The following is a 56960-nucleotide window of genomic DNA, read 5'->3' on the forward strand; positions in this document are numbered from 1 at the left end:
CCCGCAACCAAATCAGCCCGTCCAGGCCACAAGCCCGGACGGGCTTTTTGCTGTCCGGAACTCGCCAGTGGAAGCATCGAATGCTAGGTTCGTCAGGGCGAAGCTCGGCTTGATGAACTTCGATCGATTGACAGTGGGGGAGGGGACCTTGGCGATGCGCGGATGGATCATGGCATTGGGACTGCTTGCAATGATCGGCCTGACCGGTCAGGCCGAAGCCCATGCCAAACTCAGGGAGGCATCGCCGGCCGAAGGTATCGTCAAATCAGCGCCCGCCGAAGTGATCGTTACCTTCACCGAAGCGCTCGAGCCCAAGTTCAGCAAGATCGAAGTCACTGACTCCAAGGGGCAGCGGGTCGACCAAGGCACCGCGCAAGCTGTGCCGGGCGAACCCGCCCGGCTGGCCGTCGCTCTAAAGCCGTTGGCTGCCGGAACATACAAGGTTACATGGCGCGTCGTTTCCGTCGATACCCACCGGAGCGAAGGCTCGTACCAGTTTACCGTCGCTCCTTGAGCGTTCCGGCATGAGCTTGGAAACAGCGGACTGGGTCCGGGCGGTCGAGCGCGGCCTCCATCTGGCGGCGTCGTTCTCGGTATTCGGCGTGATCCTGTTCCGCACGGTGCTGGCACATCCCGTCGTCGATCACCTGACGGACGAAGCCGCCGAACGCTTCGACCGCGCCTGTCGCGGGCTGGTCTGGTTCAGCGCGGAAGTCGCACTCTTCGCCGCGGTCGCATGGCTGCTGATGCAAAGCGCCTACATGGCGCAATCCGATACGGTCGGCGGCACGTTCGAAGTCATTCCCACCGTTCTATTCGGAACGACGTTCGGCCAGCTCCTGCTGTTTCGCCTATTGTTGCTGGGTGCCGCCGTCGCGCTGTTCCGGCTGTACCGCCATGGCGGGCGGATATGGTCCTTCCTGTTCGCGGGCGCCAGCGTGGCGCTTCATGCCGGGACGGGCCATGGGGCCGCGATGGAGGGCGGAGCCGGCTTGCTGCTGACGGCGGCACTGGCCTTGCACCTGATGGCAGCCAGTGCTTGGCTCGGCAGTCTCGCGCCGCTGTTCCTGCTGCTTCGCGACGCGCCGGGGGAAGCTGCCGACATGGCAAGGCGTCGGTTCGCTCCGTTCGGCCTTGCTTGCGTTGTGACGCTGGCCCTCACCGCCCTGTTCCAGGGGCAGACGATCATCGGAAGCTGGCCGGACCTGTTCGGAACCGAATACGGCCTGTGGGCCATCGCCAAGACAGTGCTGTTCGCCCTGCTTCTGGCCTTCGCCGCTGCCAACCAGTTCCTTCTGTCCCAAGCCGGCCTCCGCATCAGCATCGCCCTCGAGACGACGGCCGGCCTGCTGGTCGTCCTCGCGGCTTCCATCCTGGTCAATCTGCCGCCGCCCATGCACGGCTGACCGGACGAACAACCTCAGCCGAAGACCACGGTGCAGTCACCGTTGATGAAGACCCGCCGCTCGACATGGAGCTTCACGGCCCTCGCCAGCACGACGCTTTCGATGTCGCGGCCGATGGCGGTGTAGTCTTCCGCCGACATGGCGTGGCTTACCCGTGACAGGTCCTGCTCGATGATCGGCCCCTCGTCCAGGTCGGGCGTCACGTAATGCGCGGTCGCCCCGATCAGCTTGACGCCTCTCCTATGCGCCTGATGATACGGCTTGGCGCCCTTGAAACTGGGCAGGAACGAGTGGTGGATGTTGATCGCCCGCCCGGCCAGCCGGCGGCACAGATCGTCCGACCAGACCTGCATATAGCGGGCGAGCACGACGAGATCGACCCGCTCCGCCTCGACCAGTTCCAGCAGCCGGCCTTCCTGCTCGGCCTTGGTGTCGCGGGTTACCGGCAGATAGTGGAACGGCAAGCCGTGGCCGGCCGTGAAGGCCTCGAAGTCCCGGTGGTTGGATGCGATGCCGACGATCTCGACCGGCAGCGCGCCGATGCTGTAGCGGTAGAGCAGGTCGTTGAGGCAATGGCCGAACCGCGACACCATGATCAGCAGGCGCGGTTTCTCGGCCGGGTTCCAGACGTTCCATTCCATCGCGAAGCGAGCCGCGATTGGCTCGAACGCCTGACGCAGTCCGCCCGCGTTGCCTTCTCCGGCTTCAGTCTCACACGACAGCCGCATGAAGAAGCGCTGGCGGTCGCGGTCCACGAACTGGGCGCTCTCGATGATGTTCCAGCCGCGCTCCGACAGACATGTCGAGACCGCCGCGACGATGCCGGTCGTGCTGGGGCAGGCTAGGGTGATGATGACTTGCCGTGGGCTGCCGCTGTCCATGCCGGGAAGCTCCGCTTTCCTGTCGATTGCCGGGAAACCCAGCATGGACGAAGCGCCTGTCCCCGACTTTCCCGACGGCGACAGACCGCGCCGCAGACGGAACGGTTTACGCCGGTCTTTCCTTGATCAGCGACGGCACCGAGGCCAGCGGGCAGCCGAACTCCTCGTCGCGGTCGAGGGCCGCCGCAAGTTCCTCCACCTGATCGCGCCCGACGCACAAGACCTTGCCCCGGAACCGGCGTCGCCATCCGGGGAAGTCGGGTCCCAGCAACCCGTCGCGCACCATGCCGAGGGTATCGACGGCATGGCAGGGGCAGGCGCCGGATTTGACCAGGATCAGGCGCTCCGCCCGCAACTCCACCGCCAGCCAGGCGGCCAAGCTGTCGGAACTCATGTCCCAGTCGTCGACCAGATCCGGCCGCTCCCGGACCAGACCACCCGGCATCCAGACGCTGGCCCGCTCGGCGGCGGCGTTCGCCCAGATCGCGTTGAAGTCAGGAGCTGTCGCGATGTCGGAGCGGATGCCGTGGAGCAGCAGGGCGTGGCTGTCCATCCCCAGCAGCACCATCCGCCGGACGATCGCGGGAGGCAGCCGCCACATGTCCTCCGCCTCGTGGACCGTTTCTGCGAAGGGACCGCCGGTCGGCACGATCACCGTAGGGGCCTTGGCCGCCAGCCGGCCCGCCAGGGTGAGCCAGTCCGCCATCGCCACCCAGTCGGCAAGGTTGCCGCCAATCTGGATGACGCAGGCGCCGGCCTTGACGGCGGCGGCGGTTTCAGTCGGGTCGAAAACAGAGTCCATGGCTGAAATCCGGTGGGGAACGGTCGTCGAACACCCTGGTTGACCATTGTTTAGGCGTCGGCGCAAGGCAAAGCGCGTCTTTTTGCGACATTTCCCGCTCCCTGAACCGGCTTTTTGCCGTAAACCCGACGATCAGGAGAGCTTCAGGTGCTTCCGGACCGCAGCAAGACCTTCCTTGCCGTCCACCGTGGTAACGCCGGCCAGCCAGGTTTCCAGCACCTTCGGGTTGGCCTTCAGCCAAGCCGTCGCTGCCGTCTCCGGCTGCTGCTTGTCGTCGATGATGGAGGTCATGACCTCGTTCTCCATGTTCAGGTCGAACACGAGGTTCTCCAGGAACTTGCCGACATTCGGACAGGTCTGGCGATAGCCGGTGGGAACGTTGGTGTAGACGGTGGCTCCGCCCAGGTTCGGCCCGAACCACTCGTCGCCGCCGGTCAGGTAGGTCATGTCGATCGACTTGTTCATCGGGTGCGGTTCCCAGCCCAGGAAGACCGCCCACTGCTTCGACCGCGCCGCCCGCTTGATCTGGCTCAGCATGCCGGCCTCGCTGGATTCGACCAGCTTGAAGTCCTTCAGGCCGAAGGCATCGCCCTTGATCATGTTGTCGATGATCACGTTGCCGTCGTTGCCGGCCTCGATCCCGTAGATCTTGCCGTCGAGCTTGTCCTTGAACTTCGCGATGTCGGAGAAGTCGCGCAGACCGCCCTCGGCAACATAGGTCGGGACCGCCAGGGTGTACTTGGCGCCTTCCAGGTTGGCGCGCACGACTTCGATCGACTTGTCGTCGATATAGGGCCGGATGAAGGTCTCCATCGTCGGCATCCAGTTACCGAGGAACACGTCGATGTCCTTCTTCTTCAGCCCGAGGAAGACGACCGGTACAGAGGCGATCTGGGTCGTCGTCTTATAGCCGAGGCCCTGAAGCACGACCGACGCCGTCCCGGTCGTAGCCGCGATGTCGCTCCAGCCAACGTCGCCGAAGCGGACCGTCTTACAGGACTCGGCCTCCGCCGCGGCGGCCGTGCCGACACCCGCCGTCATCAAGGCCGCCGCGGAAACCGTCAGCGCCAATGCCAGCGACCGGGCGATTGTGGTGAATTTCGACCTGGGGCTTTTTGTCTGCATCACGTGTCTCCCTGAAGGTTATGCCCATGATGCCGACCAGACATATCTTATTTCGATTGAACGTCCAATTAAAAAAAGATACCCTCCCCATTCGAGAAAACCAAATGGTGAGGAACAACGCATGCCGAAAGTCGGAATGGAGCCGATCCGGCGGCAGCAACTGATCGAAGCAACGATAACGTCGATCAGCCGCTATGGCTATGCTGACGCCACGATATCCCGGATCAGCAAGGAGGCTGGGGTATCGACCGGTATCGTCCACCACTATTTCGGCAGCAAGGACGATCTCCTTGAAGCGACGATGCGGACACTGCTCCAGCAGTTGCGCCAGGACATGGTGGACCGGCTGGCGACGGCAACCACGCCGGAACAGCGGCTCTACGCGATCATCGACGGCAACTTCGCCGACACGCAGTTCGACCGCCCCGTGATCGTGGCATGGCTGGCTTTCTGGGCGCAGGTGCCCCACGTGCCGGAACTCGCCCGCCTCCAGCGCGTCAACGCCCGCCGTCTCCGATCCAACCTGTTGCATGAACTGCGGAAACTGGTGCCGGTCGCCCTCGCGGTCGAAACCGCCACAGGACTGGCGGCGCTGATCGACGGCTTGTGGCTGCGGGCCTCGCTCGACGGTGTCGAGAACGCCGCGGTGGCCCGCGCCATCGTCCGCAGCTACCTCGCCAGCCAGTTGAAGAACCACTTGGAGCCGACCCACTAAAAAGCGCCTGCCTATTTTTTGTTGGACGGTCAGTCAATGATTTTGGTTGATCGTCCAATATAAAATGTTTACATGGGTATGACCGACTGTACCGGTTCGTCTATTCATGAGGAGGCCGCCATGGCAAAGTTCGGACAGCAGGGGCTCTACATCCACGGCCGCCCCGCATCAGCCGACAGTGCCGAGACCTTCTCCACCGTCAATCCGGCGACCGGCGAAATCCTGGCCGACGTGCAGCAGGCCTCTCCGGCCGATATCGACCGCGCGGTAGCTAGTGCCCAGGAGGGCCAGCGCGTATGGGCCGGGTTCACCGCCATGCAGCGCTCCCGCGTCCTGCGCCGGGCCGTGGAAATCCTGCGTTCCCGCAACGACGAGCTGGCCGAGCTGGAGACGCTGGACACCGGCAAGCCGCTCAGCGAGACGCAGTTCGTCGATATCGTCACCGGTGCCGACGTGCTGGAATATTACGCCGGTCTCGCCCCGTCGATCGAAGGCCAGCAGATTCCCCTGCGGCCCTCGTCCTTCGTCTATACGCGGCGGGAGCCGCTGGGCGTGGTCGCCGGCATCGGCGCCTGGAACTACCCGATCCAGATCGCCCTGTGGAAGTCGGCTCCGGCGCTTGCCGCCGGCAACGCGATGATCTTCAAGCCCAGCGAAGTGACTCCCCTCAGCGTCCTGAAGCTGGCGGAGATCTACACCGAAGCCGGTTTGCCCGACGGCGTCTTCAACGTCGTCCAGGGCGATGGCCGCGTGGGCGCGATGCTGGCCGAGCATCCCGGCATCGAGAAAGTGTCCTTCACCGGTGGCGTCGAAACAGGCCGCAAGGTGATGGCTTCGGCCGGCGGTTCGTCGCTGAAGGAAGTGACGATGGAGCTGGGCGGCAAGTCGCCGCTGATCGTCTTCGCCGACGCCGACCTCGACCGTGCCGCCGACATCGCGATGATGGCCAACTTCTACAGCTCCGGTCAGGTCTGCACCAACGGCACCCGCGTCTTCGTCCACAGCTCGGTCATGCCCGATATCGAAGCAAGGCTGCTGGAGCGGGTGAAGCGCATCCGCCTCGGCGATCCGCTGGACCCGGAGACCAATTTCGGCCCGCTCTCCAGCTTCGGCCACATGGAAAAGGTGCTCCGCTACATGGCGCTGGGCCGCGAGCAGGGCGCCCGGCTGCTGGCCGGCGGCAACCGCGTCCAGCAGGTCCCCTTCGACAAGGGCGCCTTCGTCGAGCCGACGATCTTCACCGATTGCCGCGACGATATGGCGATCGTGCGTGAGGAAATCTTCGGTCCGGTCATTAGCCTGCTGACCTTCGACACAGAAGAGGAGGTGATCCGCCGCGCCAACGCCACCTCCTACGGCCTCGCCGCCGGTCTGGTGACGGAGAGCCTGACCACCGCGCACCGGGTGATTCACCAGCTCGAAGCCGGCATCTGCTGGATCAACAGCTGGGGCGAGTCCCCGGCGGAAATGCCGGTCGGCGGCTACAAGCAGTCCGGCATCGGCCGCGAGAACGGCACCAGCACGCTGGAGCACTACACCAGGATCAAGTCGATCCAAGTCGAATTGGGGGCTTTCCAGTCCGTTTTCTAATAAGCCGCCTTCCAGTCTTTTGAACGCCCAGGGTTTCCAGGAGGAATTGAACTCATGACCACCATCAAGGAGTTCGACTACATCATCGTCGGCGCCGGTTCGGCCGGCAATGTCCTGGCTGCCCGGCTGACCGAGGACGAAGGCGTCAGCGTCCTGCTGCTGGAGGCCGGCGGTCCCGACTACCGCCTGGATTTTCGTACCCAGATGCCGGCAGCATTGGCCTTTCCGCTCCAGGGCCGGCGCTACAATTGGGCCTTCCTGACGGATCCCGAGCCCCACATGAACAACCGCCGCATGGAATGCGGGCGGGGCAAGGGGCTTGGCGGCTCCTCGCTGATCAACGGCATGTGTTACATCCGGGGAAATGCGCTGGACTACGACAACTGGGCCAATGAGTTCGGCCTCGACGGCTGGAGCTACCGCGACTGCCTGCCCTATTTCAAGAAGGCGGAAAGCCGCGATATCGGCCCCAACGAGTATCACGGCGGCGATGGTCCGGTCAGCGTCGCCACCCCGAAGAACCACAACAACCCGCTGTACCACGCCATGATCGAGGCGGGCGTCCAGGCCGGCTATCCGCACACCGACGACCTGAACGGCTACCAGCAGGAAGGCTTCGGTCCGATGGACCGGACCGTCACGCCGAACGGCCGCCGCGCCAGCACGGCTCGGGGATATCTCGACATGGCGAAGGGCCGGTCCGGCCTGACCATCGTCACCCACGCGCTGACCGACCGCATCCTGTTCGACGGTAAGCGCGCCATCGGCGTCGCCTATCTGCACAAGGACGAGCCGGTCACGGCGCATGCCCGCCGGGAAGTGCTGGTCTGCGCCGGCGCTATCGCGTCGCCCGCAATCCTCCAGCGCTCCGGCCTTGGTGCTTCCACGCTGCTGAACGAGCTGGGCGTCGCTCAGGTGGCCGACATCCCCGGCGTCGGCGCCAATCTCCAGGATCACCTGGAGATGTACCTGCAATATGAATGCACCCAGCCGGTCTCCCTGTATCCGGCGCTGAAATGGTACAACCAGCCGGCCATCGGGGCGGAGTGGCTGTTCATGGGCACCGGTACGGGAGCCAGCAACCAGTTCGAGGCGGGCGGCTTCATCCGGTCGGACGAGAGCTTCGCGTGGCCGAACATCCAGTACCATTTCCTGCCGGTCGCGATTAACTACAACGGCAGCAACGCGGTCGAAGCCCACGGCTTCCAGGCCCATGTCGGGTCGATGCGCTCGCCCAGCCGGGGCCGCATCCGCGCCAAGTCCAGGGACCCGCGCGAAGCACCCAGCATCCTGTTCAACTACATGTCCGAGACCCAGGACTGGCAGGAGTTCCGCGCCGGCATCCGGATCACCCGCGAGATCATCCAGCAGAAGGCGCTGGATCCCTATCGCGGGCGGGAAATCAGCCCAGGCGTCGATTTCCAGTCCGATGCCCAGCTGGACGAGTTCGTCCGCCAGCATGGCGAGACGGCGTACCATCCGTCCTGCTCCTGCCGGATGGGCACCGACGACATGGCCGTGGTCGATGGTCACGGCAAGGTGCATGGCGTGGAAGCGCTGCGGGTGATCGACGCGTCGATCATGCCGCTGATCACCACCGGCAACCTCAACGCCCCGACCATCATGATGGCGGAGAAGCTGGCCGACGCGATCCGGGAACGCGACCCGCTGGCGCGGGCCGACGTGCCTTACTTCGTCGCCGGCAACACCCCGGCGCGGCGTCAGGGCGAGCTGCCGGCCTATCGTTCGGCAGGCTGATCGCAGCGCTTTCGGATGAGGCTTGCGGCGGCCCTTGCTTTTGAGACGCACTGAAGATGAATGTTCCGAGACAGAAGTAATCGGTGATCCACACGCACTAGAAAGGTCTCTCGTTCCATGGGCCAAGTCGTGAGCACGCCTGAGACTGTGGGGTTCCTGCTGGTTCCCCGGTTTTCGATGATCGCGTTCACGGCGGCCCTGGAGCCGCTTCGGCTGGCCAACCACATCAGCGGCCGGCAACTCTATCGCTGGGTGCTGCTTTCGCCCGAAGGCGGAGCGGGGGAGGCCAGTTGCGGCCTTCGCATCGCGGTGGACAGCGCGATGGACGCGGCCCCTTCGCTTCCGACGCTCATCGTGTGCAGCGGCGTCGACGGGCACTGGTACGACGACCGCCGCGTCCTGTCCTGGCTGCGCCGCCGGGCGGCGGAGGGCGTCGAGCTGGGATCGGTCTGCACCGCCAGCCACATCCTTGCCCGCGCCGGGCTGCTCAACGGCTACCGCTGCACGATCCACTGGGAAAACCTCGCGGGCTTCGCCGAGACCTATCCGGAGATCGAGGCGACCGGCGAGCTGTTCAACATCGACCGCAACCGCTTCACCTGCGCCGGCGGCACCGCCGCGATGGACATGATGCTCTACCGCATCGCCAGCACCCACGGCGAGAAGCTGGCGGTGTCCATCGCCGAACAGCTCCTGCACGACAAGATCCGCCAGGGCTCGGTGCGCCAGCACGTCGCGATCCAGCCCAATCCTGGCATCGACCGAGAGGAGTTGGCCGCGGCCGTCAAGCTGATGCAGGAGAACATCGAGGAGCCGCTCGACCTGCTCGCCCTGTCGGCCCAGCTCGGCCAGTCGCGCCGCAACGTCGAGCGGCTGTTTCGCAAGTTCATGAACTGCTCGCCCGCCCGCTACTACCTGGGTCTCCGGCTCCAGCGGGCGCGCCAGCTTCTCTGCCAGACCAAGATGTCGGTAATGGAGGTGGCGATAAGCTGCGGCTTCGTCTCCGCGACCCATTTCAGCAAATGCTACCGCGACTACTTCGGCGTGGCCCCGCGCAATGACCAGAGCAGCCACCGGGTCCGCCACCTGATCGAGCCGGTCCGGCAGATGGCAGGGGTCAAATGAACGCGATGTGGGACCGCAGCCCCGACTATGGCCACGACCACAGCCAGGGGCGCGCCGGCCTCTCGGTCGGGTTCATCCTGACCAACAACTTCACGCTGACGGCGCTGTCCACCTTCATGGACGCATTGCGGCTGGCCGCCGACGACGGCGACGGCAGCCGGCAGATCCGCTGCCGCTGGACCATCATGGGATCGTCCGCCGAACCGGTCAGGTCGAGCTGCGGCATCCCGGTCGCCCGCTGGGAACCGTTCCAGGACCCGCGCCAGTTCGACTACATCGTCGTGGTCGGCGGCCTGCTCCACGCCGGCCCCCAACTGGACGCCCAATCGGTCGACTATCTGCGCTCGGCGGCATCCCGAGGTGTCGGGCTGGTAGGGGTCTGCACCGGCAGCTTCGTCCTCAGCCGGATCGGCCTGATGCGCGGCCGGCGCTGCTGCGTGAGCTGGTATCATCACCGCGACTACTTGGAGGAGTTCCCCGACCATGAGCCGGTCGCCGACCAGCTCTACGTGGTAGACCGCGACCGCATCACCTGCGCCGGCGGGGCCGGCGTCGCCGATCTGGCGGCCTTCCTGATCGAGCGCCATCTGGGCGCCGCCTGTGCCCAGAAGACGATGCATATTTTGCTGATCGATAAGGCGCGGCCACCGGGACAGAGCCAGCCTCAGCCGCCGACCTCCAGTGAGCCGGGGGGAGGGGCGATCGTCAACGATCGCGTCCGCCGGGCATTGCTGCTCATGGAGCAGAACCTCAGCCCGCCCTTGTCGGTCGAGCAGATCGCCCGAAGACTCAGCGTCAGCACCCGGCAGTTCGAGCGGCTGTTCCGCGAAGCGACCGGCATGAACCCGACCGGCTTCTACCGAATCCTGCGCCTGCGCTACGGCCATTGGCTGCTGCGCAATTCGGCGCGCTCGGTCACGTCGATAGCGCTGGAGACCGGTTTCGCCGACTGTGCTCATTTTTCCCGCCAGTTCCGCGAGGTCTACGGCATCAGCCCATCCGAACTCCGCCGCGGCGGCCCGCCGCCGGAACCTGCCGCCTTGACGGAAGGCTTGAGCGCCGTGGAGGCACTGGCGCTGGACCGCGATCTGGTGCCGCCGGACCGGCGCTTGTTCGAGTAGCCGCCCGATCCGGGCGCAACGTCAATCCCCAGCGCCAAGCTGTGGAACCCGGAACAATTGATGCCGGTCCTGTTTTTCCCAAGCAGGACCGGAAACAGGAGAGGTGCGTGCAAAAAATGACAAGTCGGCCGAACATACTGATATTGATGGCGGATCAGCTTACCCCCGGCGTGCTCGCGGCCTATGGCGGCGGACCTGCCAAGACGCCGAATATCGATGCGCTGGCGGCCGGCGGCGTCACCTTCGAGTCCGCCTACTGCAACAGCCCGCTCTGCGCGCCGTCCCGCTACGTCTTCATGTCGGGACGGCTGCCGTCGGCCATCGGCGCCTACGACAACTCGGCCGAGTTCCCGTCGGACGTTCCGACTTTCGCGCATTACCTGCGCCATGCCGGCTATCAAACCATCCTGGCCGGCAAGATGCATTTCTGCGGGCCGGATCAGCTTCACGGTTTCGAGCAGCGGCTGACGACCGACATCTACCCGGCGGATTTCGGCTGGACGCCGGATTGGGACAGGTTCGGCCACCGTCCCTCCTGGTACCACAACATGAGTTCGGTCACCGATGCCGGGCTATGCGTGCGGACCAACCAGATCGACTTCGACGAGGAGGTGGCCTTCGCCTCCCGCCAAAAGCTCTACGACATCGCCCGCGGGCGCGACGAGCGGCCGTTCTGCATGGTGGTGTCGATGACCCACCCGCACGATCCCTACGCCATCACGCGGGAATACTGGGACCGCTACGGCGACGACGAAATAGAGCTTCCCCGCGTCAGCATCCCGCACGACCGGTACGATCCCCACTCGCTCCGGCTCCGCCATGTCAGCGACATGGACAATGCGGAGATCACCGAACAGCATATCCGAACCGCGCGCCGAGCCTATTACGGTGCCGTCTCCTTCATCGACGATCAGATCGGCCGGGTGCTCCAGGCGCTGCGCGATACCGGGCAGGAAGACAACACCATCGTCGTTCTGCTGTCCGACCATGGCGAGATGCTGGGCGAACGCGGGCTCTGGTACAAGATGAGCTTCTTCGAGCCGGCCTGCCGCATCCCGCTGATCGTCCACGCGCCGAAGCACTTCGCGGCGCACCGGGTAGCCGCCTCGGTATCGTCGGTCGATCTGCTGCCGACGCTGGCGGAACTGGCCCATGACGGCAACTCGCCGGACTATGCAACCGCTATCGAGGGCCGCAGCCTGCTGCCGCATCTCCAGGGCACCGGCGGGCACGACGAGGTGATCGGCGAATATCTGGCGGAGGGAGCCATCGCCCCCATCGTCATGATCCGGCGCGGAGCCGAGAAGTTCATCCACTCGCCGGTTGATCCCGATCAGTTGTACGACCTTGGCGACGACCCGGACGAACTGGTCAATCTCGCGGCGGTCCCGGCTGCGGCGGAAACGGTTGCGGCCTACCGGTCGGAGATCGCCCGGCGCTGGGACCTGGAGGCATTACGCGCCTACGTGGTGGCGAGCCAGCGCCGCCGCCGGCTGGTGTTCGAAGCGCTGACCAGAGGCGGTCGCCATTCCTGGGACCACCAGCCGCCGCACAATGCGGCAGAGAAGTACATGCGCAACCACATCGACCTCGACGACCTGGAGGCGATGGCACGCTTTCCAGCGGTGCGGCGGGGTTCGACAACGACGGCTTAACAAGGGGAACAGACCGATGAAGGCATCCAGACTTGCGGCGGGCATCGCTACCGGCGGGCTTATGGGATTGCTGCTGCTAGGCTCATCCGCGCAGGCGGCCGATCCCGAGGCGTGCCAGACGGTACGCATGTCCGACCCTGGCTGGACCGACATCACGGCGACCAACGCCGTCGCCGGCCTGTTGCTGAAGGGCTTGGGCTATCAGCAGAAGGTCGAGACGGTGGCGGTGCCGATCACCTTCCAGGGACTGAAGAACGGCCAGATCGACGTCTTCCTCGGCAACTGGATGCCGGCGCAGAGCCATCTGGCGAAGCCGCTCCTGGAGAACAAGGAAGCCGACCTGATCCGGGCCAACCTGGAGAACGCCAAGTTCACGCTAGCCGTGCCGAACTACGTGGCGGAGGGCGGTGTCCGCAGCTTCGCCGACCTTGGCCGCTTCCCCGACAAGTTCGAACGCAAGATCTACGGCATCGATCCCGGCGCTCCCGCCAACACCAATATCGACCGAATGATCAAGGAGAAGGCCTTCGACCTCGGCAACTGGGAACTGGTGCCGTCGAGCGAGCAGGGCATGCTGGCCCAGGTCAACCGCAAGTCCCGGCGGGAGGACTGGATCGTCTTCCTGGCCTGGGAGCCGCATCCCATGAACAAGAAGTTCAACATCACGTACTTGAGCGGCGGTGACGAGTATTTTGGCGCCAACTACGGCGGCACGACGATCAACACGCTGGCCCGGCGCGGCTACACCGAGCAGTGCCCGAATGCCGGCAAGCTGTTCAGCCAGCTCGTCTTCAGCACCGAGATGGAAAACGCCATCATGGAAGGCATCGAGGACAAGCGTCAGGATGCCGCCGTCGCGGCCACGGAATACCTGAAGGCCAATCCCCAGCCGATCGCGGCTTGGCTGGACGGTGTCACCACCTTCACCGGCGAACCGGGTCTCCCGGCGGTCCGCAAGGCGCTGAAGCTGGACTGATGCCAGCGGCATTGAAGCGTGACTGGTCTGGAACGTTAAATGTCGGGCTGAAGAGGCCCGACCTACGTCAGCGTGTTTTCGTAGGTCGGGCCTCTTCAGCCCGACATCGCTGGAACGCCGGTTTCAGCCGACAGGCTCCAGCAGCCGGCTGACGGCGTCGATGACTTCCTGGGGGGCGAAGGGTTTGCGCAGGGTGGCGCTGGCGCCGAACTGCTCGGCGTGGCGGAGGAAGTCGCAGTTGCCGAGCCGTCCGCCGCCCGAGATGGCGACGATCGGCAGCGCCGGGCGGGCGCGGTGCAGTTCGCGGATGGTTTCGATGCCTTCCTTCGTCGGCATCAGGATATCGCAGATCACCAGATCGGGAGTGGACTGGGCGACGGCCTCGAGACCTTGTTCGCCGTTCGTCGCTTCCACGACGGTATAGCCGGCGCGTGTCAGGATCCGGGACAGCGTGACGCGCACCAGCATCTCATCGTCGATCAGCACAATGCTCTTCTTCGTCATCTCGCCTCTGCGTAACTCTCGGTCAGGAGGCATTCTGCGGCATATTCCTTTCCATACTGTAACTAAACATTGCAGCAATGATTCTGTTCAGCCGCCTTTAGAAGACTGTTAGATAAAATCACAGAGTTTCGGATTTTCAGCTTCCGCGCTGGAAGCGTGTGTTTCGGCAATGGGCAATGCCACCTCGAAGACCGTCCCGGCATCCGAGTTGCTGCGGACGTCGATCCTGCCGCCATGTCCCATGACGATCCCGTGGACCACGGCCAGTCCAAGGCCCGTCCCTTCGCCGACCGGCTTCGTCGTGAAGAACGGTTCGAAGATCCGTGCCCGGGTAGCCTCATCCATGCCGTTGCCCGTGTCCGCCACGGACAGCAGCGCCTCGTCGCCGATCCGTGCCACGGAAATGACGATGGCGCCTGGACAATCGCCGATCGCCTGGGCGGCATTGGTCACCAGATTGACGATCACCTGCTGCAACTGGGACGGATCGGCCATGACGATGGCTCCGAGCGTGGCGCTACATTCGACCCTGATGGCGGGCGGCAGCGCCCGTCGCAGCAGGTCCCAGGTGCTGGAAACGATCCGGCCGACATCGACGGCATGGCGCGTCGGGGCTTCCTTGCGGCTGAAAGCCAGGATCTGGCGGACGAGGTCGCGGGCGCGGACGGCGCCCCCCACGACCACTTCCAGATCGGCACGGTCCCTGCTTCCGGCGGGAAGGTTTTCCAGCACGCATTCGGTCAAGCCCAGCACGGGCACCAGCGCGTTATTCAGGTCATGGGCGATGCCGCCGGCCAGCGTGCCCAGCGCCTCCATCTTGAGGGATTGCTGAAGCTGCCGCTCCAGTTCGAACCGCTTGGCCTCCGCCCGCCGCATTTTGGTGACGTCCTGCAAGGTGCCGACGACGGCAGCCACCTGGGAGCCGAACATCATCGGTTCGCACTTGCACCGGCAGCGCCTGATCTGGCCGTCCGGACGAACGATGTCGATCTCGATGCCTGCCGGAACCGTGCCGGACAATGCCGCATCCAGGAAGGGTTGGAGCAGGGGGCGGGTTTCCCGCGTAATTAACGCCGCGATGCTCTCAAGGGTGAGTTGGGACGAGCGCGGCTGGGCGAAGATCTCGTACATCATCTCCGACCACACGATACGGCCGGAGCGCGGGTCCAGTTCCCAGCTTCCCACATGGGCGACGGCTTGGGCGCGGATCAGGTGCCGTTCGTTTCGCCAAAGGCGTTGGGTCGTATCCCCCAGCGCCAGCACCGCCCGGTCGCGGCGGCGCATCTGTTTCAACAGCAGCAGGGTCAAGGCCACGACACCCGCAGCCGCAGCCGCCCAGGCGACGAAATAGCCGCGCGCGTCGTGATGCCAGCGGGACAGGGCTTCGCTAGTCGAGATGCCAACCAGAACCACCACGGAAAGGTCTTCCGGCTTGCGGTATCCCACGATCCGGTCGACGCCATCCAAAGGTGTTTCCATTCGGAACGCTCCCGTCGGCGCATCCAGCCGCCGCTCGCCGAACAAGGCATGGGCAGGAATTGCGCTGTTCTTCGGGATTTCCCGTCCTGGAGTCTGAAGCACCATCACGGTATCGCCCGATGCGATTGCGACGATGCCCTGCTCGCCGACCTGTAAGGCCTTGTAGAACGCCTCCGATCGCCTGGGTTCCATGACCGCGACGATGATGCCTGCAAACCTGCCATCCTCCGCGGACTCGACCGGTATGGTCAAAGGCACGATCGGAGCGCCGGAAAACAGGCTGGGAACGGCGACTCCAATCAGCATCTTCTTCTCTCCGGCCGCATGGGCACGGAAGTAGTCGCGGCCTGACGCATCGAACCCGATCGGCATGGTAGGGAGAGAAGAGGCGACCACCCGTCCGTCGGCGTCGACGAAGGAGAGTGCCTTCAGGTAAGGCAGGCTGTCGGCATTGGTGGCCAATACTTTCCCGATCGTATGCCTGTCGGCCGTGCCGGCCCCGTCGAGGGTTCGGAGATGAAGAGCCGTGGCGATGAGCACTGCGTTGACTGACGCAGCGGTTTCCCGCGTGTGCTCCTCCAGCACCTGGGCAAGCCGTTCAGCCGTCGCCGTGGCCGCCGACAGGGAGGCGATCCGGTCCTGGCGAAGCTGGAACAGGAACATGATGCTGAGAAGGCCGAACATCGCCAGTCCGAAGGCACGGGCGGCCCAGCGCTTCCGGGCGGCGGCGCGAGGGCTTCCCAGGCTGTCGCGCGGTCGCATGGCGATCGGGTCTCCTCGTCTTCCAGAAATTGCTTTCAATTCGAATAGAAAGATCGGTCTACTCGGTAGTCGTTAAGATTCGGCTGACATATCCGCCTATTCATATTCCGGCCATGGATCAACCGGGCTTCCGCTGTGTTGGCGACTACAAGGACTGCTCCCAGGTCCAGCCGGGCCGCACCGTTCCGCGAGAAACGCTCCATGAGAAACGCATCATGAAAAATCGGTTCGCCGGCCTCCTTGTCGTCCTGGCACTGGCGGCGGGACTGCCTGCCTCGGCGTCGGCAGCCGGGCCGCCGGAGCAAGATCGACAATTTGTCGAGGCCGCGGCGCGGGCGGAAGCCTCGCGGATCGAATCCGCCGAGCAGGCGCTGACAAAGGCCGGTGACAAGCGGGTCCGGATTTTCGCCGAACGCATCATCGAGGACCACCGCCCGATCTCCCAGGAACTGACTGTACTGGCATCCGACGCAGGGATTCCCGTCCTTGCGGATGCCGCCTCGTCTTCGCCGACCCGGAGTTTCGACAATCTGTCTGGCAACGCCTTCGAGCACGCCTGGCTCGATGCGGAGGCGAAAGCCCACCAGGAATTGATCGATCTGTTCGGCCAACAGGCGGAAAAGGGCGAGAACCAGCAACTCCGCACCTTCGCCGCCAATCATCTGGCGTCGCTGCGCGACCATCTGGAAATTGCCCGCTCGCTCGGCGCCGAACTGCCGCGCCAGACCTCGTCCGATTAGGGAGGGTTCCGGGTGTCGCGCTGGTCCGCCGCCGTCCTGCTGGTCCTGCTCTGGTCGACCGGTATCACCGCTACCGCCGAGGCCGCCAGATCGGCGGGGTGCGGCAGGCCCCCGCCCGCCAGCGTCCCGGACCGTGTCATGCTGGATGAGCGGGAGCGCAGCCTGATCGCCGACCTTCCCGCCGGCTACGAATCCGGCCATCCGCACCGGCTGGTCGTGGCCTTCCACGGGCGGACCAACGACAATGCCCAGGTCAGGGCCTATTACGGTCTGGAGCAGCCGGCCGGCGATCCGACCATCTTCGTCTATCCGCTGGCGCTGCGGCAAGCCGACGGCACCTTCAGCTGGGCCGATCCCGGCGACAAGCCCGACAGCCTGCGCGACTACAGGCTGTTCGACGCCATCGTCGCCCGCTTCGCCGGGGATTACTGCGTCGATCCCGACCGCATCTTCGTGGTCGGCCATTCGCTGGGCGCGTCGTTCGTCAACAGCCTCGCCTGTGCCAGGGGCGACCTGATCCGGGGCGTCGGCAGCGTCGCCGGCGGCGTCCAGCGCTCCCACTGCCGGGGCAGCGTCGCGGCGCTGGTGCTCCACAACCCGGCGGACAAGCTCGTGCCGTTCTCGGAAGGGGAGCGGGCACGCGACGCCCTGGTGGCGCAGAACGGCCAGGACGAGGCGGCGGCGGAACCTGCCGAAGTCGGCCCCTTCGAGTGCGAGCGCTTCGCCGCCCATGATCCCGCCAATCCCGTCCTGTGGTGTCCGCACCATCAGGACCAGACCTCAAGGGGCCGCTACTATCCGCACCAGTGGCCGTCCGGAACCGGGGAGGCCATCATGGACTTCTTCGAAACCCTGAAGTGAACCCGCCTCACGTCAGCATCAGCACCATCATCTGGGGCGCTATGATCCGGAGGCACATGACCAGCGGGTAGACCGTGGCATAGGCCAGGGCGGGCGCCTCGCTCGGGGTCAGGGCATTGGCGAAGGCCAGGGCCGGCGGATCGGTCATGCCGCCGGCCAGCAAGCCGCACAGGCTCAAATAGTTCATCCGCATGAACAGGTGCCCGATCAGGGCGGTCACGGTCAGCGGCACGATGGTTATCAGCGCTCCGCAGGCCATCCAGGACAACCCGTCGCCGTTGATCAGCGTATCGATGAAGCGGTCGCCCGACCGGAAGCCGACGACGGCAAGGAACAGCACGATCCCCAACTCGCGCAGTGCCGTATTGGCGACCGGCGGCATGAACCAGACCAGCGGCCCGACATGGCCGATCCTTGCCAGGACGATGGCGGCGATCAGCGGACCGCCGGCCAGCCCCAGCTTGAGGGGGGCCGGCATGCCCGGCACCGCCAGCGGGATGCTCCCCAGCAGCATTCCCAGCGCTATCCCTAGGAACATCGGCACCAGATGAACCTGCTGAAGCCGACGCTCCGAATTGCCGAAGACACCGGTGACCGCCTGGATGTGGTCGGGCCGGCCGATGACGTTGACGATATCGCCGAACTCCAGCCGTAACGTCGAACTGGCGACCAGTTCGACGCCGGAGCGCACGACGCGCGAGATCCTGACGTCGTTGGTGTCCTCGATGTTCAAGCCGGCGATCGTGCGGCCGAGCACGGAAGAGTTGGTCACGACGATCCGCGCCCAAGCCAGATCGGTACCCTTGGTGGTAAGCGGCTGATCGGTCTGCGGGCCGAGCACGTCCTGCATCCGCTCCAGCCCTTGCCGGCATCCGACCAGATGCAGGATATCGCCGGTCTCCAGCCGCGTGCCGTTGTGTGGTACCCGAAGCCGGCCCTGCCGCATCATGCGCGATACGATCACGCCGGCTTCCGCCAATTGCCGCAAGTCGCCGATGGTTCGCCCGTCCAGGTCGGCATTGCGCAGCATCACGTTCATCGTCTCGACCGCCGTGACCTCTCCCCGCCTGCGCTCCTCGAAGGCGTTCGCCGCCGCGACGGCGTCCAGCCTGAAGACCGCCCGCAGCCCCAGCATGGTCAGCAGGATGCCGGCGATGCCGAAGGGGTAGGCCATCGCGTAGCCGAGGCTGGGCAGGCCCAAGGCGTCGGGGGACGCGCCGACTTCCTTCAGCACCTGCTGGGCGGCGCCCAACGACGGCGTGTTGGTGACGGCGCCGGAAAAGAGTCCGAGCACGACCGGCAGCGGCAGGCCGAATCCCAGATGGATCGCGACCGCCATCAGGACGCCCATCACAACCAGACCGATGGCCAGCAGGTTGAGAGCCAGCCCGGAGCGCTTGAGGGCGGAGAAGAAGCCTGGGCCGACCTGGATGCCGATGCTGTAGACGAACAGGATCAGCCCGAACTCCCGGACGAAGTCGAGCATGGCGGCATCCAGCGGGATTTCCGCCAGCTTGGCGATGTGACCGACCCCGATCCCGGCGAACAGGACGCCGGCGATGCCGAGGCCGATGCCGCCGAAGCGCAACTCTCCCAGCGCCAGGCCGAGCACGGCGACAAGGCTCAGCATCAGCATGACCTGCGCCACGCCGGGCAGGCCGGCGATCAGGCCTGATAGAATATCCATGTAACTACAGCTTCCCGGTGCTTGGAACGAAGCGCCGGGAAGGTAATCTTCTTTGATAGGTAAGTTATAGTGAAATAAAAGGCTGCAACATTATGTCTCGGGCAAGCCTTTTTTAAGATTTCATGACGGACGGGTGGCGCGCAGCACGGGGGCTCCCGTGCCCGTATTCCTTCCGCTGTCGAAGCTCGGCTCGCGCCGGGTCTCCGCCACATCCGCGCGCGACGCCGCGATGCGGGAGCGGGACGGCCGCCGGCCGCTGCGCCAGAAGGTGAAGCCGGCGAAGCCGAAAGCTCCGGCCAGCACGGCGATGACCGCCGAACGCACCCAGGCCGGGGCGGTTAGGCCGGCTTCCGCTGGGTCCGGCGCTTCGCGCATCCCTTCGGGCGCTGCCTGACCGACGGAGTCGACTCGGGTCCGGGGAGCGGCCTGCGGGACCGGCTCTCCTGGGGCGGGGCCTCGAGAGGCCGAAGGCCGGGGAGCGGGAGCCGCTTCCGACCGCGCGGCAGGCGGGGCTGCTGAGCGCTCGCGGGGTCCTTCGCTTGACGACGGACCGGCCGAATGTCCGATGACGCCGAGTGCCTGGACGCCCGACTCGGACCCGTGAGCCTCGACTCGGGTGGTCGGCGATGCCAGCGGCTTGGGCGGCTCGACGTTGCGGTTGATCTGGCTGGGCTGCGGCTTGCCGCCCGGCCCGGCGAGATTGCCCACGGTAGGCTGGGCGGCGGATTGGCGCGCCGCCAGCATATGGCCCGATGTGGCGGCGTCGAGTTGGCCGGTCTGCTTTAGGCCGGTCGATTTCTGATAGGCGCGCAGGGCGTCGCGCGTCGGCTCGTTGAGATCGCCGTTCGCCCGGCCGCTGTAGAGGCCCTTGGACTTCAGGATCGTCTGTGCCCATTGCACGTCGGCGGATGTCGCATCGGCGGCATGCGCCGGCATGGCGCCCAGAGGCGCCGCCATCGACAATCCGATCACCAAACTCAAGACCGCGAACCGTTGCCCCCGGAAGGACATTCCCATCTCCTTGCCAACTACCTCTTCCTTTCATATCAAGTAATACCCCATCGGCGCCGCATCTTTTTCGCACGGCTGGACAGGAAGTTCCGGCGTGGTACGTTGGGGCAACAATCAGAAGCATTCACTGGAGGAAACCATGCGTCATTCCCAGGCCGGCGCGGCCAGCAGGCTCGCCCGGACAGGCGCCTTCGCCCTTTTGCTTGCGGCGGTGGCCGCGGTCACTTCCGCCGTTCCGGCCATGGCCGCCGATTACAAGGCGGAATACAAGCTCTCGACCGTCGTGGGCGAAGCCTTCCCCTGGGGCTTCGGCGGCAAGCGCTGGGCTGAACTGGTCCGGGAAAAGACGGACGGCCGAATCAACGTCAAAATGTATCCCGGTGCAGCATTGGTCGGCGGCGACCAGACCAAGGAATTCACGGCGCTGCGCCAGGGCAGCATCGACTTCGCCGTCGGCTCGACCATCAACTGGTCGCCGCAGGTGAAGGAGCTGAACCTGTTCGCGCTGCCCTTCCTGATGCCGGACCACAAGGCGATCGACGCGCTGACCAAGGGCGAAGTCGGCAAGGACCTGTTCAAGCTGCTCGCCACCAAGGACGTCGTGCCGCTGGCCTGGGGCGAGAACGGCTTCCGCGAGGTCTCCAACTCCAAGCACGCGATCAGGACGCCCGCCGACCTAAAGGGCCTGAAGATCCGGGTCGTCGGCAGCCCGCTGTTCGTCGACACCATGACCGCGCTCGGCGGCAATCCCGCCCAGATGAGCTGGGCCGACGCGCAGCCCGCCATGGCGACCAAGGCGGTCGATGGGCAGGAAAATCCGCTCGGCATCTTCGCCGCCGCCAAGCTGCACACGGTCAGCCAGACAAATCTGACGCTGTGGGGCTACGTCGCCGACCCGCTGATCTTCGTGGTGAACTCCAAGGTCTGGGAAAGCTGGAGCGAGGCCGACCGCGTGGCCGTCCGCGAAGCGGCCGAACAGGCCGCCGTCGAGGAGATCGCGATGGCCCGCAAGGGTCTGACCGCCGAGGACAGCAGCCTGATCGACCAGATCAAGGCGAACGGGGTCGAGGTCGTGACGCTGACGGAAGCCGAGAAGCAGCCGTTCCAGGAGGCGACCAAGGACGTCTACGCCAAGTGGAAGAAGACCGTCGGCGAGGATCTCGTCAACAAGGCCGAAGCGGCCATATCCGCGCGCTGACAGGGTCAGGCAAGCAGTTCCAGGGAATAGACAGCAGTGTCCGAATCGTCAAGACAGCCGGCCCCGCGTGAAGCGGGGGAGGTCGAACGCGCATTGGCGGCCGTGGTGCTGGGCGTGATCTGCCTGATCACGCTCGCCAATGTCGTGGTGCGCTACTTCACCAACTACAGCTTCGCCGCCACGGAGGAAATCTCCGTGGCGCTGATGGTGGTGCTGGCCCTGCTCGGCTCGGCGACCGCCGTGGCGCGGCGGCGGCATATCGCGATCACGATCCTGATCGACCGGCTGCCGCGCCCGCTGAAGCGGTTCGCCGAGGTGATCGCCGAAACGGCCACGCTGGTCATGTTCCTGCTGCTGGTCTGGCTGGGCGGCGAGCTGGCCTGGGACGTCTACCGGTTCGAGGAAACCTCGCCCTCCATGGGTTGGCCGCAGTGGATCTACAATATCTGGCTGCCCATCCTGGCGGCCCTGATCGCGGCACGGGCGGCGTTCATGATCATCAGGAGCCTACGGTCATGACCGGTTTGGGCGCACTCACCCTGCTGGGCATCTTCGTCGTCCTGATGATGACCGGCACGCCGATCGCGGTGGCTTTGGGACTGGCCGGGACCGCCGCGATCTGGGTCTACGATCTCGGCATCATGTCGGTGCCGACCGGCTTCTATACCGGCATCGCCAAATACCCGCTGCTGGCGATCCCCGTGTTCATCCTGGCCGGCGTGATCTTCGAGCGGGCGGGGGTGGCGGCCCGCCTCGTCCATCTGGCGAGTGCGCTGGTCGGGACATGGCGCGGCAGCTTGGGAGTCGTCGCGATCCTGGTCGCCATGGTGATGGGCGGCATCTCCGGCTCCGGCCCGGCGGATGCGGCGGCGGTCGCCACGGTGATGCTGCCGGCCATGACGCGCGCCGGCTATCCGCCGGCCTTCTCCGCATCGGTCATCGCGGCGGCGGGAGCCACCGCGATCCTGATCCCGCCCTCGGTCGGGTTCATCGTCTACAGCGTGCTGGTGCCGGAAGCCTCCGTCCCGGCGCTGTTCGCCGGCGGCGTCATCCCCGGCATCCTGGCGGGCGTTTCGCTGATCATTCCGGCCGTGTGGCTGAGCCGCCGTCACGGCTTCGGCCTGGACGACAAGACCGTGCGTCCTCCCGTCTGGCAGGCCTTCAAGGGAGCGATATGGGGATTGCTGGCCCCCGTCATCATCCTGGGCGGCATGCGGAGCGGCGCCTTCACCCCGACCGAGGCGGCGGTGGTCGCGGTGGCCTACGGCGCCTTCGTCGGCATGGTGGTCTACCGCACCATGGGCTTCCGCGACCTCTACGACGTGCTGGCCGAATCGGCGGAAATTTCTGCTGTGGTCCTGCTGATCATCGGGCTGGCGAGCGTCTTCGGCTATGCGGGGAGCACCTTGGGAGCGTTCGATGCGCTGGCCCACGGCATCCTGGGACTGAACGTGTCGCCGTGGTCGGTGCTGCTGCTGGTCAACCTGATGCTGCTGGTCGCCGGCATGTTCCTGGACGCGGTGTCGATCTACCTGATCATGCTGCCGCTGCTGGTGCCGCTGATGCGGGCCTTCCAGTGGGACCCGGTGTGGTTCGGCGTGATGATGACGATGAACCTCGCGATCGGCCAGTTCACCCCGCCGCTGGCGGTCAACCTGATGGTGACCGGGGCGGTCGCCAAGGTCTCCATGGAATCCACGGTACGCTGGGTGCTGTGGTTCGTCGCCGCGATGACGGGTGCCTTGCTGCTGGTGATGGCGATACCCGATCTCGTGCTTTGGCTGCCGCGCAGGCTCGGCTACTGAATAGATAAAATTCGAGATGTAATAAAAATCGTGTCACTGATATGGCACACCAAGACGCGGAACCACCGTTAGACTTTTGCCCTTCTGGTCAACATTTGACAGCTCTCTAAAACTGCGGTCCAGCACGTACTTACGCATTTGGAGCAGTTGGATGTTGTCGGGATCGAAGGCTTTACGGATGGTTTTGCTTGCCGGCGCCGCCGTGGCGGCGCCGGTTTATGGGGCACAGGCGCAGCTTACCGTCACTTTGGGCGGCTACACGACGTTTCGGGCCGCCACATATGACAGCGATACGCCGGGCGCCACCAGCCGGGAGTTCCAGAACGAGACCGAGATCCATGTCCGCGCCGACGGCAAGGCCGACAACGGGTTGCTCTACGGCGTGAAGATCGAGGTGGAGAACGATGGCGACAATGCCGGCGTCTCCGTCGACGAGGCGTCGGTCTATCTCGGCGGGTCATGGGGCCGGATCGAACTGGGCGATCATGACGGCGCGTCGGACCAGTTGTTTATCTACGCGCCGGTCGTCGGCAACGGTCAGGTTGACGAGGCGTGGTCCGACTTCGCCGGACCCGGGATCGAAACCGACGACCTGCTGCTGCCGACCGACACGTCCGACGCGACCAAGGTCACCTATCTGACGCCGGAACTCTGGGGCCTTCAGGCCGGCGTGTCCTATACCCCGCAGTCCGACGACGAGGGCCAGAGCGTCGTCGCCTTCAAGGCGGTCGATCCGGACGCCGACGAGAACCTCTACCGCGATCTGGTCGAGGCCGGCATCAACTACACGCGGGAAATCGGCGACTTCTCGCTGATCATCGCCGGCGCCTATGTCCACGGCACAGCCAAGGACGGCTCGACCGCGCAGGACTTCGACGCCTGGGGCGTCGGCACCCAAATCGGCTGGCAGGGCTTCAAACTGGGCGGCGCCTATAACGACAACGGCGACAGCGAGATCGAGACGGCGGAACCCGGCACCAAGTCGTGGAACGTCGGCGTCGCGTATGAAGCCGACGACTGGGGCGTCGCCGCCCAGTACCAGAAAATCGACGTAACCGGCCGCGACATCCACATCTACGCCGTCGGCGCCGAGTACGAGATCGCCCAGGGCCTCAAGTTCGGTCCGGAAGTGATCTTCTTCGACGACGACGATCCCGAAGTCGGCGACGGCTACGTCGCCCTGGCGACGCTCAACATCGAGTTCTGAGGAAGTCTTCCGGGGAGCGGGAAGCTCGGCGCCGGATCAACCCCGCTGCCGGGCTTCCTTCAGGCCCTTGCGCGCCAATTCGTCGGCGCGCTCGTTCTCCGGGTGGCCGGCATGGCCGCGGACCCAGTGGAATTCGATTTCGTGGGGTTTCTTGGCGGCTTCCAGCCGCTTCCACAACTCGGCGTTCTTGACCGGCTTCTTGTCGGCGGTCTGCCATCCGCGCGCCTTCCAGCCGTGGATCCACTTGGTGATGCCGTCCTTCACATACTGGCTGTCGGTGTGAAGGCGGACCTTGACCGGGCGCTTCAGCGCTTCCAGCGCCTGGATCGCCGCCATCAGTTCCATGCGGTTGTTGGTGGTGCCCGGCTCCCCGCCGCACAGTTCCTTCTCGACCGTCCCATAGCGCAGGATGGCGCCCCAGCCGCCCGGCCCCGGATTGCCGCTGCATGCGCCGTCCGTGTAGATGTCCACGACGGTGACGGTCTTTTCGCCGCCCGTCTCCGGTCCCGCCGCCGCTGTCGCGTCGCTCATGGATTCACTCCAGCCCGTAGGCGCCGAGGCCGCTGACCTGTTGATGGAAGCGCAGCTTGTTCCAGTATTCCAGCGGGTTCTTCGGCTTGACGAAGGCGCCGGGCGGGTGGTTGAGCAGGTCGTACAGCCGGGTCAGCAGGAAGCGCAACGCGCTGCCGCGCGCCAGCAGCGGCAAGGCGGCAAGTTCCTCGTCCGACAATGGCCGGACCTTGCGGTAGCTCGACAGCATCAGCCGAGCCTTGGTCGCGTTGAAGGCGCCGTCCGGCTCGAAGCACCACGCGTTGAGGCAGATCGCAAGGTCGTAGACCAGCACGTCGGTGCAGGCGAAGTAGAAGTCGATCAGCCCCGACAGGGTGCGGCCCCGGAAGAAGACGTTGTCGGGGAACAGATCGGCGTGAATCACGCCCACGGGAAGCGTCCCCTCGGCGGGCCAGCGCGCCTCCAGCGTATCCAGCTCCCGCTCCAGCGCTTCGGCCAGCCCCGGACGGACCTCGTGCGCGCGGGCGGAGCAGGCGTCGAACAGCGGCCGCCAGCCGGCGACCGACAGGTCGTTGGGCCGTTTCATGGCGAAGTCGGCGCCGGCCTTGTGCATGGTGCCCATGGCTTCGCCAAGGGCCGCGCAGTGGTAAGGATCGATCCGCCGGGGCCACATGCCGTTGAGAAAGGTCACCAGGACCGCGGGCCGGCCGCACAGCTCCCGCAGCGCTTCCCCGTCGTTGCCGTGCAGGGGGACCGGACAGCCGACGCCCTTTTCCGCCAGATGCTCCATCAGCCCAAGGAAGAACGGCAGGTCGTCGCGCCGAGTCCGCTTCTCGTAAAGCGTCAGGATATAAGGCCCGGTCTCCGTCACCAGCAGATAGTTGGAATTCTCCACCCCCTCCGCGATGCCTTTGCAGGACAGGACGCCGCCCAGCGCGTACTGGGCGATAAAGGTGTTCAGGTCTTCGTCGGAGACTTCGGTATAGACGGCCATGGCGGTGCGGCAACTAGCCCTTTTCGGTTCCAGGGTCAAGCATGCCCGCCTACAGGCCTCCGGCTCAAGGAGTTCGTGCCGGTCGGACAGGATTCCTGATTTTGCGCAGTTCGGATCGAGCATGCCGCACGCTCGTGTATCCGTGCCGAAAGTGGTATTTCGTGGCAAGTACCCTTGGTCAACTTGACTGTCTATCAATTGATGGGCAAATAATGGTTCGATACGTTGCTCCCGAGGCGGACATCGCAGCATTTCTGCGCCGTTTCCGGGAGGCCATGGAAACCCATGGCCTGGACCTCTGGCCGACCCCGAAGAACAGGAAATTCGAAGACGATACCGGCTTCACCAAGGCCGATGCCGAACTGCTGGTGAGGAGCTTACGCGTGATCGACTATGCTACGGGACCAGAGCCGGACGACAACGCAGCCAGATCGTCGGGAGAAGTGTGGGTCTTCGGCCGCGAGTTCGAGGGAATCGACCTCTATTTAAAGCTTAAGCTCCAGTTTTCCCCTCATGTCGGCGGGACGCCTTCGGCATGCATGTCCTTTCACCCTCAGGAATACCCTTTGAAGCAACCGCACTGGCCGCAGCGGGTGGGAACGGCCCCGGTGGGGAGAAAGACGAGATGAGCAGGAACGAACATCTGCCCGATACGACCTGTCCAGCATGTGGGCAGGTCGGTCGCGTATCACGATTTGCCAGACGCGAGACTATCGATGTCCGTGGATTGGAACTCGAGGTGGAAAAGTTTCTACGCCATTGCGAAGCCTGCGACGCCGAATTCGAAAATACCAGGGACCCCGACTGGCGTATCGAGGGGTACGAGAAGTACCGTGAAGTCAAGGGGATGCTGTCGCCCGCACGGATCAAGGCATGGCGACGTGAGTACGATTTGAAGCAGGCAGAAGTGACATCCCTGCTCGGATGGGGCGAGGTGACCCTTGGCAGGTACGAGAACGGCTCGCTCCAGACGGAGGCTCATGACAAACGGCTGGCGGAACTGATGGATCCCAGCCACTTGGCCGCGATGATCGCGGCACACCCGGAGACGATGCAAACCGAACGGCGCCGCGAAATCCTGGCGAGGATCCGGCAGGCGCAAGGGCTGCTCTCTCCGGAAGATGTCGTTGCGCTTCGGTCCAAATACGGCTTCAACGCAGAAGAAATGGAACGGTTGATGGCGATCCCGGAGGGTACCTGGGGGCGCTGGGAAGGTGGCGACGAGATCCAAGGCAAGGCCGCCGACCTCCTGATGCGGGAAATGGCGGAGCATCCGGACGTAGTCCGCAGCCTTCTGGAGAGATCGGGCCTTGAAAGCGTTGCGGTGCGGAATACCCTGCAACGGATTGACGAGGACGTTGAACGGCGCGTCGCCGAAGCCATCATCCGCCAGTTCGGCGCTTTGAACGGCATCGATGTCCAGCAACTGGCACGCATCGCCACGGGCGAGATCCGGAAGGCTCAACCGGCTATACTTGCTACGATGGGGCAAGCCGCCGCTTCTCGGCCCATCGCCTGAACGATTCAAGGATCCGGACAGTGCATAACCTGGAGGAATCATGATGACCGACCCGCTCCAGACGAAAGTTTCCGAGAGCCAGCCCGTCATCCGCCGATTGGAGCCGGACGATTACGGGCGCTGGCTGCCCTTGTGGCGGGAATATCAGCGTTTCTACAACGCCGATATTCCGGACGAGACGACCCAGATGACATGGCGGCGGCTGCTCGATAGCCGGGAGCCGATGTGGGGCGCTCTGGCCCTGCAGGGCGACCGGGCGCTGGGCTTCGTCCACTGGATCTATCATCGCTCCTGCTGGACGGTCGGCGACTACTGTTACCTGCAGGACCTGCTGGTGGATTCCGAGGCGCGGGGGCAGGGACTCGGGCGGTCCCTGATCGGCCACGTCGAACGGGAGGCGCGGTCGGCCAACTGCTCGCGGGTATATTGGCTGACGCAGGAGAGCAACGCCCAGGCGAGAATTCTCTACGACAGCGTGGCCGAAAACTCAGGGTTCATTCAGTACCGGAAGGTCTTGTAGGCGCCGCTGCGACATATCGCGGGTCCTGCCTGTTGCAGGAGGATCAACCCGTCCGGCCGAAGGAGACGAGTGCGCCATGGCAATCGAAGAAGCCGCTTTCCGCCGCCTTGTGGATGTGGGCCGCGAGCGGGGTTTCGTCACCCTCGACCAAGTCAGCGCCGAGTTGCCGGTCGACGACATGAGCCAGACCGAGCTGGCCGAAACGCTGGACCGTCTGGAGCGGGCCGGCGTATCGGTCGAGGTGGACGAGGAGTTGACGCGCGCGCGTCCTCTTCCTGTCGAGGACCTGCCCGACTTCCGGCTGCCCGAACCGCCCGAGGACGACAGGGACCGGGTCGTGCCGCTCCGGTCCGCATCCCCGCCCGGAAGCGGGGAGCGGCAAGCGCGGTCGCCGGTTATGACCGAGGTTCAGGAGCATGGCGTGTCGGGACATGGAGCCGCGGGGGGAGAATCGAGGACACGGATGGCCGTCGTCTTCGGCGGCCTCCTGCTTCTCCTCGTCCTCGTCTACGTCCTGGTGCGCTGAGCGCCGCTCGAACGGCCGCCTGACTACTCGGCCGCTGCCGTCGTCGTCAGGACGCGCGGCAGTTTGAAGACCACGTCTTCGCGCGTCAGGGTGACTTCCTCGATCGTCACGTCGAACCGGTCCTTGGCGCCCTGAAGCACTTCCTGGATCAGGATGTCTGGGGCCGATGCGCCGGCGGTGACGCCCAGGACCTTGACGTCCTCGAGTTCCGTCCAATCGATGTCGGTAGCGCGTTGGACCAGCATGGCGCGCTCGCAGCCGTGGTTGCGCGCGACCTCGACCAGCCGCATGGAGTTGGACGAGTTGGGCGCCCCCACGACGAGCACCATCTGGGCGCGCGGCGCTATCGCCTTGACCGCATGCTGGCGGTTGGTTGTCGCGTAGCAGATGTCTTCCTTGCGCGGCACCGAGATGGACGGGAAGCGGGCGCGCAACGCCGTGACGATGGCGGCGGTGTCGTCCAGCGACAAGGTCGTCTGGGTCACATAGGCGAGGTTGCCTGGGTCCTGCACCTCGATCCTGTCGACATCGGCGACGTTCTCGACCAGGACGACGCTGCCTTCCGGCAGCTGCCCCATGGTGCCGACGACTTCCGGATGGCCGGCATGGCCGATCAGGACGACCTGACGGCCCTGCTCGAAATGGCGTTCGGCCTCGACATGGACCTTGCTGACGAGCGGGCATGTCGCATCGAGATAGAACATCTTGCGCCGTTCGGCCTCCGCCGGGACCGCCTTGGGCACGCCATGGGCGGAGAAGACCACCGGCACGTTGTCCGGGATCTCGTCCAGTTCATCGACGAAGACGGCGCCCTTGGCTTCCAGGCCTTCGACCACGAAGCGGTTATGGACGATTTCGTGGCGGACATAGACGGGGGCGCCGTACTTCTCCAGGGCGACTTCGACGATCTGGATCGCGCGGTCCACCCCGGCACAGAAGCCACGGGGGCTGGCCAGCAGGATTGTCAGAGGCCGTTTGGACATAGTTCAACCTTGCACTGATACCCGTTATGGGTTGGATGGTGAGGCCGGCTTGTGCCGCCCCGATGCCTTGCTCTAAAGTCGCACTGCAAAAACTTACAACTGCACAAACCTACAAGCGAGTCATCACAGTGGCGATGTTTTTCAGAACCGACCGTAATATAGGAACGCCTGTCAGGAAAGCCCGAGGCGCATTGCTGGTTGCCGCCGGTCTGATAGGCGTACTGCCCTTGATGGCGGCCTGCTCGGGCAACGGCGGCAAGGGACCGGAGGCGCAGGCCGCCGCGGACACGACGCCGGCGCTGGCCTGTCCCAAGGTCAGCATCCCCGACGAAACCCGCGAAGTGACGCAGTTTCGCGGCGGCGGCGCCCGCGATATGACCGACGTGGTATCGCGTGCCGCCGTGCTGCAATACGATGGCGGATGCGAGTTCGACGACGCCGGCGTGACCGTCAACCTGAACCTCCTGCTGGGAGCGGAGCGAGGGCCTGCCGCCAGGGATGCCCAGGGGGCGTACCAATATTTTGTCGCCATCACCGACCCCGCCGGGCGGATCATCGGTAAGCAGCAGTTCGACACGACGATCGCTTTCTCCCCCAATGTCGGCAAAGGCACCTCGGCCGAGGAACTGGTCCAGAAGATACCGCTGGCGAAGGGGGCCACCGCCGCCGGCTACGGCATACTGGTTGGGTTCCAATTGACCCCGGAGCAACTGGCCTTCAACCGCGATCCGAGAAAAAGCTTCTGAACTCCTCTGAAATCCTGACCCGAAGTTCCGGCCAGCCGAGGGGATCCGAGCATACGGGTGCGTCCTCTGGTCGCGGCTGAGCACGCCTTGGGGCTTTCCCATGGCGTGGGTGCGGCTGCGTGATACAACTGCAAGCTCCGCGTCACCTCAGCCGGCTGGCATGACATGACGGACCTTACCCTGGGCTTCGGCCTGGCTTTTACCGACCTCTACGATGCCGCGGGGTTGGAAAAGCTTGACCGCCGTTTTACCGGCTGGCTGGGGGAAACCGATGGGGATATCGCTCGCCGTCTGCTGGACGCGCGGGCGCAGCCGGATGCCGTCTCCGGCCCAGGCGGCGAAAGCGGTTTGCTGACCGCGATGGCGCCCCATCTCGACGACTTCATCGGCGAGTTGTTCGGCATCGGCGCGCAATTGCGTCAACTGGCCACCCGCCACCGGGCCTTGGCGCCGCTCTATGCCGCCAAGCGGCTGTTCGTCCAGCGCCGCGCCGCCAAGTCCTTCCGGCCGGAACAGGCGGCCGGCCTGGACGGCAAGGCCCTGACGTCGGCGCTCGAAGCGCATCTCGGCATCCAGTTCGACGAGTTGGCCTTCGCGGTCCGGGTCCTGGACTGGCTCGACGATGGTCCTGCCCATGCCGACGAGCTGGACCTTGCCGCCCGCTACGCCGCCTGGGCGCTATGGACGGAGGAGGGCCGGCAGCGGCATGGCCACGGCGTGCTGTTCCAGATCCCTGAAAAGACCGATCCCGCCCGGCTGGTACCGGTGGAAACCGTCGGGAACGAAGCCGGCCTGACCGTGATTCGGCTGCCGGAGTCCCGCCGGCGCCAGCGCCAGGGCTTCGGCCTGACCGACTGCGGCACCGACCTGATCGGCGCACTCGACGAGGCCACCTACTGCATCGAATGCCATCACCAGGGCAAGGATAGTTGCTCCCGGGGGCTGACCGACCGCAAGACCGGCGCATATCTGAAAAGCCCGTTCGGCGTGGCACTGATGGGCTGTCCGCTGGAAGAAAAGATCTCCGAGTCGAACGGTATCAAGGCGGCGGGCCATTCGGTCGGCGCCCTTGCCCTGATCGTGGTGGACAACCCCCTGTGCGCCGCCACCGGGCACCGCATCTGCAACGACTGCATGAAGGCCTGCATCTACCAGAAGCAGGAGCCGGTCGACATCCCGCAGGTCGAGACCCGGACGCTCAAGGACGTGCTGGAGCTTCCCTGGGGGTTCGAGGTCTACAGCCTGCTGACCCGCTGGAACCCGCTCGACCTGCGACGCCCGATGATGCGGCCCGACAGCGGCTACAAGGTGCTGGTTGCGGGACTTGGCCCGGCGGGCTTCACGCTGGCGCATCATCTGATGAACGACGGGCATACCGTCGTCGGCATCGACGGCCTGAAGATCGAGCCGCTGCCCGCCGACCTGTCCGGCGTGCTGCCGATGGGCCGCAGGGTGCAGTTCCGCCCGATCCGCCAGATCAAGGACCTGTGGGACCATCTGGACGACCGGATCATGGCCGGCTTCGGCGGAGTCGCCGAGTACGGCATCACGGTCCGCTGGGACAAGAACTTCCTCAAGGTGATCCGCCTGCTGCTGGAACGGCGCCGCCGCTTCGTCATGGTCGGCGGTGTTCGGTTTGGTGGCACGCTGAGCGTCGGCGACGCCTTCGACGCCGGCTTCGACCACATCGCCCTCTGCATGGGCGCCGGCCGCCCGACCGTGATCCCGATGAGGAACGGGCTGGCGCGCGGCGTCCGGCAGGCGTCCGATTTCCTGATGGGCTTGCAGTTGACCGGCGCCGCCAAGGAGGACTCGGTCGCCAACCTGGAGATCCGTCTGCCCGTGGTGGTGGTCGGCGGCGGACTGACCGCGATCGACACGGCGACCGAGGCGCTGGCCTATTACCCGGTCCAGGTCGAGAAGTTCCTGCGCCGCTACGAGACGCTGGTGCTCGAACGCGGCGAGGCGGCGATCCGGAGCGGGCTGACCGAAGAGGAGCGGCTGACCGCCGACGAGTTCATCGACTACGCCCGCTTGCTCCGCGACGAGCGGGAGCTTGCGCGGGCCGAAGCACGGGCGCCGCGTCTTCAGCGGCTACTCGATGAATGGGGCGGAGCGACCGTGGCCTATCGCCGCCGGCTGGCCGATTCGCCCAGCTATACCCTGAACCACGAGGAAGTCGCCCACGGCATGGCGGAGGGCATCCGCTTCCTGGAGACGGCGACGCCGCTTGCGGTGGAGGTGGATCGTTTTGGCCATGCCTCCGGCCTTCGCGTCGATGTTGCGGGCACCGAGGCCGTGCTGCTCGCCCGCAGCATCCTGATCGCCGCCGGCACCCAGCCGAACACGGTGCTGGCGCGCGAAGAGCCGGACTGGGCCGAACTCGACGGCCGCTATTTCCGGGCACTCGACGAGGACGGCAATCCTGCGACACCGGAGAGGTCGTGCAAGCCGGCGTCGGCCCATGTGCTGATGAGCCGCCATCCGGACGGGCGCATGGTGTCGTTCTTCGGCGACCTGCACCCGTCTTTTGCCGGCAACGTGGTCAAGGCGATGGCCGGGGCGAAGCGGGGCTATCCGGTCGTGTCGCGCACCCTGGCGCGGCTGCGGCCGACCATCGTTCCGGCCGATGCGGTGATCGACATGGTCAACCACGACATGCGGCCCATCGTCCACGACATCGTCCGGCTGACTCCCGATATCGTCGAGGTCGTCGTGAAGGCGCCGCGGGCTGCTGCGCGGTTCCAGCCCGGTCAATTCTACCGCCTCCAGAACTTCGAGACGCTGGCTCATCAGGTGGATGGAACGACCCTTGCCATGGAAGGTCTGGCGCTGACCGGCGCCTCAGTCGACAAGGCGCAGGGGCTTCTGTCGCTGATCGTGATGGAGATGGGCGGATCGTCCGACCTTTGCGCCCTGCTGAAGGCGGGCGATCCGGTGATCCTGATGGGACCGACCGGCTCGCCGACGGAGATCCCCGGAGGCGAAACCGTCTGTCTGGCCGGTGGCGGACTCGGCAATGCCGTGCTGTTCTCGATCGGGCAGGCCTGCCGGGAACGCGGCAACCGTGTCGTCTATTTCGCCGGTTACAAGAAGCTGATCGACCGCTACAAGGTGTCGCGGATCGAAACCGCCGCCGATGTCGTGGTCTGGTGCTCGGACGAAGCGCCGGGCTTCACGCCCGGACGCCCCCAGGACCGGAGTTTCACCGGCAACATCGTGGAAGCGATGCGGGCTTATGCGACGGGGGAACTGGGACCGGTGGAAATCCCGCTCGGCGACGTCGACCGCATCGTCGTGATCGGCTCCGACCGCATGATGCAGGCGGTGGCATCGGCGCGGCATGGGGTGCTGTCGCCGTACCTGAAGCCGGGGCATGTGGCGATCGGGTCGATCAACAGCCCGATGCAGTGCATGATGAAGGAAATCTGCGCCCAGTGCCTCCAGGAGCACCGCGATCCGGAGACGGGGAAGAAATCCGTCGTGTTCTCCTGCTTCAACCAGGACCAGGAACTGGACCGGGTCGACTTCACCGGGTTGAACGAGCGGCTCCGGCAGAACAGCGTCCATGAAAAGCTGACGGCCCTATGGATCGACCGTTGCCTGAAGACGCTTCATCTGCGGCGTCATTCCCGGTAGCCGGAGTGGTGTTAGGCCACGGCCCAACCTACGACTTCTGCTTTGTAGGTTGGGCCGTGGCCCAACACCACCTTGTCAATTTCGATCACGGCAGCAGCGTCCGTAGCGTCTTCGCCGCCCCCTCGATATCCGCCTTCAGCGCCGTCCGCGCTTCCAGACCATCGCCCCGCCCTAGCGCGTCGCGAATCCGGCGGTGCTCGGCGTTCGATGCCCGCAATCCCCCGGCGGCGTTCAGCAGGTCGAAATACGGGCCGATGCGCAGCCATAGCGATTCGATGATCGACAGCAGCGTTTCCGACTCCGCCGCTCGGTAGACCGTGAAGTGGAAGTCCCGGTTGGCCGGGACATAGCGCTTTCCATCGCCTGCCGCCTGGGCCGCTTCCATCGTCGCGATCAGGTCGTCCAGCTTCGCCAGATCGCCGGCCGACATCACCCGCGCCGCCCATTCAGTCGCGACCCCTTCGATCTCGATCCGGGCGCGGGTCAGGTCTTCCAGCCGGTCGATGCTGAGCGGCGGTATGCCGACCGAGCGTCCTGCCACTACCGTCAGCGCCTTTTCCGCAACCAGCCGGTGCAGGGCTTCGCGCACCGGCATGGCGCTGACGCCGAAGGCATCCGACAGGCTCTGGATCGTTACCGTGCGGCCCGGCTCGATACCGCCGTTCAGGATCAGTTCCTTCAACTGACGGTAGACGTGGTCCTGCACCGTCTCCCTCGGGACAGGGCGCAGGGGCAGGCTTCTGTTGGTGAGTGCCATGGCGGTGCCGTCCTCTTGCCGGTGCTTTAACGCAGTATAGGCCTTCAAGAGCCTTGCGTTCCAGCGTGATATTTGATTTATGATCAAAAGACAGAACGGTACAGTTTTGAGAGCATAAGGGGGAGGAACGACATGGCTGACTTCAACGCCACAGGGCAGCGGGTGCTGGTGACGGCCGGTGCTTCCGGCATCGGTCTCGCGATCGCTCGGACGCTGGCCGGCGCCGGCGCCAGGGTTCATGTCTGCGATGTGGACGAAGGCGCACTGGCCGCCTGCCGCGATGCGATTCCGGGCGTCGGCACCACGGTCGCCGACGTGTCGGACGACGCGGCGGTGGACCGGCTGTTCGACGACGTTCAGGCAGGGCTCGGCGGGCTAGACGTGCTGGTCAACAACGCCGGCATCGCCGGCCCGACGGCGGCGATCGAGGATATCTCGCCGGCCGACTGGCGCCGCTGCATCGATATCGACCTGACCGGCATGTTCCTGTGCGCCCGCCGCGCGGTGCCGATGCTGAAGAAGGAGGGCGCCGGCGCCATCGTCAACATGTCGTCGGTGGCGGGCCGGCTCGGTTACGCCTTCCGCACCCCCTATGCCGCCGCCAAGTGGGGCGTGATCGGTCTGACGGAAAGCCTGGCGCGCGAACTGGGGCCATCCGGCATCTCGGTCAACGCCGTTCTGCCGGGCATCGTCGCCGGTCCCCGGATCGAGAAGGTGATCGGCGCGCGGGCCGATCAGGTCGGCGTCAGCTATGCCGAGATGGAGAAGGAATACCTCGCCAAGGCCTCGCTGCGCCGGATGGTCAGCGCCGACGATGTCGCCGCCATGGTCCTGTTCCTGGCATCTCCCGCCGGCCGCAACGTCTCCGGCCAGTCGCTCAGCGTCTGCGCCAACGTCGAGACGCTCTAAACTTAAATATCAGCGCTGAAATTCAGGGAAACCGGAGAAAACGCCATGGCGAAGTCCAACAAGGTCATCATCACCTGCGCCGTGACCGGCGCCATCCATACCCCCAGCATGTCGCCGCACCTGCCGGTGACGCCGGAGCAGATCGCCGACGCCGCGATCGGTGCCGCCGAAGCCGGCGCCGCCATCGTCCACCTGCATGCCCGCAATCCGGAAACCGGCAAGCCCGACCAGTCGCCGGAAGCCTTCCAGCCGTTCCTGAAGGTGATCAAGCAGCGCACCGACTGCGTCATCAACCTGACGACCGGCGGTGCTCCCTACATGACGGTCGAGGAGCGGCTTCGCCCGGCGGCCGAGCTGAAGCCGGAAGTGGCCTCGCTTAACATGGGCTCGATGAACTTCGGCCTTTATCCGATGCTGAACCGCTTCAAGGACTTCAAGTTCGAGTGGGAGCGCCAGCACCTGGAGAACAGCCGCGACCTCGTGTTCAAGAACACCTTCGCGGACATCGAATACGTCCTGAAGACCTGCTCCGAGAACGGCACCCGGTTCGAATTCGAGTGCTACGACACCTCGCACCTGTACAACCTCGCCCACTTCCGGGATCGCGGGCTGGTCAAGGGACCGCTGTTCGTCCAGACCGTGTTCGGCCTGCTCGGCGGCATCGGACCGCATCCGGAGGACGTGCTGCACATGAAGCGGACGGCGGACCGGCTGTTCGGCGACGATTACCGCTGGTCGGTGCTGGGCGCCGGCCGCAACCAGATGCCGATCGCCGCGATGGCCGCCGCGATGGGCGCCAATGTCCGAGTCGGCCTCGAAGACAGCCTGTGGGACGGTCCCGGCAAGCTGGCGGAAAGCAACGCCGCCCAGGTCCGCCGCGCCCGCTCGATCCTGGAAGGACTGGGGCTGGAGATCGCCACGCCGGCCGAAGCGCGCGAGATCCTGGACCTCAAGGGCGGCGATCAGGTCGGCTTCTGATCACGCCTGCCATCGCCAGGGCGGAGCGGATGATCAATCCGCCTTGGCGGTTTCCTTCTTCATGCCGGGGACGTTCTTCTCGGCCAGGTCCTCGACCTTTTCGCGGACCTTATCGGTCGGCTGCTTGTCCGGATCGACCTCGATGGTCACCGGCGCCGTGCCGTCGTCAATCATGTCGAGCTTCTTGGCGGCGCCCTTCGACAGGTCGAGCACCCGGCCGTCGACATAGGGTCCCCGGTCGTTGATCTTAACGTCGACCGACTTGCCGGTTTCCTCGTTGGTGACCGTCGCCTTGGAGCCGAGCGGCAGTTCCTTGGAAGCGGCGGTCATCTTGTTCTGGTCGAAGATCTCGCCGTTGGCGGTCTTCCTGCCATGGAACTTACCGCCGTAGTACGAAGCTTCGCCTTCGATCACCACTGAATTTTCGTCGGGTTTGCCGGCCGGTTCCTCTGCGAAAGCGGGAGCCAGTACCAGCGAGGAGAAGGCCATAACACCGAGAATAAAAACTGACGGGGACTGCATGCCGATGTCCATCCTTTCAAGATGCCGCATCTAAACCCCGCTTCGATGTCTTGGTTCCTGCTGTAAATAGGGGTAGTTTCGCCTCCGGCCGATTTGGCGCAGTCAATGATCGACTCAACCTTTTGAAGAAAAAGTATTGAGGCATGACGGAACCGCTGGCATTCATCCTCGCCGTCCTGGGTCTTCTGGCGACACCGGGACCTACCAATACGCTGCTGGCGGCTTCCGGCGCCGCCGTGGGACTGCGGGGATCGCTCCACCTGCTTCCGGCGGAGGTTTTGGGTTATCTCTGCTCCATCCTGGTCCTGGCGCTCGTGCTGGGGCCGGTCGCCCAGACTTGGCCGCTGTTCGGTTCCGCTCTCCGGGTCTGCTGCGCGCTGTGGCTTGCCTATCTCGCGTGGCGCCACTGGACGGCCGCCGCCGACCATGGGGTCGAGGCGCGGGCGGTGCCGTTCAGCCGGGTTTTCGTGACGACGCTGCTGAACCCCAAGGCGCTGATCTTCGCCTTCGCCATCATCCCGCATCTGGCGGAAGGGAAAGGCGCTGCGGCGCTGCCCTATCTCGCCGGGCTTTCCGCCTTAATCGTCGCGGTCGGAACCACCTGGATCGGTATCGGGACCGCCCTGACCGTTGCGGGAGCACGCCATCGCTGGGTCCAGCGGGTCAGTGCCGCCGTCCTCGGCGTCTTCGCGCTGGTTCTCTCCGGCTCCGCGTTCTCCCGCTAAGACGTGACGCAATTGCACCAATGGGCGGTGAAGTGTCGCTTCCTTCGAATTGAAACTTCTATTTCGTCGAAAAAAGCCTAAATATCGGATCTTAAACGCCAGTTTCGTCAGAGGGTTCGGGAGTTGCTGTCCCAGAAAGCCAAATACGCGTTGCAGGCCCTGTTGGTGCTTGCCGATCTCAAAGAAGGCGAATCGCTGATGATCAGCGACATCGCGGAGCGGCAGCGACTGCCGAAGCGCTTTCTCGAACAGATCCTGCTCGACCTCAAGCACCAGGGTGTGGTGCAGAGCTGGCGCGGCAAGAACGGCGGCTACGCGCTGCTGAAGCCGGCGGACAAGGTGACTTTCGGCGAGATCGTCCGCATCGTTGACGGACCCCTGGCGCCGCTGCCCTGCCTCAGCCGCATGGCCTATCGCCGTTGCGAGGACTGCGTCAGCGAAGAGAAGTGCGCCGTGCGACGGGTCTTCGCCGGAGTCCACGAGGCGACGACACAGATCCTTGACAACATGACGCTCAGCGCGGCATTGGCCGGTGACGGCGTGCCCGCGCGGGAGCTGCTCCGCAGCGTGGGCTGACGCCGCCAACCGAGGCAGTCGGCGAGGACAGGCGCGTCATGAACCGGGAACCTGGATGACCTGGGAGCAGGGCGCGCTTCTGGCGGTGCTTGCGGGATCGCTCGGTCTCTTCGTGCTCGACCGCTGGCGCTTCGACATCGTTGCGGTCGCAGCCCTGATGATCTGCGTCCTGGTCGGCATCATCAGGCCGGACGCGGCCTTCGCCGGTTTCAGCAACCCGGCTGTAGTGACCGTCGCGATGGTGCTGGTGATCACGCAGACCTTGGCGCGGTCCGGCATCGTGGACGACGCGGCCCGCCGCTGCACCGACATGGCGAAGACGCCGACCGCCCAGATCGGTGCTCTCTGCGCCTTCGCGGCGCTGCTCTCGGCCTTCATGAACAATGTCGGGGCGCTGGCGCTGATGATGCCGCTGGCGATCTCCACCGCCCGGCGCAACGGCTATTCGCCCGGCCTGATCCTGATGCCGCTGTCCTTCGCCACGATGCTGGGCGGCATGTGTACGCTGATCGGCACCCCGCCGAACCTGCTGATATCGAATTTCCGTGAGCAGGCGACGGGTAATCGCTTCCTGATGTTCGATTTCCTTCCGGTCGGGCTGGCGATCACCGCCGCCGGGCTGACTTATCTGACCTTCGCCGGCTGGCGGCTGCTGCCGCGCCATCGCACGGCCCCGCGTGTCGATATCGACCGTTTCCGCGTCAGCGACTACGTGACGGAAGCGCTGATCCGGCCCGGCTCGCATTGGGCCGACCAGAAGGTCGAGCGGCTGGAGGAAGAGCGCGGCGTCGCGGTCATCGGCGTCATCCGCGACGGCCGCCGGATCTTCGCGCGGCCGGGTACCGTCAGGTTCCAGTCCGGCGATATCGTCCTGCTGGAAACCGACACGGCCACGTTGCAGCATCTTGTCGAACTGGAAGGTCTGGCCCTGGTGGCGCAGGGTGCCGGCGGGCGCGAATTGCGGCTGACCGAGGCGATGGTGATGCCGAACGCCCTGATCCAGGGCAGCAGCGCCCTGTCGCTTGACCTGAGGGAGCGCTGGGGCGTCAATCTGGTCGCGGTGTCGCGTCAGGGCCGGCGGTTCGAGGGACGATTGCGCGATGCCAATCTCAGCGCCGGCGATATCCTGCTGCTCGACGGCGATCCGGAGATCGTCGCCGAGGCGATGGGGGAACTGGGCTGCATCCCGCTGGCCGACCGCAAGCTGGAGTTCGAGCCGCGCCGGACATGGCTGATCGTTCCGGTCTTCGCCGCCGCCGTGACCGCCGCAGCCCTGGATCTGGCATCCGCCGCGATCGCCTTCACCTGCGCCGTCCTGGCGATGCTGGCGGCGCGTATCATCCGCCCGGCATCCCTGTACGAGGCGGTCGATTGGCCGGTGGTCGTGCTGCTGGGCGCCATGATCCCGCTCGGCACCGCCGTCCAGACGACGGGACTGGCGGGATGGATAGGCGAAGCGGTCGTCATGATGGCGCCGACCGCAGGTCCGACAGGCATGCTGGCCGTCATCCTGATCGCGACCATGGTGGTGACGCCGGTACTGAACAACGCCGCGACCGTGGTCATCATGGCGCCTGTCGTGGTCAACATCGCCCAGCAACTGGGGGTGTCGCCCGACGCCTTCCTGATGGCAGTCGCCATCGGTGCGTCTTGCGACTTCCTGACCCCCTTCGGCCACCACAACAACTCGATCATCCTGGGGCCGGGCGGCTATCGGTTCGGCGATTTCTGGCGGGTGGGGCTGCCGCTGGACCTGATCGTGATCGTGCTATCGCTGCTGCTGATCCCGCTCATCTGGGCTTTCTGACTACCTGAACTGACCTGTCTTCAGTTCTTTGTGCAAAATCCAAAAATTGTACTATGCAAAAAGCCACGAGCGCCTTTGCTGTGAATGGATTTGACATACCAGCGATGTGACAAATATCTTGTGTTAGGGTTTATGCATGCCATCTTGTTTGATTATGCGATGATGTGCAGAGAAAATTTGTTAAATAAGCGAGGGTAGTAGGCCATGGCGAAGAACGGAACGGGCGGAATGGACAAGTCATTCCTGGGCAAAATGCTTGCCGGTGGAGTGGCGTCCGTTCTCTGCCTGGTCGCCGGGTCGGCGATGGCGGAAGTGCAGACCGTCCGGTTCGCCCGTCAGCTTGGCCTGGGCTATCTACAGCTCTACGTGGCGCAGGATCTCAAGCTGGTCGAGAAGCACGCGAAAGAGGCAGGCCTCGGCGACGTGACCGCCGCCTATACGCCGCTCGGCAGCCCATCGGCCGTCAACGACGCTCTACTGTCCGGCAGTGCGGAATTCGCTGCCGCCGGCATCCCTCCCTTCCTGATCCTGTGGGACAAGACCCGCAAGAGCGCCGATGTGCGGGCACTCGCGACGTTGAATTCCCAGCCGGCCTACCTGAATACCAACAAGCCGGATGTAAAATCGCTGGCCGATTTCACGGAGAAGGACAGGATCGCGGTCCCGACCGTCAAGCTGTCGTATCAGGCGATCATCCTCCAGATGGCGGCGGAGAAGCAGTTCGGCGACGGCAACTATGCCAAGCTCGACAACCTGACCGTCTCGCTGAGCCATCCTGAAGCGACGATCTCCCTGCTGTCCGGCAAGACCGAAGTCTCGGCCAGCTTCACCAGCCCGCCGTTCCAGTACCAGCAGCTCGAAAGCGACAAGATCCACCGGGTCATAAGTTCGTACGACGTGCTGGGCGGCCCCGGCTCCTTCAGCGCGCTGTGGACGACGGCCAAGTTCCGCGAGAACAACCCGAAGACCGCCAAGGCCGTCCTTGCCGCGATGGACGAAGCCAGCGCCTTCATCAAGGAGAATCCCAAACAGGCGGCCGAGATCTACATCCGCCTGGACAACTCCAAGCTGGCACCGGACTTCATCGAGAAGATCATCACCGATCCCGAGATCCAGTATTCGACCACGCCGCAGAACATCCTGAAATATACGGATTTCATGGCGCGCGTCGGCACCCTCAAGAACAAGCCCGCCACATGGCAGGAGCTTTTCTTCCCCGAACTGCATGATCGTGCAGGCAGTTGACCGGAGGCATGAACGCCATGGGCCGCGTACTCCCCTTCACCGGACAGGAAGCCGATCCCGGCGTCCTGCTCGACGTCGATAACGTCACGCTCCAGTACAAGACTGATTCCCGTCTGGTCACCGCCACGTATCAGGTCGATTTCCAAGTCCACCGGGGCGACCGCTTCGTGCTGCTCGGCCCGTCCGGTTGTGGCAAGTCCAGCCTGCTAAAGGCCGTGGCAGGATTCATCAAGCCGGTCGAGGGCCAGATTCGCCTGAACGGCGCTCCCGTCACCGGCCCCGGCCCTGACCGCATGGTCGTGTTCCAGGAGTTCGACCAGCTCCTGCCCTGGAAGACCGTGTTCCAGAACGTGATGTTCCCGCTGCGCTCGCGAGGCGTGCCGAAGCGGGAGGCCGAGGACCGCGCCGGCACCTACATCGCCAAGGTCGGCCTCGACCGTTTCCGCGACAGCTACCCGCACATCCTGTCGGGCGGCATGAAGCAGCGCGTCGCTATCGCCCGCGCCATGGCGACCGAGCCGGAAATCCTGCTGATGGACGAGCCGTTCGCCGCCCTCGACGCCCTGACCCGGCGGCGGATGCAGGAAGAGCTGCTTCAGCTTTGGGACGATGTCCGCTTCACCGTACTCTTCGTCACCCACTCGATCGAGGAAGCGATCATCGTCGGCAACCGCATCCTCGTGCTGTCGCCCCATCCGGGGCAGGTCAAGGCGGAACTCAACGCCCACAGCTACGGCCACGAGAAGAGCGAGGGCTTCGCGGCCCTGGAGAACCGCATCCACACGATGCTGTTCGCCGAGCAGAATACTGCGCCGGCTCCCAAGGTGACCAGGGCAGCAAGGCCATGACGGGTAGCGTTCAATCGCATCAGCAGCCGCTCGTCCCGTCGATCCGGCCGGAGTTCGAGCGCGACGTGCTCGACGCCGGCGTCATCGGCGACATCAGCCGGCCGCTCTCCCCGTGGGAGCGTCTTACCGGCAACACGCTGGCGCGCAGGATCTTCATCCTGGTCCTGCTCGGCGCCGCGTGGCAGGCCTACGCCGTCTGGTCGGACAACCCGCTGATGTTCCCGACGCTCAGCGAAACGCTGGCGACGCTGTGGACCAGTCTGGTCGATGGACAGTTGCTCCAGCGCTGCCTGACCTCGCTCCGCATTCTGCTGGTCGGCTATGCGGTAGGCATTGCGGCGGCGGCTGTTCTGACGATGCTGGCGGTCACGACGCGCTTCGGCAACGACCTGCTGAGCACGCTGACCAGCATGTTCAATCCCCTTCCCGCCATCGCCCTGCTGCCGCTGGCCTTGCTGTGGTTCGGCCTGGGCGAGGGCAGCCTGACCTTCGTCCTTGTCCATGCCGTGCTGTGGCCGATGGCGCTCAACACGCATTCCGGCTTCATGGGCGTCAGCGACACCCTGCGGATGGCCGGGCAGAACTACGGGCTGAAGGGCCTGCGCTACGTCATGCTGATCCTGGTGCCCGCCGCACTGCCGTCGATCCTGACCGGCCTGAAGATCGGCTGGGCTTTCGCCTGGCGGACCCTGATCGCGGCGGAGCTTGTGTTCGGCGTCAGTTCCGGAGCCGGCGGCATCGGCTGGTTCATCTACGAGAACCGCAACCAGCTCGAGATCCCCAGCGTCTTCGCCGGACTGCTGATGGTCATCATCATCGGCCTGCTGGTCGAAAGCGTGGTCTTCCGCTCGATCGAAATCTATACCGTTAGAAAATGGGGTATGCAGCGATGAGTTCGTCAACCGTGACGACAACCGTAGACGTGATCCCGACGTCATCGGTGCTGGGTGCCGAGATCACCGGCATCGATCTTTCCCGCGACTTCGGCGACCGGGAGTACCAGTTCGTCAATGAGGCGCTGCTGAAGCACCGCGTGATCGTGCTGCGCAACCAGAACCTCTCCGACGACGACCTGCTGGCCTTCAGCCGTCGGTTCGGCACGCTGGACAAGGCGCCGCCGAACGAGAACGGCAAGCAGTTCGTCCCCGGCTACGAGGAGATCTACGTCATCTCCAACGTGATCGAGAACGGCGTCGCCATCGGCGCGCTGGGAGCCGGCGAGGCGTCCTGGCACACTGACATGTCGTTCCTGCCCGACCCGCCGCTTGGCAGCGTGCTCTATTCGCTGGAAGTGCCACCGAGCGGAGGCGACACGTGGTTCCTCAACACCGTCATGGCCTATCACGCGCTCCCCGCCGACCTGCGCGCGCGCGTCGACGGCCTGTCGCTGAAGCACGACAGCACGACCAACAGCGGCGGCTTCCTCCGCCATGGCTACGAGCATCCGACCGATCTGGCAACCTCTCCCGGCACGATCCACCCGCTGGTCATCACCCACCCGGAAAGCGGCGACCGCGCGCTCTACCTGGGCCGGCGCCTCAACGCCTATGTCGTCGGGCTGCCGATCGAGGAGGGCGAAGCCCTGCTCGACGAGCTGTGGAGCCATGTCGCCAAGCCGGAGTTCACCTGGGCGCATTCCTGGCGCAAGGGCGATCTGGTCATGTGGGATAACCGCGTCACCATGCATCGCCGCGACAGCTTCGACAACCAGCACCGCCGCCTGATGCACCGCACGCAGGTACGGGCACGGCACAAGGCGGCTTAGAGAGGGCTTCTCCAGACCGCTGAAACAGGTTTTGAGCTTGATTTAGATGCGGCACTGCCGCATGATCAAGTTTATGAAGACCAAGCCCATAACTGTCGTCGAGACGTCCGTGTTTACCCGGCGCGCGGACAAAATTCTCGGCGAAGAGGGGCGGAAAGCCGTCATCGATTTTCTTGCGAACAATCCGCTTGCCGGTGATGAAATTCCGGAAACAGGCGGAGTTCGCAAGGTTCGGATTTCTGCCAGGGGCAAAGGCAAATCGGGTGGCGCACGCGTCATCTACTACTATCTTGACGATGATATGCCCCTGTTCGCCTTGCTAATCTACGGCAAGGATGAACAGGACGATATGACGGCGGAGCAGAAGAAGATTGTCAGTAAACTAGCCGCCTCGATCAAAGGGTCACACCGCAGGAGGAAAGTGAAATGAGCAATCTCGGCGACGATCTAATCGAGGCTATGCAGGAAGCTGCCGCCTACATGGAAGGCGATCCGGGCAAGACCGTAACGTCTACGGTCGATGTGCCTGATGTCGATGTCGCCGCAATCCGCCGGACGATGAAGCTGAGTCGCATCAAGTTTGCGAACCGCTTCGGGTTGGATGCTCGAGCCGTCCAGGATTGGGAACAGGGACGGCGCCGACCGGACAGATCGGCGCGCATCCTGCTGCGGGTGATTGAAAAGCATCCTGAAGCGGTCGAGGATGCATTGAAAGTCGCATGATCGACGGCTGTAGCGGCATGACACCATCCTCGCCACGCCGCCGGTACCCACAAGAAACTCAACTCGTTCAGCTCTCGTAGAAGATATCCAGGCTCTCGGTCTCCGAACTCAGCGCTTCGATCGCGTGCTCGGCGTCCGCCAGGGCTTCCCATAGCTCCTGGACGATCGCATGTCGGTCGCCGCAGCGGTCGAAATTCTCCAGCAGACGGCCCAGCTTGCGGTGGGAGAGCAGCGTCTTGTGGCGCACCCATTCGATACGGGCACGCTCCAGGTCCCCAGCGCCGTCTTCAAGGTCATGGATGCCGACGACGGCATCTTCGGGGAGGAAAGTCAGTTTCGTATAGGCGGCGGAACCGCTTCCGTTCTGACGGAGCACGATGCCGGGATGCTGAAGCATCGCGAAGCCTGCCGCCCAGGCCCCCCCGTTCGACAGACTCAGTACCAGTTCCACCGCTCCGGCCGTAGCGCTTGCGCCGGCGGGCGCCGGGACCATGCAGGTTCCGGTCAGGGCGCTGACGGCGTCGATCACCTTGGGATGCCGCGCCAGTTCGGTCAAAAACTTAGGGGATGCCCGCTCCGCCGCCACAATCCCGGCGGCACTCAGTAGCCTGAAGGGAGCTGCGAGGGCCGGAGAGGGCGGTGTTTCGTCCGAGGCGCCGGACAGGCTGACCGTCCAGGCCGGAGGTTCGATTGCAAGGTGCCGGCTGGGGTCGAGAGAGGGCGCGGCGTTGGCGGAGTTCTGCGGGCGCGCGTTCAATGGAATGATCATCGCATCCATCGGCATCGCTCCTCCGCGTGATCAACCCGGTTCCCTGGTGATCCGCCGGCGGAACATCCGGCATCGGGCCGGGCGTTTGGTGCGGTGGGGATCAACATGGTGCTCCTCCGTTGGTTTATCGTTCTGGACGCCAACCATCATCCACCAGTTTCTCTACCAACTCAATAGGGTTTGTGGTGATGCCTTTTCCTGGTGCCCGAGATGCGGTGCGGACCACCGGTCCGCACCCTGGATATCTGACGGCAGCGCTCAGTTATTCCGCAGCATCCCTCAACCCGGCCGCGCGCTCAAGGGCCTGATCGAGATCGGCGATGATATCGTCGATATGCTCGATGCCGACCGACAGCCGGACATAGCCATCGCTGACGCCGGTCGCGAACTGCTCCTCCGCCGAAAGCTGGGAATGGGTGGTGGAGGCGGGATGGATCGCCAGGGTACGCGCGTCGCCAATATTCGCGACGTGGTAGACCAGCTTCAGCCCGTCGATGAAGGCGCGACCGGCATCGCGTCCGCCCTTCAGCTCGAACCCGACCAGCCCGCCGTAGCCGCCCTTCAGGTACGCATCGGCGCGGCGGCGCGCTTCGCCGTCCTGAAGTCCGGGATAGATCACTTTGGTCACGGCGGGGTGCTTCGTCAGGTATTCCGCCACGGCCGAGGCATTGCGGCTGTGCTCGCGGATGCGGAGCGGCAGCGTCTCCAATCCCTGGAGCGTCAGGAAGGCGTTGAACGGGCTGAGTGCGGCCCCAAGGTCGCGCAGCAGCGTCGTCCGCGCCTTGATGATGTAGGCGACCGGACCGATCGGCTTGACGGCTTCGACCCAGACGGCGCCATGGTAGCTGGGGTCGGGTTGGTTCAGCAGCGGCTGGCGCTCGGCATGAGCCGCCCAGTCGAAGGCGCCGCTGTCCACGATCATGCCGCCGATCGAGGTGCCGTGGCCGCCGATGAACTTGGTGGTCGAATAAACGATGACGGCGGCGCCATGGTCGAACGGCCGGGCCAGCAGCGGCGCCGCCGTATTGTCGATGATCAGCGGAATGCCGAGCGGACGGCCGATATCGGCGACTTCGCGGATCGGAAAGACGACCAGCTTGGGGTTGGGCAGCGTCTCGGCGTAATAAGCGCGGGTGCGCTCGTCCGTCGCCTTGCGGAAGTTCTCCGGATCGCTCGGATCGACGAACCGGACCTCGATCCCCTGCTGGCGCAGCGTATTGGCGAACAGGTTCCAGGTGCCGCCGTACAGGTCGGTCGAACTGACGATGTTGTCGCCCGCCTGCGCCAGGTTCTGCACCGCCATGGCCGAGGCCGCCTGACCGGATGCGACCGCCAGGGCCGCGACGCCGCCGTCGAGCGCCGCGATCCGCTTCTCCAGCACGTCGGTCGTGGGGTTCTGGATGCGGGTATAGATATTGCCCAGTTCCTTCAGCGCGAACAGGTTGGACGCGTGTTCGGTATGGTCGAACTGGTACGAGGTGGTCTGGTAGATCGGCACCGCAACAGCGTTGGTGGCGGGATCGGACCGGTATCCGGCGTGCAGCACCAGGGTTTCGGGCTTAAGCGGGGCGGGGTTCTTGCTGGCGTCGCTCATGGTGGCCGGCTCCTTCGGGCTCGGTTCAAGGGGGATCGCGGAAAGCTATACGATCCCCCAGGCCACATGAAGTGAATTTGTAGATTAAACAAGTTTCACACGCCAAATCCGGAATTTAGGAAATCAGGTCCGCAGGTCAATGGTTTGCATAGACCGCCGGCTTGCCGCCGGGCTGCCCGAACAGGATCACCTGATAGGGTTCTCCCATGTTCATATCCATGCCGGGCGCGTCCGCCGGCATGCCGGGGACCGACAATCCCGTGGCCTTCGGACGCTCGGCGAGCAGCCGCCTGACATCCGCCGCCGGGACATGTCCTTCCAGGACATAGCCGCCGATCGTGGCGGTATGGCAGGAGTGCAGCGGTTCCGGCACGCCGTTGGCCCGCTTGACCGGATCGACGTCCTCGATGTCATGGGTCTTCACCTCGAAGCCCGACGCCTGCATGTGCTTGACCCAGCCGGTGCAGCAGCCGCAACTCGGCGATTTCCAGACATCGACGACATCGGAGGCGAGGGCGGGGATTCCCGTTCCGCTGAGCAGAAGACCCGCGAGCATCGCGGCGCTTGCGGCGGTGTGCAGGCTTTTCGCGAATTTGGAACGCATCGTTTTTTCTCCTGATGGATGAACTTCAGATAGCTGTCCGGGATAAGCCGGAAAGACTCTTTTCATAGCTGAGGTGCGGGGCATTGCGTCGCAGCCCGGAACCCCTATGTTCCATGTTTCCGCCGGCCGATACGACTTGGCCGCCGCGACCTGTTCGAGTTTGCAGTACAGTATGCCGTGCTTAGGAGCATCGGAACCATGAGCGAAGTACAGTTGGCGGTGCCGGGCTTCCCCGAGTTGAATAGGGAAATCACACCACGGCCAAGCGATACCGTATGGGGCATCCTGCGTGCCGATGCTGTCAAGGTTTCCGCCGAGGAAGAGATCCTGCGCGGATTCATCCATGGTTCGGTGCTGTTTCACGACGATTACGCCTGCGCGCTGGCGGCATTGCTCGCCCATAAGCTGGGCGACCGCAACATGACGGCCGAGCGGTTGGAGGGGCTGGCCCACGAAGCCCTGTCCGATGATCCGGATATCGTGGAGGCCGGCGCATCCGACCTGATCGCCATCCTGGAGCGCGATCCCGCCGCTGACAGCTACCTGACGCCTTTCCTCTACTTCAAGGGCTTCCACGCGCTGCAATGGCACCGGATCGGCCATTGGCTGTGGACCCACCGGCGCCACAGCCTCGCCCATTTCCTGCAAAGCCGCGTGTCGGAGGTCTTCGCCATCGACATCCACCCGGCGGTGCCGGTCGGCACGGGGGTATTCATCGACCATGGTACCGGCCTTGTCGTGGGCGAAACCGCCGTGATCGGCAACAACGTCTCGATCCTTCAGGAAGTGACGCTGGGCGGTACCGGCAAGGAGCATGGCGACCGGCATCCCAAGGTCCGCGACGGCGTGCTGATCTCCGCCGGCGCCAAGGTGCTCGGCAACATCGTCCTTGGCGCCGGCTGCAAGGTCGGGGCCGGCAGCGTCGTCCTGAAAGACGTGCCGGCCTGTGCTACGGTCGTCGGCGTCCCGGCTAAGGTGGTCGGCTGGTGCAGCGGTCCGTTCCCGGCGCTGAACATGGACCAGACGCTGCCGGAGCCGGATTACAGCATCTGATCCCAAGGTATACCGGTTTTCATTTACCGGGCTTCCAGCCCCGCAGCGTGAGCGCGTTGGCGACCACGCTGACGGAGCTGAGCGCCATCGCGGCACCCGCCAGGATCGGACTCAGATAGCCGAACACCGCCAGCGGAATGCCGATGGTGTTGTAGGCGAAGGCCCAGAACAGCCCCTGCCTGATCTTGGCGTAAGTCCGCCGCGACACGTCCAGCGCCCCGCTGACGAGGACAGGATCGCCGCGCATCAGCGTGATGCCTGCCGTGTGCATCGCGACGTCGGTCCCCGTCGCCATCGCGATCCCGACATCGGCGGCCGCCAGCGCCGGAGCGTCGTTGATACCGTCGCCGACCATGGCGACGACCTTGCCCTCCGCCTTCAGCCGGGCCACGATATCGGCCTTGTCGCCCGGCAGCACCTCGGCGAAGACCCGGTCGATGCCGAGTTCCTGGGCTACCGCATTGGCCGCACCGGCGCTGTCGCCCGTCACCATGACGGCCTCGATCCCGCGCGCATGCAGTCCGGCGACCGCTTCACGGGCGCGTTGCTTGACGGTATCGCCGAAGGCGACCAGACCCAGCACGCGGGCGTCTGGGCCGGTTTCCGCCAGCCACGACACGGTGCGGCCCTGGGACTCAAGTTCCTTGCCCCTGGTCTCCAGCGCCCCGTCGGACAGACCGTTCTCCGCCATCAGCCTGCGGGCGCCGAGCAGCAGCGAGCGACCGTCCACAATCCCCGAAATGCCCCGGCCCACCAGCGACTTGAAGCCGTCGAGACGGCTGGATTCGATCCCGCGCGTCGCGGCATGGGCACGGACCGCCTGGGCCAGCGGATGCTCGCTCCCTTGCTGGAGCGAAGCCGTCAGCCGCAGAAGGTCACCCTCGGCAAAGCCGGGGGCCGCGATCAGGTCGGTCACCCTAGGTTTGCCCTCGGTCAGCGTCCCCGTCTTGTCGAAGGCGACCGATGTCACGGCATAGGCCCGTTCTAGCGCCTCGGCATCCTTGATCAGGATGCCGTACCGAGCGGCCTGACCGGTCCCGACCATGATGGCGGTCGGCGTGGCGAGGCCGAGCGCGCAGGGGCAGGCGATGACCAGCACCGATACTGCTGTCAGGATAGCGGCTTCCAGATCGCCGCCCACGGCCCACCAGCCGATGAAGGTCAGCGCCGCGATGACCAGCACCACCGGCACGAAGACGGCGCTGACCTTGTCCACCGTGCGCTGGATCGGTGCCTTGGACGCCTGCGCGCCTTCCACCATGCGGACGATGCGCGCCAGCATGGTTTCATGACCGACCGCCAGCGTCTCGACCGTCAGCAAACCGTCGACGTTGATCGATCCGCCCGTAACGCGCCCGCCCTCGGCCTTCTCGACCGGCAGGCTCTCGCCCGTCAGCATGCTCTCATCGACCGAGCCGGCGCCTTCCACGACCTTGCCGTCCACCGGAATGCGCTCGCCCGGACGGACCACGACGATATCGCCGACGCGCACCCGCTCGACCGCGATTTCCCGCTCCACGCCATCGCGGCGCACGCGGGCTTTGTCGGGACGCAGGTCCATCAGCGCCCGGATTGCCGTCGCGGTCTGGCCCTTGGCGCGGGATTCCAGCCACTTGCCGAGCAGGATGAACGTTATCAAGACGGCCGACGCCTCATAGTAGAGGTGCGGCGTGTGTCCAGGATGCGCGGTCAGCAGCAGATACGTGCTCAGCCCCCAGGCGGCCGACGTGCCGATTGCGACCAGCAGGTCCATATTGCCGGCGCCCGCGCGCACCGCCTTGAACGCGGCGACATAGAAGCGCCAGCCCAGCCAGAACTGCACGGGAGTCGCCAGCGCCAATTGCAGCCAACCCGGCGGCATGACATGCAGGCCCACCAGATCGCCGATCATCCCAACGACCAGCGGCAGCGACAGGGCCGCCGCGATCAGCAGCTTCACCAGCTCCCGCCGCTGCCGCACGGCAGCCTCATCGGCGGCGGCACTGCCCGCCAGGGCAGTCTGGTCCTCAACGATGGGACTGGCATGGAAGCCGGTCCGGTCCACGGCCGCGACCAGCGTTTCCGCGTCGATCCCATGCCCAGTCACATGCGCCCGCTCGGTCGCCAGATTGACGGCGGCGTCGGTGACGCCCGGCACCCTCTTCAACGCCTTCTCCACGCGCCCCACGCAGGACGCGCAGGTCATCCCTTCCACGGCAAGATCGAACTCGGCCGGGGGCAGGGCGGAAGACTTAAGAGCGGTATCGTCGGTGGTCGGGGTTGCGGCAGCGTAAGCCATGGTCAGGCTCCTCGAATCTCATGCTGCCCATGTATGTGGGGCTTCCAGCCGTGGGAAGGTCAAGGGCCATTCGTCGCAAGCTGTTGTCAAGCAGGCGCGCAGCCGAACGAGCGAAGGAGGAGAACGGCTAAAACGGAAAAGCCCGCCGGCCGGCTTCCAACCCAAAGGGCAGGTCGCCGTCCGGCGGTGAGTAGCGCCGAAGCGGGCGGGGAAGCCTACGCCGCTTTGGCGTAAACTTCCGCGTAGCGCTCCATGGGGAGAGGTTTGATCCGGGAGGCCTGACCGGCGCTGCCGAACGCCTCGAACCGGTCGCGGCACAGGTCCTTTGCGGCGTCCAGCGCCGCCGCGAAGAACTTGCGGGGGTCGAACTCGTCCGGCTTCTGGGCCAGCAGGCGGCGCACGGCCCCCGTCATGGCAAGCCGGATATCGGTGTCGATGTTGACCTTGCGCACACCGTAGCGGATGCCGTTCTGGATCTCCTCTACGGGCACGCCGTAGGTCTCCTTGATCTCGCCGCCGTACTCGCGGATGATGTCCAGCCACTCCTGGGGGACCGAGGACGAGCCGTGCATCACCAGATGGGTGTTTGGCAGGCGCGCGTGGATTTCCCGGATGCGGTCGATCGCCAGGATGTCGCCGGTCGGCTTCCGCGAGAACTTGTAGGCGCCGTGACTTGTCCCGATCGCGATGGCGAGCGCGTCCACTCCCGTCGCCGCGACGAAGTCCGCCGCCTGATCGGGATTGGTCAGCAGATCGTCATGGCTGAAGGTGCCTTCGGCGCCCGATCCGTCCTCCTCGCCCGCCTGTCCCGTCTCGAGTGATCCAAGAACCCCCAGCTCACCCTCAACCGAAACGCCGACGGCGTGGGCCATCTCGACCACTTGGCGGGTGACCGCGACGTTGTACTCGTAGGAGGCCGGCGTCTTCATGTCCTCCTTCAGGGAGCCGTCCATCATGACGCTGGTGAAGCCGGAGCGGATCGAGCGCTGGCACACCGCCGGGCTGGCGCCGTGGTCCTGGTGCAGGACGATGGGGATATGCGGCCACGTCTCGACCGCCGCCTCGACCATGTGGCGCAGGAAGGCCTCGCCGGTGTATTTCCGGGCGCCGGCTGACGCCTGGAGGATGACCGGGCTGTCGCACTCGTGCGCCGCCAGCATGATCGCGCGGATCTGTTCCATGTTGTTGATGTTGAAGGCCGGCAGGCCGTAGCCATGTTCGGCGGCGTGGTCCAGCAACTGGCGCATCGAAACGAGAGCCATGGTTTCCTCCGGTATATTATCGTTGTCTTGTCTCAGGGCATCTCAGAGCAGGGCGTGCGCCGCCTTGGCGATACGTTCCGGCGTCAGGTCGAAGAAGCGGTAGAGGGCATCGGCCGGCGCGGACTCGCCGAAACGGTCGATACCGATCACCTCGCCGTTGGAGCCGACATACTTCCACCAGCCGTCGGTCCGCCCGGCCTCGATGGCAATCCTCGGTGCATCCGTGCCCAGCACCGTCCTGCGATATGCCGCGTCCTGGCGGTCGAACACCGTCGTGGACGGCATCGACACCACCCGCGCATGGATTCCCTCGCCGGCGAGCAGGTCGCGCGCGGCAACCGCGAGCGGCACTTCCGAACCGGTGGCGATCAGCACGATATCGGGCAGACCGCCATCTGGCTCCGACAGCACGTAACCGCCGCGCGCCGCTTCCGCCGCCCTGCCTCCGCCGCCGTCCTGGGGCGGAAGATTCTGGCGCGACAGCAGCAGGCTGGTCGGGCCGTTGCGCCGTTCGACGGCGGCCCGCCATGCCACGGCGGTCTCCAGCGCATCGCAAGGCCGCCAGACATCCATGCCAGGGATCAGGCGGAGCGAGGCCGCATGTTCGATCGGCTGGTGGGTCGGACCGTCCTCTCCCAGGCCGATGCTGTCATGGGTGAAGACCTGGATCGTACCGAGGCCCATCAGGGCCGACAGTCGCAGCGCGTTCCTCGAATAGTCGGAGAACACCAGGAAGGTACCGCCGAACGGGATGAACCCGCCGTGGAGCGCCATTCCGTTGACGATGGCTGTCATGCCGAACTCGCGCACGCCGTAGTGGATGTAGTTGCCGCCTCCTGTCCCCGCCACCGAGCGGCAGGCCGGCCAGTTGGTCAGGTTGGAGCCGGTAAGGTCGGCGGAGCCGCCCAGCAGTTCGGGCAGCAGCGGAGCCAGCGCCTCGATTGCCAGTTGCGAAGCCTTGCGCGTCGCGACCGTTTTGGCCGCCTTCACCGTGTCGGCGATGAAGGCGTCGGCGCGTTCTGCGAAATCCGCCGGCAGCTTACCGGCGATCCGGCGCTGGAACTCGGATGCCAGATCCGGGTGCGCCGAAGCATAGGCGTCGAACCGCTCCTGCCACTCCCCCTGAACCTCGGCACCACGCTTCCGCGCGTCCCAGGCTGCCCGGATCTCATCCGGGATCTCGAAGGCGGGGTAGGGCCAGTTCAGCGCGGTCCGGGTCGCGGCTGTCTCGTCGGCACCGAGGGGAGCGCCGTGGACGTCGTGTGTCCCCGCCATCTTCGGAGCGCCCCAGCCGATCACCGTCTTGCAGCAGACCAGCGTCGGCTTGCCCGACGGCGTCAGCGCCTCGGCGATGGCGGCATCCAGTGCCGCCGCGTCGTGGCCGTCGACGTCGCGGATCACCCGCCAGCCATAGGCTTCGAAGCGCTTCGGCGTATCGTCGGTGAACCAGCCCTGGACGTGGCCGTCGATCGAGATGCCGTTGTCGTCGTAGAACGCCACCAGCTTTTCCAGCCCCAAGGTCCCGGCCAGCGAGCAGGCTTCGTGAGAGATCCCCTCCATCAGGCAGCCGTCGCCGAGGAAGACGAAGGTGCGGTGATCGACGATCGTGTGCCCTGGCCGATTGAACTCGTCGCCCAGCAGGCGTTCGGCCAGCGCCATGCCGACCGCGTTGGAGATGCCCTGGCCCAGCGGCCCGGTCGTCGTCTCGACGCCCGGCGTGATGCCCCATTCCGGATGTCCAGGGGTGCGGGAGTGAAGCTGGCGAAAGTTCTTCAGCTCCTCCAGCGGCAGATCGTAGCCGGTCAGGTGAAGCAGCCCGTAGAGCAGCATCGATCCATGGCCGTTGGACAGCACGAAGCGGTCGCGGTCGGGCCAGTGCGGGTCGGCGGGGTTGTGGCGCAGCTGGCGGTTCCACAGCGCCTCGGCGATGTCGGCCATGCCCATGGGCATGCCGGGGTGGCCGGACTTGGCCTTGTTGACGGCATCGACGGCCAGCATCCGCAAGGCATTGGCGAGCGTGCGGCGGTCGGTAGTCGGTTTCACAGGGTTGTCGGGAGCCAGAATATCCATCATCGTATTTCCTCCCATCGCTTTTTTAGACGGCTCATCTCTTGGTTCAGTGAGCCTTCTTCTTCCGGTCCATCAGTTGCCAGATCAGCGGCGTGATGATGAGCTGCATGGCCAGCGCCATCTTGCCGCCGGGGCAGACGATGGTGTTGGGACGCGACATGAAGCTGTCCTTCAGCATCGACAGCAGGTACGGAAAGTCGATGCCGCGCGGGTTGCGGAAGCGGATGATCAGCATGCTCTCATCAGCGCTCGGGATATCGCGGGCGATGAAGGGGTTGGACGTGTCCACGGTCGGCACCCGCTGGAAATTGATGTCGGTCAGCGAGAACTGCGGGACGATGTAGTTCACGTAGTCGGGCATCCGGCGCAGGATGGTATCGACGATCGCTTCCTGGCTGTGGCCGCGAGAGATCCTGTCGCGGTGGAGCTTCTGTATCCACTCCAGGTTGATGATCGGAACGACGCCGATCAGCAAATCAGCATGTCGCGCTGCATCGACGTTGCCGGTCTTCACCGCCCCGTGCAGTCCTTCGTAGAACAGCAAGTCGGTCGGTTCCGGCAGGGGCTCCCACGGCGTAAAGGTGCCGGGCTCCTGCTGGTAGGGTGCCGCTTCCTCCGCGTTGTGCAGGTACTTGCGGGTCGTGCCGGTCCCCGTCTCGCCGTAATGCTGGAAGAGCGCTTCAATCTCCTCGAACAGGTTGGCGTCGGGGCCGAAATGGCTGAAGCTCGCCAGCCCCTGCTGCTGAGCCTCCGCCAGCCGGGTCCGCATCTCGGCTCGGTCGTAGCGGTGATAGGCGTCGCCTTCGATGATCGCGGCCGAGATCTGCTCGCGCCGGAAGATCTGCTGGAAGGTGTGGCGGACGGTCGTGGTGCCGGCGCCGGACGATCCGGTGATGGCGACGATGGGATGCTTGACGGACATGGATCACACTCCTCCATGCGCGCCGGCCGGGACCCGGAACAGCGAGCGGGTGTTGAAAAGCGGCGCTTCGAAGACCTTGTCCTCGCCCTTGTCGTAGGCCTCGTGATAGCGGACGATCCGTTCGACCTCCGACTTCGAGCCCAGGATCAGCGGTACGCGCTGGTGAAGCTTCTCCGGCACGAGATCCAGGATGCGCTGGCGCCCGGTGGAAGCGACCCCACCCGCCTGCTCCAGGATCATCGCCATCGGGTTGGCCTCGTACAGAAGGCGGAGACGCCCGGCGCGCGAGGTGTCCCGCGTATCCCACGGATACATGAAGACGCCGCCCCGGATCAGGATGCGGTAGACCTCCGCCACCAGCGATGCGATCCAGCGCATGTTGAAGTCCTTGCCGCGTGGTCCCGTGCTGCCCCGGATGCATTCATCGACGTAGCGCTGGACAGGCGGCTCCCAGAACCGCTCGTTGGAGACGTTGACGGCGAACTCGCCGCATTCCTCCGGCACCTTCATGTCGGGGTGGGTCAGGATGAAGTTGCCGATCTCAGGGTCGAGCGTGAAGCCGTTGACGCCGTCTCCCAGCGTCAGCACGATCATCGATGTCGGCCCATAGAGCGCGAAACCGGCGGCGACCTGCTCCGTACCCGGCTTCAGGAAGTCCGCTTCGACCGGATCGCCGCCGCCTTCCGGTGCCCGCAGGATCGAGAAGATGGTACCGACCGTGACGTTGACGTCGATGTTGGACGACCCGTCCAGCGGGTCGAAAGACAGCAGGTAGCGGCCCTTCCGGTGCGGCGGCGGGATCACGAAGACTTCGGGCAGTTCCTCCGACGCCATGCCGGCGACCTGGCCGCCCCAGGTACAGGTATCGAGCACGATCTCGTTGGCGGCTAGGTCGAGCGGCTTCTGCACCTCGTCATGGACGTTGGTGCCGGTTTCCGTCTGGTGTTGCTGGAGCGATCCGCGCGAGACCATGACCGAGATCAGCTTGCAGGCGGTCTGCACATCGTTCAGCAGGGCAGTCAATTCCGTGTCCGGACCGCCGCGCCGGCGCTGGTCCTCGATGATGAACTTCGCGAACGTCATGCTGCGATGCGGCATTGGTCCTCTCCCTAGTCCTCGTTGTTATTCTTTATTGTTTGCTTTTCTATGTAACGGGTTTTGTAACTTTTTTCGCTTGGCGGACACTTACTGGGTAAAGACTCGGCTGGCGCGGATATCGGCTTCCTCGATGGTCTGAAGCATGTCGGCATTCAGCACGCCGCCCTGGGCGAACAGCCGGTTGGCCTGACGTAGCCGGGCACGGTCGAGGGCGTTGCGGATCGACCGGGCATTGGCAAAGCGCGGCTGGTCCATCCGAAGGTCGATGTATTCCTGCATCGCCTGACGCGCCCCAATCGACAGCCGGTAGTGCAGGCCCGAGACCATGGTGTCGGCGATGTTCAGCAGCTCGTCCGACCGGAAATCCGGGAAATCGACATGGTGCGCGATGCGCGATCCCATGCCCGGATTGCTGGAGAAGAAGGTTTCCAGCCGGTCCTTGTAGCCCGCCAGGATCACGACCAGATCGGCGCGGTGGTCCTCCATGACCTGAAGCAGGATCTCGATCGCCTCCTGTCCGTAGTCGCGCTCGTTCTCCGGGCGGTACAGGTAGTAGGCCTCGTCGATGAACAGCACGCCGCCCATCGCCTTCTTCAGCGCTTCCTTGGTC

The 56960-nt window shown here is 65.0% G+C and carries 54 protein-coding genes (1 of these 54 running past the window's edge); 33 read left to right on the plus strand and 21 right to left on the minus strand.

Annotated features, from left to right (window positions below):
• Both copC and N826_RS29490 read left to right on the plus strand, forming a co-directional pair.
• Positions 1-514 (plus strand): copper homeostasis periplasmic binding protein CopC (gene copC / locus N826_RS29485; RefSeq protein WP_211099415.1); only part of this gene is annotated, 514 nt, incomplete at its 5' end.
• Between the two features lie 10 nt (positions 515-524).
• Complete coding sequence (locus N826_RS29490; protein WP_044434843.1) at positions 525-1406, plus strand: CopD family protein; 882 nt, start codon at positions 525-527, stop codon at positions 1404-1406.
• 14 nt (positions 1407-1420) lie between these two features.
• Here the strand turns inward: N826_RS29490 and purU are convergent, their stop codons facing one another.
• From purU to N826_RS29505, 3 genes are all read right to left on the minus strand, one after another.
• Positions 1421-2287: a formyltetrahydrofolate deformylase gene (purU, locus tag N826_RS29495; protein WP_044434940.1), complete on the minus strand. Its 867-nt coding sequence runs from the start codon at positions 2285-2287 to the stop codon at positions 1421-1423.
• 106 nt (positions 2288-2393) lie between these two features.
• Positions 2394-3089: an amino acid kinase family protein gene (locus N826_RS29500; protein ID WP_052832261.1), complete on the minus strand. Its 696-nt coding sequence runs from the start codon at positions 3087-3089 to the stop codon at positions 2394-2396.
• Between the two features lie 132 nt (positions 3090-3221).
• Positions 3222-4214 (minus strand): choline ABC transporter substrate-binding protein, encoded by a 993-nt coding sequence (locus tag N826_RS29505; RefSeq protein WP_044434845.1) that lies wholly within the window; start codon positions 4212-4214, stop codon positions 3222-3224.
• 121 nt (positions 4215-4335) lie between these two features.
• On the opposite strand from N826_RS29505, the gene betI reads away from it, so the two are divergent.
• The 7 genes from betI to N826_RS29540 all read left to right on the plus strand — a co-directional run bounded on the left by betI (position 4336) and on the right by N826_RS29540 (position 13154).
• Positions 4336-4929, plus strand: coding sequence for a transcriptional regulator BetI (gene betI / locus N826_RS29510; RefSeq protein WP_044434847.1), 594 nt, complete (start codon positions 4336-4338; stop codon positions 4927-4929).
• Between the two features lie 120 nt (positions 4930-5049).
• Positions 5050-6519 carry a betaine-aldehyde dehydrogenase gene (gene betB, locus N826_RS29515; protein ID WP_044434849.1) on the plus strand — a complete coding sequence of 490 codons (1470 nt, stop codon included), beginning with the start codon at positions 5050-5052 and terminating at the stop codon, positions 6517-6519.
• Between the two features lie 54 nt (positions 6520-6573).
• Positions 6574-8277 carry a choline dehydrogenase gene (betA, locus tag N826_RS29520; protein ID WP_044434852.1) on the plus strand — a complete coding sequence of 568 codons (1704 nt, stop codon included), beginning with the start codon at positions 6574-6576 and terminating at the stop codon, positions 8275-8277.
• 117 nt (positions 8278-8394) lie between these two features.
• Positions 8395-9402 carry a GlxA family transcriptional regulator gene (locus tag N826_RS29525; protein WP_044434854.1) on the plus strand — a complete coding sequence of 336 codons (1008 nt, stop codon included), beginning with the start codon at positions 8395-8397 and terminating at the stop codon, positions 9400-9402.
• Positions 9399-10523: a GlxA family transcriptional regulator gene (locus tag N826_RS29530; RefSeq protein ID WP_244619700.1), complete on the plus strand. Its 1125-nt coding sequence runs from the start codon at positions 9399-9401 to the stop codon at positions 10521-10523. Before N826_RS29525 ends, N826_RS29530 begins: the two co-directional genes overlap by 4 nt.
• 116 nt (positions 10524-10639) lie before the next feature.
• The gene (betC, locus tag N826_RS29535) at positions 10640-12178 is read left to right on the plus strand and encodes a choline-sulfatase (RefSeq protein WP_044434856.1); all 1539 of its coding nucleotides are present in this window, start codon (positions 10640-10642) and stop codon (positions 12176-12178) included.
• A 16-nt stretch (positions 12179-12194) separates the two neighbouring features.
• Complete coding sequence (locus N826_RS29540) at positions 12195-13154, plus strand: choline ABC transporter substrate-binding protein (protein WP_052832262.1); 960 nt, start codon at positions 12195-12197, stop codon at positions 13152-13154.
• A gap of 123 nt (positions 13155-13277) precedes the next feature.
• Here the strand turns inward: N826_RS29540 and N826_RS29545 are convergent, their stop codons facing one another.
• Together N826_RS29545 and N826_RS29550 are read right to left on the minus strand one after the other, a co-directional pair.
• Positions 13278-13658 (minus strand): response regulator, encoded by a 381-nt coding sequence (locus N826_RS29545; protein ID WP_044434857.1) that lies wholly within the window; start codon positions 13656-13658, stop codon positions 13278-13280.
• A 108-nt stretch (positions 13659-13766) separates the two neighbouring features.
• Complete coding sequence (locus N826_RS29550; RefSeq protein WP_044434858.1) at positions 13767-15899, minus strand: ATP-binding protein; 2133 nt, start codon at positions 15897-15899, stop codon at positions 13767-13769.
• Between the two features lie 215 nt (positions 15900-16114).
• Between N826_RS29550 and N826_RS29555 the strand changes: the two genes are divergently transcribed.
• Together N826_RS29555 and N826_RS29560 are read left to right on the plus strand one after the other, a co-directional pair.
• Positions 16115-16639, plus strand: a complete 525-nt coding sequence (locus N826_RS29555) for a DUF4142 domain-containing protein (protein ID WP_169789435.1) — start codon at positions 16115-16117, stop codon at positions 16637-16639.
• Between the two features lie 12 nt (positions 16640-16651).
• Positions 16652-17500 carry a CE1 family esterase gene (locus tag N826_RS29560; protein WP_044434864.1) on the plus strand — a complete coding sequence of 283 codons (849 nt, stop codon included), beginning with the start codon at positions 16652-16654 and terminating at the stop codon, positions 17498-17500.
• A gap of 7 nt (positions 17501-17507) precedes the next feature.
• Here the strand turns inward: N826_RS29560 and N826_RS29565 are convergent, their stop codons facing one another.
• Positions 17508-19187 carry a putative transporter gene (locus N826_RS29565; RefSeq protein WP_044434866.1) on the minus strand — a complete coding sequence of 560 codons (1680 nt, stop codon included), beginning with the start codon at positions 19185-19187 and terminating at the stop codon, positions 17508-17510.
• A gap of 120 nt (positions 19188-19307) precedes the next feature.
• Complete coding sequence (locus N826_RS29570) at positions 19308-20198, minus strand: peptidoglycan-binding domain-containing protein (RefSeq protein WP_052832264.1); 891 nt, start codon at positions 20196-20198, stop codon at positions 19308-19310.
• 139 nt (positions 20199-20337) lie between these two features.
• Here N826_RS29570 and N826_RS29575 point away from each other — a divergent pair, with 139 nt between their 5' ends.
• The 4 genes from N826_RS29575 to N826_RS29590 all read left to right on the plus strand — a co-directional run bounded on the left by N826_RS29575 (position 20338) and on the right by N826_RS29590 (position 24408).
• Entirely contained in the window at positions 20338-21396 is a 1059-nt protein-coding gene (locus tag N826_RS29575; RefSeq protein WP_084721283.1) for a DctP family TRAP transporter solute-binding subunit, read from the plus strand.
• Positions 21397-21432: 36 nt separating this feature from the next.
• Entirely contained in the window at positions 21433-21915 is a 483-nt protein-coding gene (locus N826_RS29580) for a TRAP transporter small permease (RefSeq protein WP_044434868.1), read from the plus strand.
• Positions 21912-23201, plus strand: a complete 1290-nt coding sequence (locus N826_RS29585) for a TRAP transporter large permease (RefSeq protein ID WP_044434870.1) — start codon at positions 21912-21914, stop codon at positions 23199-23201. Before N826_RS29580 ends, N826_RS29585 begins: the two co-directional genes overlap by 4 nt.
• Positions 23202-23379: 178 nt before the next feature.
• On the plus strand, positions 23380-24408 hold the full coding sequence (locus tag N826_RS29590) for a porin (protein ID WP_044434872.1): 1029 nt from the start codon (positions 23380-23382) through the stop codon (positions 24406-24408).
• A 36-nt stretch (positions 24409-24444) separates the two neighbouring features.
• Here N826_RS29590 and rnhA read toward each other — a convergent pair whose 3' ends face one another.
• Together rnhA and N826_RS29600 are read right to left on the minus strand one after the other, a co-directional pair.
• Positions 24445-24939, minus strand: coding sequence for a ribonuclease HI (gene rnhA / locus N826_RS29595; protein ID WP_044434874.1), 495 nt, complete (start codon positions 24937-24939; stop codon positions 24445-24447).
• Between the two features lie 4 nt (positions 24940-24943).
• Positions 24944-25912, minus strand: a complete 969-nt coding sequence (locus N826_RS29600) for a homoserine kinase (RefSeq protein ID WP_044434876.1) — start codon at positions 25910-25912, stop codon at positions 24944-24946.
• Between the two features lie 275 nt (positions 25913-26187).
• Between N826_RS29600 and N826_RS43500 the strand changes: the two genes are divergently transcribed.
• The 4 genes from N826_RS43500 to N826_RS40650 all read left to right on the plus strand — a co-directional run bounded on the left by N826_RS43500 (position 26188) and on the right by N826_RS40650 (position 28477).
• Entirely contained in the window at positions 26188-26541 is a 354-nt protein-coding gene (locus N826_RS43500; protein ID WP_147041048.1) for a hypothetical protein, read from the plus strand.
• Positions 26538-27431 carry a type II TA system antitoxin MqsA family protein gene (locus N826_RS29610; RefSeq protein WP_169789436.1) on the plus strand — a complete coding sequence of 298 codons (894 nt, stop codon included), beginning with the start codon at positions 26538-26540 and terminating at the stop codon, positions 27429-27431. The genes N826_RS43500 and N826_RS29610 overlap by 4 nt, the downstream gene beginning before the upstream one ends.
• A 40-nt stretch (positions 27432-27471) precedes the next feature.
• Positions 27472-27951: a GNAT family N-acetyltransferase gene (locus N826_RS29615; RefSeq protein ID WP_244619702.1), complete on the plus strand. Its 480-nt coding sequence runs from the start codon at positions 27472-27474 to the stop codon at positions 27949-27951.
• 76 nt (positions 27952-28027) lie between these two features.
• Entirely contained in the window at positions 28028-28477 is a 450-nt protein-coding gene (locus N826_RS40650) for an RNA polymerase sigma factor region1.1 domain-containing protein (protein WP_052832266.1), read from the plus strand.
• 23 nt (positions 28478-28500) lie between these two features.
• Here the strand turns inward: N826_RS40650 and ispH are convergent, their stop codons facing one another.
• Positions 28501-29460, minus strand: coding sequence for a 4-hydroxy-3-methylbut-2-enyl diphosphate reductase (ispH, locus tag N826_RS29625; protein WP_044434881.1), 960 nt, complete (start codon positions 29458-29460; stop codon positions 28501-28503).
• 191 nt (positions 29461-29651) lie between these two features.
• On the opposite strand from ispH, the gene N826_RS29630 reads away from it, so the two are divergent.
• Together N826_RS29630 and N826_RS29635 are read left to right on the plus strand one after the other, a co-directional pair.
• Positions 29652-30206, plus strand: a complete 555-nt coding sequence (locus N826_RS29630; protein ID WP_247870474.1) for a hypothetical protein — start codon at positions 29652-29654, stop codon at positions 30204-30206.
• A gap of 165 nt (positions 30207-30371) precedes the next feature.
• Positions 30372-33845 carry an FAD-dependent oxidoreductase gene (locus N826_RS29635; RefSeq protein ID WP_044434885.1) on the plus strand — a complete coding sequence of 1158 codons (3474 nt, stop codon included), beginning with the start codon at positions 30372-30374 and terminating at the stop codon, positions 33843-33845.
• A gap of 85 nt (positions 33846-33930) precedes the next feature.
• Here N826_RS29635 and N826_RS29640 read toward each other — a convergent pair whose 3' ends face one another.
• A complete protein-coding gene (locus N826_RS29640; RefSeq protein ID WP_044434958.1) occupies positions 33931-34602 on the minus strand; it encodes a GntR family transcriptional regulator in 672 nt (223 codons plus the stop codon).
• Positions 34603-34734: 132 nt separating this feature from the next.
• Between N826_RS29640 and N826_RS29645 the strand changes: the two genes are divergently transcribed.
• Both N826_RS29645 and kce read left to right on the plus strand, forming a co-directional pair.
• Complete coding sequence (locus tag N826_RS29645) at positions 34735-35511, plus strand: SDR family oxidoreductase (protein WP_044434886.1); 777 nt, start codon at positions 34735-34737, stop codon at positions 35509-35511.
• A gap of 45 nt (positions 35512-35556) precedes the next feature.
• Entirely contained in the window at positions 35557-36489 is a 933-nt protein-coding gene (kce, locus tag N826_RS29650; RefSeq protein WP_044434887.1) for a 3,5-dioxohexanoate:acetyl-CoA acetone transferase, read from the plus strand.
• A gap of 33 nt (positions 36490-36522) precedes the next feature.
• Here kce and N826_RS29655 read toward each other — a convergent pair whose 3' ends face one another.
• Complete coding sequence (locus N826_RS29655; protein WP_084721284.1) at positions 36523-37011, minus strand: septal ring lytic transglycosylase RlpA family protein; 489 nt, start codon at positions 37009-37011, stop codon at positions 36523-36525.
• 143 nt (positions 37012-37154) lie between these two features.
• Between N826_RS29655 and N826_RS29660 the strand changes: the two genes are divergently transcribed.
• The 9 genes from N826_RS29660 to N826_RS29700 all read left to right on the plus strand — a co-directional run bounded on the left by N826_RS29660 (position 37155) and on the right by N826_RS29700 (position 44700).
• Positions 37155-37736, plus strand: a complete 582-nt coding sequence (locus N826_RS29660) for a LysE family translocator (RefSeq protein WP_044434889.1) — start codon at positions 37155-37157, stop codon at positions 37734-37736.
• Positions 37737-37859: 123 nt separating this feature from the next.
• The gene (locus N826_RS29665; protein WP_044434891.1) at positions 37860-38312 is read left to right on the plus strand and encodes an RrF2 family transcriptional regulator; all 453 of its coding nucleotides are present in this window, start codon (positions 37860-37862) and stop codon (positions 38310-38312) included.
• A 55-nt stretch (positions 38313-38367) separates the two neighbouring features.
• The gene (locus tag N826_RS29670) at positions 38368-40119 is read left to right on the plus strand and encodes an SLC13 family permease (protein WP_044434893.1); all 1752 of its coding nucleotides are present in this window, start codon (positions 38368-38370) and stop codon (positions 40117-40119) included.
• A gap of 228 nt (positions 40120-40347) precedes the next feature.
• Positions 40348-41364, plus strand: coding sequence for an ABC transporter substrate-binding protein (locus N826_RS29675; protein ID WP_044434895.1), 1017 nt, complete (start codon positions 40348-40350; stop codon positions 41362-41364).
• A gap of 17 nt (positions 41365-41381) precedes the next feature.
• Positions 41382-42212: an ABC transporter ATP-binding protein gene (locus tag N826_RS29680; protein ID WP_147041052.1), complete on the plus strand. Its 831-nt coding sequence runs from the start codon at positions 41382-41384 to the stop codon at positions 42210-42212.
• Positions 42209-43105, plus strand: coding sequence for an ABC transporter permease (locus tag N826_RS29685; RefSeq protein WP_084721279.1), 897 nt, complete (start codon positions 42209-42211; stop codon positions 43103-43105). Before N826_RS29680 ends, N826_RS29685 begins: the two co-directional genes overlap by 4 nt.
• Before the next feature lie 11 nt (positions 43106-43116).
• Complete coding sequence (locus N826_RS29690; RefSeq protein WP_244619704.1) at positions 43117-43977, plus strand: TauD/TfdA dioxygenase family protein; 861 nt, start codon at positions 43117-43119, stop codon at positions 43975-43977.
• 73 nt (positions 43978-44050) lie between these two features.
• Complete coding sequence (locus N826_RS29695; RefSeq protein WP_044434965.1) at positions 44051-44407, plus strand: type II toxin-antitoxin system RelE/ParE family toxin; 357 nt, start codon at positions 44051-44053, stop codon at positions 44405-44407.
• Positions 44404-44700, plus strand: a complete 297-nt coding sequence (locus tag N826_RS29700; RefSeq protein WP_044434903.1) for a helix-turn-helix domain-containing protein — start codon at positions 44404-44406, stop codon at positions 44698-44700. Before N826_RS29695 ends, N826_RS29700 begins: the two co-directional genes overlap by 4 nt.
• Positions 44701-44767: 67 nt before the next feature.
• Here N826_RS29700 and N826_RS29705 read toward each other — a convergent pair whose 3' ends face one another.
• The 3 genes from N826_RS29705 to N826_RS29715 all read right to left on the minus strand — a co-directional run bounded on the left by N826_RS29705 (position 44768) and on the right by N826_RS29715 (position 47667).
• Entirely contained in the window at positions 44768-45478 is a 711-nt protein-coding gene (locus N826_RS29705; protein WP_147041054.1) for a hypothetical protein, read from the minus strand.
• Positions 45479-45731: 253 nt separating this feature from the next.
• Positions 45732-47063: an O-acetylhomoserine aminocarboxypropyltransferase/cysteine synthase family protein gene (locus tag N826_RS29710; RefSeq protein WP_044434908.1), complete on the minus strand. Its 1332-nt coding sequence runs from the start codon at positions 47061-47063 to the stop codon at positions 45732-45734.
• Between the two features lie 136 nt (positions 47064-47199).
• Positions 47200-47667, minus strand: a complete 468-nt coding sequence (locus N826_RS29715) for a DUF411 domain-containing protein (protein WP_052832267.1) — start codon at positions 47665-47667, stop codon at positions 47200-47202.
• Between the two features lie 198 nt (positions 47668-47865).
• Here N826_RS29715 and cysE point away from each other — a divergent pair, with 198 nt between their 5' ends.
• Entirely contained in the window at positions 47866-48720 is an 855-nt protein-coding gene (gene cysE / locus N826_RS29720) for a serine O-acetyltransferase (protein ID WP_084721280.1), read from the plus strand.
• A 19-nt stretch (positions 48721-48739) separates the two neighbouring features.
• On the opposite strand, the gene N826_RS29725 is transcribed toward cysE, so the two are convergent.
• From N826_RS29725 to cbbX, 6 genes are all read right to left on the minus strand, one after another.
• Entirely contained in the window at positions 48740-50998 is a 2259-nt protein-coding gene (locus N826_RS29725) for a heavy metal translocating P-type ATPase (protein WP_084721281.1), read from the minus strand.
• A 215-nt stretch (positions 50999-51213) separates the two neighbouring features.
• The gene (gene fba / locus N826_RS29730; RefSeq protein ID WP_044434910.1) at positions 51214-52260 is read right to left on the minus strand and encodes a class II fructose-bisphosphate aldolase; all 1047 of its coding nucleotides are present in this window, start codon (positions 52258-52260) and stop codon (positions 51214-51216) included.
• 42 nt (positions 52261-52302) lie between these two features.
• Positions 52303-54333: a transketolase gene (tkt, locus tag N826_RS29735; protein WP_345769886.1), complete on the minus strand. Its 2031-nt coding sequence runs from the start codon at positions 54331-54333 to the stop codon at positions 52303-52305.
• Positions 54334-54376: 43 nt separating this feature from the next.
• Complete coding sequence (locus N826_RS29740; protein ID WP_044434912.1) at positions 54377-55252, minus strand: phosphoribulokinase; 876 nt, start codon at positions 55250-55252, stop codon at positions 54377-54379.
• A 3-nt stretch (positions 55253-55255) separates the two neighbouring features.
• The gene (locus tag N826_RS29745) at positions 55256-56350 is read right to left on the minus strand and encodes a class 1 fructose-bisphosphatase (protein ID WP_044434914.1); all 1095 of its coding nucleotides are present in this window, start codon (positions 56348-56350) and stop codon (positions 55256-55258) included.
• An 87-nt stretch (positions 56351-56437) separates the two neighbouring features.
• Positions 56438-56960, minus strand: the 3' portion of a protein-coding gene (cbbX, locus tag N826_RS29750; protein ID WP_044434915.1) for a CbbX protein. The gene runs 398 nt beyond the window's last position; only the last 523 of its 921 coding nucleotides appear in the window; the start codon falls outside the window, past its right edge; it ends in the stop codon at positions 56438-56440.

The sequence above is a fragment of the Skermanella aerolata KACC 11604 genome (assembly GCF_000936425.1).
In the GTDB taxonomy this organism is placed as follows: Bacteria; Pseudomonadota; Alphaproteobacteria; order Azospirillales; family Azospirillaceae; genus Skermanella; species Skermanella aerolata.

Excerpts from the sequence above, each read along its gene's own strand:
- N826_RS29490 (WP_044434843.1), top strand. The coding sequence starts at position 525 with ATGAGCTTGGAAACAGCGGACTGGGTCCGGGCGGTCGAGCGCGGCCTC.
- purU (WP_044434940.1), bottom strand. The coding sequence starts at position 2,287 with ATGGACAGCGGCAGCCCACGGCAAGTCATCATCACCCTAGCCTGCCCC.
- N826_RS29500 (WP_052832261.1), bottom strand. The coding sequence starts at position 3,089 with ATGGACTCTGTTTTCGACCCGACTGAAACCGCCGCCGCCGTCAAGGCC.
- N826_RS29505 (WP_044434845.1), bottom strand. The coding sequence starts at position 4,214 with ATGCAGACAAAAAGCCCCAGGTCGAAATTCACCACAATCGCCCGGTCG.
- betI (WP_044434847.1), top strand. The coding sequence starts at position 4,336 with ATGCCGAAAGTCGGAATGGAGCCGATCCGGCGGCAGCAACTGATCGAA.
- betB (WP_044434849.1), top strand. The coding sequence starts at position 5,050 with ATGGCAAAGTTCGGACAGCAGGGGCTCTACATCCACGGCCGCCCCGCA.
- betA (WP_044434852.1), top strand. The coding sequence starts at position 6,574 with ATGACCACCATCAAGGAGTTCGACTACATCATCGTCGGCGCCGGTTCG.
- N826_RS29525 (WP_044434854.1), top strand. The coding sequence starts at position 8,395 with ATGGGCCAAGTCGTGAGCACGCCTGAGACTGTGGGGTTCCTGCTGGTT.
- N826_RS29530 (WP_244619700.1), top strand. The coding sequence starts at position 9,399 with ATGAACGCGATGTGGGACCGCAGCCCCGACTATGGCCACGACCACAGC.
- betC (WP_044434856.1), top strand. The coding sequence starts at position 10,640 with ATGACAAGTCGGCCGAACATACTGATATTGATGGCGGATCAGCTTACC.
- N826_RS29540 (WP_052832262.1), top strand. The coding sequence starts at position 12,195 with ATGAAGGCATCCAGACTTGCGGCGGGCATCGCTACCGGCGGGCTTATG.
- N826_RS29545 (WP_044434857.1), bottom strand. The coding sequence starts at position 13,658 with ATGACGAAGAAGAGCATTGTGCTGATCGACGATGAGATGCTGGTGCGC.
- N826_RS29550 (WP_044434858.1), bottom strand. The coding sequence starts at position 15,899 with ATGCGACCGCGCGACAGCCTGGGAAGCCCTCGCGCCGCCGCCCGGAAG.
- N826_RS29555 (WP_169789435.1), top strand. The coding sequence starts at position 16,115 with ATGAAAAATCGGTTCGCCGGCCTCCTTGTCGTCCTGGCACTGGCGGCG.
- N826_RS29565 (WP_044434866.1), bottom strand. The coding sequence starts at position 19,187 with ATGGATATTCTATCAGGCCTGATCGCCGGCCTGCCCGGCGTGGCGCAG.
- N826_RS29570 (WP_052832264.1), bottom strand. The coding sequence starts at position 20,198 with ATGTCCTTCCGGGGGCAACGGTTCGCGGTCTTGAGTTTGGTGATCGGA.
- N826_RS29575 (WP_084721283.1), top strand. The coding sequence starts at position 20,338 with ATGCGTCATTCCCAGGCCGGCGCGGCCAGCAGGCTCGCCCGGACAGGC.
- N826_RS29585 (WP_044434870.1), top strand. The coding sequence starts at position 21,912 with ATGACCGGTTTGGGCGCACTCACCCTGCTGGGCATCTTCGTCGTCCTG.
- N826_RS29590 (WP_044434872.1), top strand. The coding sequence starts at position 23,380 with ATGGTTTTGCTTGCCGGCGCCGCCGTGGCGGCGCCGGTTTATGGGGCA.
- rnhA (WP_044434874.1), bottom strand. The coding sequence starts at position 24,939 with ATGAGCGACGCGACAGCGGCGGCGGGACCGGAGACGGGCGGCGAAAAG.
- N826_RS29600 (WP_044434876.1), bottom strand. The coding sequence starts at position 25,912 with ATGGCCGTCTATACCGAAGTCTCCGACGAAGACCTGAACACCTTTATC.
- N826_RS43500 (WP_147041048.1), top strand. The coding sequence starts at position 26,188 with ATGGAAACCCATGGCCTGGACCTCTGGCCGACCCCGAAGAACAGGAAA.
- N826_RS29610 (WP_169789436.1), top strand. The coding sequence starts at position 26,538 with ATGAGCAGGAACGAACATCTGCCCGATACGACCTGTCCAGCATGTGGG.
- N826_RS29615 (WP_244619702.1), top strand. The coding sequence starts at position 27,472 with ATGATGACCGACCCGCTCCAGACGAAAGTTTCCGAGAGCCAGCCCGTC.
- N826_RS40650 (WP_052832266.1), top strand. The coding sequence starts at position 28,028 with ATGGCAATCGAAGAAGCCGCTTTCCGCCGCCTTGTGGATGTGGGCCGC.
- ispH (WP_044434881.1), bottom strand. The coding sequence starts at position 29,460 with ATGTCCAAACGGCCTCTGACAATCCTGCTGGCCAGCCCCCGTGGCTTC.
- N826_RS29635 (WP_044434885.1), top strand. The coding sequence starts at position 30,372 with ATGACGGACCTTACCCTGGGCTTCGGCCTGGCTTTTACCGACCTCTAC.
- N826_RS29640 (WP_044434958.1), bottom strand. The coding sequence starts at position 34,602 with ATGGCACTCACCAACAGAAGCCTGCCCCTGCGCCCTGTCCCGAGGGAG.
- N826_RS29645 (WP_044434886.1), top strand. The coding sequence starts at position 34,735 with ATGGCTGACTTCAACGCCACAGGGCAGCGGGTGCTGGTGACGGCCGGT.
- kce (WP_044434887.1), top strand. The coding sequence starts at position 35,557 with ATGGCGAAGTCCAACAAGGTCATCATCACCTGCGCCGTGACCGGCGCC.
- N826_RS29655 (WP_084721284.1), bottom strand. The coding sequence starts at position 37,011 with ATGCAGTCCCCGTCAGTTTTTATTCTCGGTGTTATGGCCTTCTCCTCG.
- N826_RS29660 (WP_044434889.1), top strand. The coding sequence starts at position 37,155 with ATGACGGAACCGCTGGCATTCATCCTCGCCGTCCTGGGTCTTCTGGCG.
- N826_RS29670 (WP_044434893.1), top strand. The coding sequence starts at position 38,368 with ATGACCTGGGAGCAGGGCGCGCTTCTGGCGGTGCTTGCGGGATCGCTC.
- N826_RS29675 (WP_044434895.1), top strand. The coding sequence starts at position 40,348 with ATGGACAAGTCATTCCTGGGCAAAATGCTTGCCGGTGGAGTGGCGTCC.
- N826_RS29680 (WP_147041052.1), top strand. The coding sequence starts at position 41,382 with ATGGGCCGCGTACTCCCCTTCACCGGACAGGAAGCCGATCCCGGCGTC.
- N826_RS29685 (WP_084721279.1), top strand. The coding sequence starts at position 42,209 with ATGACGGGTAGCGTTCAATCGCATCAGCAGCCGCTCGTCCCGTCGATC.
- N826_RS29695 (WP_044434965.1), top strand. The coding sequence starts at position 44,051 with ATGAAGACCAAGCCCATAACTGTCGTCGAGACGTCCGTGTTTACCCGG.
- N826_RS29700 (WP_044434903.1), top strand. The coding sequence starts at position 44,404 with ATGAGCAATCTCGGCGACGATCTAATCGAGGCTATGCAGGAAGCTGCC.
- N826_RS29705 (WP_147041054.1), bottom strand. The coding sequence starts at position 45,478 with ATGGATGCGATGATCATTCCATTGAACGCGCGCCCGCAGAACTCCGCC.
- N826_RS29710 (WP_044434908.1), bottom strand. The coding sequence starts at position 47,063 with ATGAGCGACGCCAGCAAGAACCCCGCCCCGCTTAAGCCCGAAACCCTG.
- N826_RS29715 (WP_052832267.1), bottom strand. The coding sequence starts at position 47,667 with ATGCGTTCCAAATTCGCGAAAAGCCTGCACACCGCCGCAAGCGCCGCG.
- cysE (WP_084721280.1), top strand. The coding sequence starts at position 47,866 with ATGAGCGAAGTACAGTTGGCGGTGCCGGGCTTCCCCGAGTTGAATAGG.
- N826_RS29725 (WP_084721281.1), bottom strand. The coding sequence starts at position 50,998 with ATGGCTTACGCTGCCGCAACCCCGACCACCGACGATACCGCTCTTAAG.
- fba (WP_044434910.1), bottom strand. The coding sequence starts at position 52,260 with ATGGCTCTCGTTTCGATGCGCCAGTTGCTGGACCACGCCGCCGAACAT.
- tkt (WP_345769886.1), bottom strand. The coding sequence starts at position 54,333 with ATGATGGATATTCTGGCTCCCGACAACCCTGTGAAACCGACTACCGAC.
- N826_RS29740 (WP_044434912.1), bottom strand. The coding sequence starts at position 55,252 with ATGTCCGTCAAGCATCCCATCGTCGCCATCACCGGATCGTCCGGCGCC.
- N826_RS29745 (WP_044434914.1), bottom strand. The coding sequence starts at position 56,350 with ATGCCGCATCGCAGCATGACGTTCGCGAAGTTCATCATCGAGGACCAG.